This window comes from Tenacibaculum sp. SSH1-16, from assembly GCF_040104435.1.
Taxonomy (GTDB): domain Bacteria; phylum Bacteroidota; class Bacteroidia; order Flavobacteriales; family Flavobacteriaceae; genus Polaribacter; species Polaribacter mesophilus.
The window spans coordinates 1-57,671 of record NZ_JBECOV010000004.1 but is presented as its reverse complement, the minus strand read 5'-3'; the positions used below and the strand labels follow the sequence as shown (position 1 = coordinate 57,671).

The following is a 57,671-nucleotide window of genomic DNA, read 5'->3' as shown; positions in this document are numbered from 1 at the left end:
GAAGCTGTTAATTCGTAAGCTGTTATAAGAGTAACAATTACATTTGTTTCTTTTTTAAAGTAAATGGTATTTTTAGACGATGTTATGTTTGACATAAAACCTATCTGAAACGGCTCTAATGTTGTTTTTTTGTTTTTCTTAGTAAACTGATGCGCTATTTTACCTTTACTACAATAAGCTATATTTACTGCTTTACTAATATTTGTATTTATATTTAGGGCTATATCTTCATTAAAAGTAACATTAAACTCTAAATATGAAATGTTATTTTTTAGTAAAACACCTCTCACTTCACCATAACCAATTTCATTATCAAAGGTTAAGCAATGCTCTTTGAAACATTTTTTATATGAAGCTGATAATTGCTCTTTTAACTGACCAAACGTTTTTACTATTGAACTGCTATTTATGTGAAGTGTTTTCATGTCTACTCTTTTTAGGTTAATAAATTAGTTTTTCTTTATTCTAACATTTTTTCTTTTTTGGTGTTTTTGCTTGTGAAGCTAAGTTTTGTAAATATTCTGTTTTAGCTACTATCTTACCTACTTTAGCATTTAACCCTTGCTTATCATATACTCTAGTCTTCATTATATTTCGTTATTAATTACATTACAAAAATGCAACCAATACACGCATTCTTCATTACATAATTTTTGCTTTGTTTTATATAATTTTTAGAAACAATTAAAACACGTGTAATCATTGATGTTTAGATTGTTTTTAACAAAAAAAGATCTCTATGTAGAGATCTTTTTTTATCATTATTTATAATTTATTATCGTTTACAGTTTGCACTCCACGACTTCCCATCTTTGGCCATCTTTATATTTAAAGAACTTTCATCTATTACAATAAGACTAGCCTCATCCCAATCTAACTCAAACTTATTTTCACCTTTTTCTATTTCTAAACCACTAATTGATGGTATGTCGTCAGAAAAAATAAAATTGTATGTATCTCCTGTTTTAGCTACTGTAACACTTCCATTTTCTGCCGAAATTGAGTTTTCTCCATTATCATAAGAAACACTTCCTTCATATGTACCTACAAATAAATCATTATCTTTTGGATCATCACTTTCACTACATGCTGTAACTGTTAATAAAACTACTCCTAAAATGCTTAATAATTTGATTAAATTCTTCATGTTTTTCTTGTTTTTAAATTATACTACAAAGATGCAGTGTATCTAAAAACCGTGTGTTATATAATTTTTACTTTGTGTTATATAATCTTTAGAATTCATTAAAAACTTAAACTATGCTGGTAAATATATTGTAAACACAGCACCACTACCCTTTATTCCTGTAGCTTGAATGTATCCTTGATGTTTTAATACAATTTTTTTACAAATAGCTAATCCTATACCTGTTCCAGAATATTCATGCTTTAGATGTAAACGTTGGAACATTTCAAAGATTTTATCTCTCATATTATTGTCAAAACCTATACCATTATCTATTACTTTAATTAAATAATATGCTTGATGATTTTTTACGAAAGGCTCATCAATATCAATAGCTTCAATTTTTTTAGAAGTTATGGTTACTTTTAGATCCTTTTCTTTATTACGATACTTAATTGCATTAGATATTAAATTGTTAAATAACTGATTTAACTGAAATTCTATCCCTTTTACAGCAGGCAATTCTGTATACTCTAAAACAGCATTAGCTTCTTCTATAGTTAATGACAAGTCATCTATTACATCTTGTAGTACATTATTTAAATTTACTAATGACAAATCGTCTTCTTTTCTATTTATTCTAGAAAAAGACAATAAATTATTTATTAATGTACGCATTCTTAAACTAGCGCTATTAGCCCTTTCAATATACTGTTTGTTTTTTTCTGATAACTCATCATCATTTGTGAGCCTTGACAGGTACATTTGTACTTTTCTTAATGGTTCTTGTAAATCATGACTTGCAATACGATTAAAAGATTCTAACTCTACGTTTTGATGTACTAATTCAGCATTTTTTTGTTGCAACTGCAATTCTGTTTCTACCTGTTTAGTTACATCTTGAATTATCCCAATCATCGTTATTTTGTTGTCATGTTCATTAAATGCTCCGTTTGTATACAAATGTTTTATTACATTTTCTTTCGTTATTACTCTAAAAATAAATTCAACCGCCTGCTCTTTTTGATAAGCTTCGTTTATATTCTTATCATAAAGCTCTAAATCATCTGGATGCACAAACTCCCTAAACTTTACAGAAGAAGAAGCGAACTCTTGTGGTTTATATCCTAAAATCCTATAAACATTATCTGACAAAATAGTATGGTCTACTTTCATAAACCATATATAACTCCCCATCTCAGCTATTTTCTCTGCTTCTTTTAATAAATCATTACTTAATTTTAATTCATGATTTAATTTAGATAAGTCTTTCTCATATTTTCTTGATTTTGATATATCTGATATAATCACTTTTATATCATCTTGAGAAGGGAAAAAACGTCTTAAATATGTTGTTTTTTCTTCATCTACATCAATTTCAGAAACTTCTTCTATTGATTTCTGTAAGGAAAAGGAATCTATTAATTTTTGTAATTCTCCTGATACTTTTAACTCAGGATAAACTTCAGTAACCAGCCTACCCAACAGTTCTTTACTATTATAACCATATATTTCTTTCGCACTACTTGCATATTCAATTTTAAAGTCTATTACCTCTTTATTATTATCATAAACAGGAGTATAAACTCTAACTATATCAGTAGAAGCATTTAAAATACTTTTTAAAAGTGAGTTTGTTTTAAAGTACAACTTACGACTCACAAACAATCTATATAAAGAAAATAATAATAAAAGTAATGCAAAAGCAGACGATATAACCATCATCCTAATAACTGATTCATTCTTCTCTTCACGATAAGTTACTAGTTTAGAAATATCTTCTTTCTGTTGTTCTAAAATATGTTTTTTTATAGAGTCTATTTTATGTAAAGAAGAGTTTATTCCTAAAATTTTCTTCTTTTTTATACTATTTCTTAAAGAACTAAAGGTAGTATCTAACTCTACTAAATTACCAAATAGTTTATTTTGTTCTTCCGCTATTTTATTAATACGCTCTAACTGTTTAGGCTTATTTCTAAAATCAAATAACAAACCTTGAATACTTATATATATATCGTTATTTATAGTATACCATTTATCTGGGTCTAATTTTCTTCTTAAAATAGCCGCTTCTAAATGCTCGGTTTGCATTAATTTATATTTTTTTGAAAGCTCCTCTAGCTTTATATATTCATCATAATTAATTTTTGAAGAGTCTGTAGCATTTTGAAAGTCTTGAAAAAAAACATAAGACACTATAAAGACTACAAGTAACATACCTATAGCTATAGATGAAGTAACAACATAAGCTTTATTTGATTGAGTAAAACTATTTTCAAACATAGCTAAATTCTTAATAAAAAGTTATCTTTATTTAAATTTGAAGTTTGGTACTGCCAATTAATTTGCAGTACTTTTTTTATAACTTTCTTTAATTCTTTAAAAGATGTAGGTTTGTTTATGTATATATTAGCTCCATTAACAAACGCCTCTTCAATATCTTCTTCTGAAGAAGATGTTGAGTATATAGCTACTATTATACTTTGTAATTTTGGAGTTTTACGAATATCTATTAAGCATTCCATACCATTTTTAATAGGCATATTCAAGTCTAAAAAAATTAAATTTGGAAGCTCTTTACAATCATTACACAAATAACTCATTAAATCTTGTCCATGGTTAAATGTTTTTAGCTCTGAGGCAATATTTATCTCCTCAATAGCATCTTCAAAAAACATACGATCATCTATATCATCGTCTGTTAAAATAATTTTTAATTTATCTTTAGCCATAATTAACTAATACCTGATTATTGGTTACGTTTTTCCACTATACGTTTAAAAGTAGAAGTGGTAAGTCCAGTTACTTTTTTAAACTGCCCTGACAAATGAGCGACACTACTATAGTTTAATCTATAGGCTATTTCAGTTAATGTTAAATTACTATTTAACAATAATTCTTTAACTACATCTACTTTTCTTAAAATTATGTAGTTTTCTATTGAGGTGTGGTTTGATTCAGAAAACAAGTTAGATAAATAAGCATACGAATAATTTAACTTATCAGACAAATAATCAGAAGCATTCATCCTTGCTGCTGCTTCATCTTTCAACATCTCATCAATAATTATTTTTATTCGCTGAACAACATCTAACTTTTCATCGTTAGTAATATCTATTTTAAAAGGAGCTAATAATTCTTTTATTTTTTCTTTTTCATTTAAAGAAAGTTCCTTTTCAAAAACTACTTCTTGAGAGCTTGTTACATAAAAGGGCAAGCTTAACTCTTTTAAATGATACGTTAAAAAAGATTTTAAAGCTGTGTTAGCATCAAATTTTAAATAAATTTTCATGTCAATTTACATTATTAAATACTACTCTTCCCTCCAAACAATCAAAAGTAGTTTTTTTTAAACTTTTACAAAGCCTCTTAAATAATTATTTTACTTTTATTTTTTAATGTAAAGTTAAAATGAACTTAAAAAACAATTTAAATTAATAAAGTATCTACTAAAAAACACTTAACATAATATTATATAAGCTCTTTTTTTTTCTTTTTGAGTTAAAAAAAAACTATACTTTCCTCAACTTTGTACATAATAATTTTATAAAGATTAGACAGATGAAAAAAAATGATTTAGTAGATAAAAATGCTATTGAAAGAATTCAGTCTATCCTAATAAACACCCCAACATGCATGTTAATTAGTTCGTTAAGTGAACCAAACCCTTCGGTTTGCCCTATGACTGTTAAAACAATTGACAATGATGGAGCTTTGTGGTTTTTATCAGATAAAGAATCTGAACACTATAAAAACATTGAAAAAGATAATGACTTACTCTTAACTTTTACTAATAACACAGACAAACAATATTTATCAATCAGAGGTAAGGGCATTCATTACGAATCAAAAGGAATTATAGATAAGTTACTCTCACAACAAGACTTAAAAAATAATAACCTTCACACCATTACTATCCTTAAAGTTATTATAAACAGTGCATACTACTGGGATGTAAATTTGAAAAAATCTGTAACCATTTAAAAAGTTTTTATAATTATCACAAATAAAAAAAGCAGTTCGTTGTGAACTGCTTTTTTAGGATGGATTATTTGTAAAATGTATATTAACTATTTAATTCATCAGCTAATTTATCAAAGGCATTCTCTACATCATCATAAGCTTTCTCAAACCCTTTTTTCACATCATCCCAAGTATCTTCAGAACTATTCTTTAATTTTTCCATGCTTGCTTTAAGTTTTGTTCTTTTATTTTTTAAAGAAGCTAACAATTCTTGACGCTCTTTCTTTACACTTTCACTTGCATCATTATAACTATCACTTACATTTTTCTCTAATTTATCAATCTCAGCATCTAATTTATCTATTCCTTTGTTAATTGATTTTGTCACCTCACTTTTCTTTTCAAAAGTATAATCACCTAGGTCAGAAAAACTCTCTTCAATTTCATCCATTCCTTCTTCTACGCTCGCTTCCACTTCATCCATTTTTTCTTTTACCTGTTCTTTTTTTTCTTTTTTGTTTTCACAAGAAACCATTACAACTGCTGTTAATAATGTTGCTAAAATTAATTTTGATATTTTCATAATTATTCAGTTTAAATTTATACCTACTCTCTTAAAGGGTTTTCGGCTTACTCCCTAAAATTATTTTCTAATTATCTAACACATTCATCATATCAGTTTTTTCTTTAATTCTCAAAGCTTTATCTGCATTAACAACAATAGGAACCTGTAACAAACTAGGTTTGCTATTTATTAATTTCAACCAGTCTGTCTCATCAAAGCTCGTTACATCTCCTACATCTTCAGCATTTGAGTGCTTAGGTGAAAACAACTCTCCTAATGTTACATTTAACATAGCAGCTATTTCTAACCATATTGTATCTGAAATTTTTTCTTTACAAATATTTATAATCTGTAGCTTTTTATCTACGGCAGAAGCATAAGCTAACATTTCTTTACTAAAACTGGATTCACAGGAGTAAATAAATAATAATTGCCTTTTATGTTTTGCTAACACAGTCATTAATTTAGTTTATTAATTTATTACAAAATTAGTTTCATATGGTTTTATAAATTAACTTAAATAGATTAATATTTAACTCATATAAGTTAATCTTGTTCTTTTTGATTCTATACTTTTGAATGTAATTTTAATACTCATACACTATGAATAACAATTCTAAACATGAAATAAATAAAATTGAATATTATAAAAACAAAGGATACACTGCTAGTTATCATCTTATTAATAATAAATTAATTGACGTAGATACTAAAAAAGAATATACCGTTAAAGACGTTACTATTGATGAAGAGTATAGGTATGAAGGTTATTCTAACCCTGCTGATTTAAGTATTCTTTATATATTAACAATGCACGACGGAACAAAAGGCACTATTTTAGCTGCTTATGGCCCAAGTGCTAATATTGAATTAACTTCTTTTTTAAATAAGTGTTCTTCTAAAAAAAATACTTAACTCATTATCTGACACTTATAAAAAGTGTGCTTTTTTTTCATTTTTTTTTACAAAAAAGTCTTTGTAAATAACAAAAGCAGTATTATATTTGCAACCGCTTTACTGCGGGAGTAGCTCAGTTGGTAGAGCGTCAGCCTTCCAAGCTGAATGTCGCCAGTTCGAACCTGGTCTCCCGCTCAAATTTTTACATAATTGTAAGAAATTACAAAAAGTCTTTACCGCGGGAGTAGCTCAGTTGGTAGAGCGTCAGCCTTCCAAGCTGAATGTCGCCAGTTCGAACCTGGTCTCCCGCTCAAATTTTTACATAATTGTAAGAAATTACAAAAGTCTTTACCGCGGGAGTAGCTCAGTTGGTAGAGCGTCAGCCTTCCAAGCTGAATGTCGCCAGTTCGAACCTGGTCTCCCGCTCAAAAAAAACCGAAACTAATGTTTCGGTTTTTTTTATTTATTTAGCTTATCTCCAAATAAAAACAATCCTAGAATAATTACTCCCATAATACCAACCATTATTGTATGATTTGTTATCACACCTGGTCGCAACACTAATGTTATCAAATATCCACCAATAGCACCTCCTAAATGAGCGGAATGACCGATATTACCTACTTGGTTTTTCATTCCGTAAATAGAATACAATAAATATCCTACACCAAAAACATATCCTGGAATTGGTATTGGTATTGGCAACATAACCAACTCCATACTTGGATATAACATTATAGAAGAAAATATTACTCCAGACACAGCTCCTGATGCACCAACTGCACTATAATAAGGCATTTTTTTATGTTGATACAACGAATACATACTTCCCGATATTAAACTTACAAAATAGATTAAAATAAAATTGAATGTACCAAAACTTGAGTCAACTACTTTTCCAAATAAATACAAAGCATACATATTAAATCCTAAATGCAACCAATCTACATGCAAAAAACCTGAAGTTAACATTCGTATTTTCTCTCCCCCTAATATTCTTTGAACTTGAAATTTATAACGATCAAAAAAAGCTGCATCACTAAATCCTTTTAAAGATACCAACACATTAGCTACAATTAGTATAATAATAATTTGACTCATAATTTATATATATCCACAAACATAAACAAAAGTTAACAAAACAAATCATTCAGTAATTAATACGATATTTGTCAAAAATATCATTTAATGAAACTATTCTTATTTATTATTGTTTATCCACTAATATGGATGCTATCAATTTTACCCATGAGATTATTATATATAATTTCTGACTTTTTTCGTCTTATTATATTCAACCTTATTGGATACCGTAAAAAAGTGGTTGTAGAAAATCTAAAAAAAGCTTTTCCAGATAAAAGCGACAAGGAAATAAAAAACATTGCAAGAAAGTTTTACAAACACTTTGTCGATTTAATTTTTGAAAGCATTAAGTCTTTTACCATTAGTAAAAAAGAAATACATAAACGCTACAAATACAAAAACCCTGAACTAGTAAACAAACTAACTAAAGAAGGTAAAAGCATTGCTTTAGTAGGGGCACATCAAGCTAACTGGGAATGGTCTTTTGGACTTCCTTTAGTTTTGAACGGAGAAGTTTTTGGTGCCTATACAAGGCTTGCCAACAAATACTTTGAAAAAGCTGTAAAAACTTCAAGAACTAAATTCGGAATTATCGGTTTAAAAACTTCTGAAACCGTCAAAGGAATTCACAAAAATTACAAAAATAAAACACAAGGAATATACATATTATTAAGCGATCAATCTCCTCAAATACACAAAACTCATTATTGGGCTAAATTCTTAGGTATTAAGGTTCCAGTACATACTGGAGCTGAAATACTTTCAAAAAAATATAACTTTGCTGTAGTCAACTATGTTGCAAAAAAAGTTAAGAGAGGTTATTTTGAAGTTGAATTTGAACTGATAACAGAAAATCCAAAAGATTTCGAAAACTATCAAATAACAGACAAGTATTTAGAAATTACCGAAAAAAATATCAAAACACAACCAGAGTTTTATTTATGGACACACAAACGCTTTAAACATAAAGACAAATACGCGCAATGGCTAGAAAACAGAAAAGCTTCTCAATAAACTGAGAGGCTTTTTATTCAACACTAATTTTAAAAGTAAATTTAAAACACAAAAAAACCTCCTCAAATTGAGAAGGTTTTGGGTGAAAGACCGGGTTCGAACCGGCGACCTCCGGAACCACAATCCGGCGCTCTAACCAGCTGAGCTACAATCACCATGTAACTTGCGGGTGCAAATATACATTCTTTTTACATTGTGGCAAAACTTTTTTTTAAATTAATTTACTTAAATTTTCTACTGCCACGTAACGTTCTGATGTAAAGCCTTCTGCAAAATCAACTCCTATTAATCTACCCAAATCTCTTGCCCTATACTCTATACTATCGGTAAAGTTTTTACTAGTTATAGGCGTTTCTGGCTCATTACTTTTCGGATCAAAAAACTGTGATGAATACGCCATAACTGAACTTATTTTTTTGTCCATAAAACCAGTAACATCTACCACAAAGTCAGGTTCAATATTTTTCCATTGTATATAGTGATAAACTTGTTTCGGTCTCCATTTTTCTTGTTGAGCTCCATCTAACTCAGTTACTATTTTAAGCAAACCACTTAAAAAACAAGCATCAGACACTAACTGACTTCCTTTAGAATGATCAATATGGCGATCATCAATAGCATTACACAACACTATTTCTGGTTGATACTTACGTATCATTTTTATAACCTCTAGTTGATGTTCTTTATCATTTTTAAAAAAACCATCTGCAAAACCTAGGTTTTCTCGTATTGATACTCCTAAAATATCAGCGGCTATTGATGCTTCTTTATCACGCAATTCGGCAGAACCTCTTGTTCCTAACTCTCCACGAGTTAAATCAACTATCCCAACTTTTTTTCCTTCTGAAATTTCTTTAGATAAGGTCGCTGCACATCCTAATTCAACATCGTCAGGGTGCGCTCCAAAAGCTAATATATCTAGTTTCATTTATTGTATTGTTTTATATAGTACTTCCTTTAAAATAATTATAGCTAATTTACTAAATGAAGTTTACACTTTAACTGTTTTCCATTTTCCTTTTTTAAACATCCAAATACCAACAACAGCTATTAAAATTTCTGCTAAAGTTATTGCTAAAAAGACTCCTATAGGACCAAAATCTAACGTAATAGCCATTATGTATGCAAACGGTAATTGAAATAACCAAAAGCACACAAAGTTGATATAGGTTGGTGTTTTGGTATCTCCTGAACCATTAAAAGATTGAATTACAACCATTCCATAAGCATATGCTATGTATCCAGCTGCCATAATTTGCAAACACAAAGCTCCATTTTCAACAACTTCAGTCTTTTCAGAAAACCATCCTAAAAAAGTTGGAGCAAAGAATATATAAATCAATGAGACTGCTCCCATAAAAATTGCACAATATTTACTCGTTATCCAAACAGACTTCTCTGCTCTCTCAGGTTGTTCTGCTCCTAAATTTTGACCTACCAATGTTGCTGCTGCATTACTCATTCCCCAAGCAGGCATCAAGGTAAACATCATTATTCGAATGGCAATTGTATACCCTGCTAGCACTTCACTACCAAATTCTGACATAATTCGCATTAAAAATACCCAACTTGAAGTTCCGATAATAAACTGCCCTATTCCTCCTAATGACACTTTTATTAAGTTTATCATTACAGAAACTCTGACCACTAAATCTTTAACCGCTATTTTTATTTTACCTGCTCCAAAAAACAATACTCCTAATTGCGCTATAACTGCCGTCCCTCTTCCAATCGTTGTTGCAATAGCCGCTCCCTCTACTCCATATGCAGGTATTGGACCTAACCCAAAAATAAAAATAGGATCAAGTATAATATTTAATCCGTTTGATAAAATCAGCGTCCACATTGCAATGGATGCATTTCCCGCTCCTCTAAAAACAGCATTGATTAAAAACAATAACATTACTGTTATGTTTCCACCCAATAATACACGAGTATATCCGTAACCTTCAGCAATTAAATCAGGCTCGCCTCCCATAAGTGCTAATATTTCCTTCGGATATACAATTCCAACAATACTAATAAGGATAGAAATAAAAACTCCTAAAAATATAACTTGCACTGCTGTTTGATTTACTCCTTCTAAATCCTTCTCCCCTGTTCTTCTAGCGACTAAAGCTGTTGCTGCCATACTTAACCCTATGGCTACAGCATACACTAACGTAAGTACAGACTCTGTTAACCCTACAGTAGCTACAGCATTTACGCTTACTCTAGATACATAAATAATATCTACCAAAGCAAAAATAGATTCCATCAGCATTTCCAAAATCATCGGAATTGCTAATACAAAAATTGCTTTACCAATACTTCCTGTCGTAAAATCTTGCTGTCTTCCTAAAACAGCATCTTTAAAAAGTGAGAATATAGTTTGTTTTGATGTTTGATTGTTTTCAGTCATTATAAAGTTTTATAAATACATAAAATTGTCTTAAAAGAAATAAGACATAACTATTTGTTGCTCAAGCAACACAACTATTTGAGGTGACTTATACAATCATAATGGTACAAATATGCGAAAATAATTTTAATTAATTTCAATATCTTCGTGCTATGATTAAGGTTGCCATTATAGGAGGCGGTAATGTAGCTACACATTTAGCCAATGCTTTTAGTAAAACAAACGAAGTATCGTTAGTACAAATGTATGCTCGAAATATAGAGCAAATAGAGCATTTAAAAGAAGTTACTCCTATTACAAATAGTATAGAACTTTTAACAGAAGCCGATGTGTATATCATTGCGGTTTCTGATGATGCTATTGGTGATGTTTCTCGTAAAATTGAACAAAAAAACAGCTTAGTTGTACACACTTCTGGTAGTGTAGCTATGCAATCGTTACAAAACAGTGGACGAAAGGGTGTTTTTTATCTATTACAAAGTTTTTCTAAAGACAAAGATGTAAACTTTGATGAAATTCCTTTTTGTTTAGAAGCTGAAAACGAAGAAGATTTGCAGTTATTAGAGACCCTTGCTAAATCTATTGGAAAAAAGGTATATCGAATCAACTCGGAGCAACGTAAACGATTACATGTTGCTGCCGTTTTTGTAAACAATTTCACTAATCACATGTATAAAATTGGCGCTGATATTTGCAACGAATATCAAGTTCCTTTTGAAGTATTACTACCTCTAATTCAGGAAACAGCTCAAAAAATAACCGAATTGAGTCCTAAGGCAGCACAAACAGGTCCTGCCAAAAGAAATGACCAAAAAACTATTCAAAACCATTTAGCATTATTAAATGCTGAACAACAAGAAATTTATAAACTTATTACAAAATCAATCCAACAAAATGGAAAAGAGTTATAAAGAATACTTACCTCAAATAGATACCTTTATTTTTGATGTAGACGGAGTATTAACTAACGGAATCGTAACCGTTTTTCCTGACGGACAGCTTGTACGTCAAATGAATATTAAAGATGGATACGCCTTAAAAGCAGCTGTAAAAGCTGGCTATAAGGTTTGTATTATTTCTGGTGGAAAAAACGAAGGAGTGCGTACACGTTTAGAAGGCTTAGGTATTACCGATATTTATTTAGGAGCTCATGATAAGATTCAACAGTTTAATGAATTGGTTAAAAAATACAAACTAAACCCAGAAAACATAGTGTACATGGGAGATGACATCCCTGATTACCCTGTAATGAAACTCGTTGGTATGCCCTCTTGCCCTAACGATGCCGCTCGTGAAATACAACAAATTTCAAGATACATTTCTGATAAAACTGGAGGTAATGGTTGTGCTAGAGATATTATAGAACAAGTATTACGTGTACAAGGAAAATGGGATAGTAACTTTGATGCACAATACGATTAATTAATTGGAATACTTTTTGAGAATTAAAATACTATTAAAACTTTTAAATTATGAAAAAAATATTTTTTGCTTTATTATTTACAACCGTTAGCTTATCCATGAGCGCACAAACTATTTTCGGAAAATGGGAAAATCGTGACGAAGAAACCAATAAAGTTGATTCTGTAATAGAAGTATATAAAAAAGATGGAAAAGCTTACGCTAAAATTATTGAGATCACAGACAAAAATCGTCAAGAAGCTGTTTGTGATAAGTGTAGTGGAAAGCGTAAAAATAACCCTATTTTAGGAATGAATATTTTAACAGGTCTAAAAAAAGATGGTGATGAATGGAGTGGTGGAAAAATTTTAGATCCTAAAAACGGAAAAGAATATAAATGTTATATTAAACTTGAAAACGACAACAAGTTAAAGATTAGAGGCTACATAGGTTTTGCTGCCTTTGGTAGAACCGCATACTGGTACCGAAAAAACTAAGTCTTAAAAGCATTCAAAAGCATCATTTTTTTATGATGCTTTTTTTATAAAAAAATAAAAGACTTTAGTGTCTTTTATAAAGAAAACTAATATCTTTGTAACATATTATTTTATATGTTTTCAAAATCTTGTGAATACGGTTTAAGAGCAACTATTTTTGTTGCAGAACAATCTAGCTTAGATAATAAAGTTGGTGTAAAAACTATTGCTGCCGCTATTGATTCTCCTGAAGCTTTCACAGGGAAAATATTACAAATTTTAACAAAAAATAATATCATTGATTCTATTAAAGGTCCTTATGGCGGATTTGTAATTAATAAAGCTGACCTTAAAAAAATTCGCTTAAGCGATGTGGTTCGTGTATTAGATGGTGATAGTATTTATACGGGTTGCGGATTGGGTTTAAAACAATGCGACGATAGCTCTCCCTGCCCTCTTCACTTTAAATTTGTAGAGATTAGAGATAACTTGAGAAAAATGTTAGAAGGAAACACCCTACATGATGTATTATACACCAACGACAAGAAAAATACTTTTTGGCTAAAACGAGAATAAAAAAATTTAGAATAATAAAAGACAAAAAGGTCTTTTTATAATTTATAAACATTAAATAAAAACAAAATGAAGATAAATAACAACACAACAATAGCAGACATAGTTGCAAATAACTATAAAACAGCTACAATTTTTAAACTATACGGAATTGATTTTTGCTGCAACGGTAACAGAACTATTCAAGAGGTTGCTAAAAAAAAGAACATTGCTCCTGATATATTAATCAATAAACTAACTCGCATTGATAAAGGTTCTAAATCTACTAACGATTATCAAAGCTGGTCCTTAGATTTTTTGTGTGATTATATCTACCAAAATCACCATACCTATGTGGAAAAACAAATTCCTGAAATTTTAGAATATTTAACCAAACTAGCTAAAGTACATGGTAACAACCATCCTGAGCTACACGAGGTTTTACAACTCTTTAAAGAAAGTGCTGGGGAACTTACTACACATATGAAAAAAGAGGAACTTATTTTATTTCCTTTTATTAAAAAGTTAGTTGAAGCAAGTAACTCAAACACTCCCCTTTCTCCTCCTCCATTTGGTACGGTAGAAAATCCTATAAACATGATGCACACAGAGCATGATAATGAAGGTAATAGATTTAGAACAATTGCAAAACTTACCAATAATTACACTCCACCTGAAGACGCTTGTAACACTTATAAAGTTGCTTTAGCTATGCTACAAGAATTTGAAGAAGACTTACACAAACACATTCATTTAGAAAACAATATTCTATTTAAAAAAGCAATCAAATTAGAAAATCAATTAAATTAAATAACTAATAATGAGAAAAATTTGGACTGGATTTATTGCAGTAGTGGTATTATCATTTATTGCATTAATATGGGTAGGTACAGAAATTTATCAAACCCAACCCCCTATACCTGAAACAGTAAAAGTTAACGGAAGTAATGAAACTATATACACTAAAAAAGACATACAAGATGGACAAAATGTTTGGGAATCTATCGGAGGAATGGAAGTCGGTTCTATTTGGGGGCATGGAAGTTATGTAGCTCCAGACTGGACAGCTGATTGGATTCATAAAGAAGCAGTTTACTTGTTAAACTACTGGGCTAAAAAAGACTTTAACACCAGCTATGATGCTTTAGATGAAGAAAACAAAGCTGCCTTAAAAGCTCGTTTGGTAAAAGATATTAGAACCAACACTTTTAATGAAAAAGACCAATCAATAACAATTTCTAAAGAGCGAAAAGAAGCCATTGAAGCAAACGCTGCGTATTATGCAAGCATTTTTTCAGAAGGTCATGAACAATATGCCATTCCAGAAGGAGCATTAACAGATACTGATAAACTAGCTAAGCTTAATGCCTTTTTATTCTGGACTTCTTGGGCTGCCAGTACAGAAAGACCCAATCAAGACTATACCTATACTTCTAACTGGCCTCACGAACCGTTGATTAATAACACAATTACTCCCGATTCACAACTCTGGTCAGGGTTCTCAATAATTTTATTGTTACTATTTATTGGAGTGTTGACCTATTACTACATTCGAAATCATGAAAAAGGAGAAGCAGTAACAAACCCAAACAACGATCCTTTATTAGACTTAAAGTTAGTCAGCTCTCAAAAAGCAGTATTAAAATACTTTTTAGTCATCTCACTTCTTATTGTATTACAAGTTGTATTGGGTATTGTTACTGTGCACTATACGGTAGAGGGTCAAGCTTTCTTTGGTTTTAATTTATCAGAATATCTTCCGTATTCTATCTCTAGAACCTGGCATACACAACTTGCTGTATTTTGGATTGCCGCTACATGGTTAGCAACAGGATTATTCTTAGCTCCAATTATTAGTGGTAAAGAAATGAAGTTCCAAGTTTTCGGAATCAATTTCTTGTTTATCGCCTTGTTAATTATTGTTTTGGGTTCTATGTTGGGAGAATGGTTAGGTGTGCACCAATTTTTGGATTTAACTACTAACTTCTTCTTTGGTCACCAAGGATATGAATACATGGATTTAGGTAGATTCTGGCAAATATTCTTAGGTATTGGTTTAATATTATGGGTAGTTATGGTTGGTAGACACGTACTATACGGTATCCGTAAAAAAGACGACTCAAAACATTTACTTTCTATCCTATTAATAGCTGTAGTTGCTATTGGCATGTTCTTTTTCTCAGGATTAATGTATGGAGAAAACAGTTCACTACCTGTAATTAATTATTGGAGATGGTGGCTCGTACATCTATGGGTAGAAGGATTCTTTGAGGTATTTGCTACGGTGATTATTGCCTATATTTTCTCTCGTATGAAAATTATTTCTACCAAAACAGCAGGAAAAACAGCGATAGCCTCAGCTACCATTTTCTTAGCAGGTGGTATCATTGGTACCTTACACCATTTATATTATTCAGGAACTCCAGTACAAGCCATTGCCTTAGGAGCTACGTTTAGTGCTTTAGAAGTGGTACCATTAACGTTAATGGGCTTTGAAATTAGAGAAAACTGGAATTTATTGAAAAAGAATGCTTGGATTCAACGTTACAAATGGCCTATCTTTTTCTTTATTGCTGTTGCCTTTTGGAACATGGTAGGTGCTGGTGTTTTCGGGTTCTTAATCAACCCTCCTATTGCTCTATATTACATTCAAGGATTAAACACAACTGCTGTACACGCACATACCGCACTATTTGGAGTATATGGAATGTTAGGTATGGGCTTTATTTTAATCTGCCTACGCTTGTATTCAAACATTGCTTGGAACGAAAAGCTCGTAAAAAATGCATTTTGGTTTTTAAATGGTGGGTTAGTTTTAATGGTTGTATTAAGCTTACTACCTGTTGGTATAATTCAAGCTTACACTTCTATTACCAAAGGATATTCTTTTGCCAGAGATCCTGAATTATTATACAATCCAACAGTACAAACTTTAAAATGGATGCGAATGATAGGAGATATTGTATTCTCTTTAGGTATTGTATGTTTCTGCTGGTTTGTGGTAAGAACAACGATTAATGCAATAAAACAAAAATCGTAACCCCTCCTTATTTTTATAAAAAGTCTGTTTAGACCACATCTATACAGACTTTTTTTATTATCCTATTTTTAGCGAGGTCATACTTAAAGAACCCGCTAATAGTTTATCATTAAAAAGCTGAATTTCTTCATTTTTTTGTTGCAATCCTAAACTATAAATTAACGGTAAATAATGATCTGGTGTTGGTATTGCAAGCTGAAAAGCTTTTGACTGTTTTGTATAATCAATCAAAGGTTGATAATTTCCTTCTAATAAATATGTGTTAACCGTTTCTCTTGCTTCAATAGCCCAATCATATCCGTAATTATCCTTATCAAAATTTTTCCAGTCAACCATTCGTAAATTATGAACAATGTTTCCACTACCAATAATCAATACACCTTTCTGTCTTAACGATGTTAGCTGTTTGGCTAATTCAAAATGATAGTTAGCATTTTTGGTATAATCAATACTCAATTGAATTACGGGTATATCAGCCTTCGGAAATAAATGTTTTAATACGGTCCAAGCACCATGGTCTAACCCCCAATGCTCATCTAATTCTACAAAATTAGGATGTAACAATTGTTTGGTTTCTTTTGCTAGTTCAGGACTTCCGATTGCTGGATATTGCTGTTCAAATAACTCTTGAGGAAAACCACTAAAATCATGAATTGTTTTAGGCTTTTCCATTGCTGTTACTTTTGTTCCTTTGGTAAACCAATGTGCCGAAACACAAATGATTGCCTTTGGCTTTGGAAGTGTTTTTGAAACATGTTGAAAACCTCTCGTAAACTCGTTTTCTTCAATCGCGTTCATAGGGCTACCATGTCCTAAAAACAATACTGGCATTGTTTGAGAAACAGGTAAACTATCTGATAACTTTTTTAAACCTCTTAATGTTCCCATACTCAAATTTACTGATGCTAACCCTAATAACTGTAAAAACGTCGTTCGTTTCATAAGGGATTCTTGTTTAACTCTATTTAAAAAACATACCCCAAACATTGGTTTGAGGTATACATACAATCTTAGTTGGGTTTTAAAAAACCAAATCAACTACCAAATCAAACTCGTCGTAAATTGCTTTATCTTTTAAACCATCAAAAAAGCTTGTAGAACCGTATTTTACATCATACTTTGCTCTATCTACTTTTAACGATGCTGTTGCTTTTTCTCCATATACAGAAATTTGAAAAGTAACAGGATTTGTTTTATTCTTAATTGTTAGGTCAGCTGTTACTTCGTACGAATTCTTTCCTTTAGCTTTCACCTCAGTAAAAACTAATTTTGCTGTTGGATGATTATTCACACCAAAAAAATCGTCTGATTTTAAATGCCCTTCTAACTTTTTTTGGTACTCTCCAGATAAATCTGTCACAGCTATAGAAGTCATATCTATTGTAAACTCCCCTCCTACTAACTTCTCTTTTTCAAAGTTTAATACTCCTGATTGTAAACTAACCGTTCCTTCGTGAGAACCTGTTACTTTATAACCTTTCCATACCACTTTACTTTCTTTGGTATTTACTTTTTTTACTTCTTTTATAATGGTAGTAAACGATAGTGTTGCAAATGCAATGAATACGAACACTAAAGGATTTTTTAAATTTTTCATTGTTTATGGTTTTATAATTATAAGATTAAATCTGCGTATTGTTTAGAATTTACTTTTATATCTTCAAACTTCGGATTGTCATTAGCTCCGTAAAACACGTGTAATGGCAACATTTCTAATCCGCAATACTGAAACGAAACAGTCACTGATTTTAATAACTCTTCTAAAGACACAAAACTGTTATAGGTTTCTTCAGTACCTCCTGTAGATACTGATAAACGGATTTTTTTTCCTTTTAACTTATCTCCTTCAGGTCCAAAAGCCCAACCATACGTTAATACCTCATCCATCCACTTTTTAAATAAAAATGGCGTGTTGAACCAATGCAACGGAAATTGAATAATAATACTATCATAATTCAATAATAACTCTTGCTCTTTTGCTACATCAATATTTAAATCTGGATACTCTTTATATAATTGATGAATGGATACTTTATCCTCATGCTGTTGTAGCTCATCTATCCAAGTTTTGTTAACTCTTGACTCCTCAATATTTGGGTGTGTTACAATTACTAAGTGTTTCATTCTTTTATGTTTACTTATTTTTATATCACAAAAGTATGTATATTTGCTATACAAAAGTAACTACTATACTTTAGTATACCAGTATACAAAAGTATACCAACCCAAAAAAACATGGAAGCAGTTGTTCAAATGGAAGAGCTAAAAAGATGCTCTGTTCAATATGTATTAGCATTAAGAGACACTTTAAATGTAATAAGCGGAAAGTGGAAACTATCTATCATTGGTAGCTTGTTATATGGTAAAATGCGCTTTAAAGAATTGCAACGAAATATTGGAAAAATTTCTCCAAGGATGTTATCTAAAGAATTGAAAGATTTGGAAGCTAACGGAATTATTAAGCGTACTATTTACGATACCACTCCTGTTACGGTTGAATATGAATTAACAGAATCTGGAATGCGATTACATACTGCTTTAGATGTGATGGTTAAATGGGGAATTGAGCATAGAGAATTAACTTTAAAGTAAGTTGACACTTCTTTATTATTCCACCCAACATTACATAACGTCATTACGAACGAAATGCTGCAAAGTGACGTAATCTCATGAATAAGAGCAACTCATAACTTTGAGACCTCTCACATCTGTTCGAGGTGATAATAATCAACAAACAAATTGCTTCGTCATACCTCCTCGCAATAACGATAGTTAAAAAACAGGTTACTTCCTCCCTACTCTTTATTATTACAATAAAAAACACTTCGGAAATCCACATTTTTTTCTGCATATATCACCTTTTAAATCATTATTCCAACAAGTAATTTTGCATATATAAAATCATGAATTATGGAAGAAGTAGTTTTTAAAGCCTTATTAACTGATACTAAATTTAATAGAATAGATAATTTTATTCAAGAAGTAATTAACACTAACAAAAATAACGGAGCTACCTACGAGTCAGTAAGAGAGTCTATTATAAAATTGGTTTTATACCGATTTATTAAAATAGACACTAACGCTTCTAACGACTGTATTCTACGAGAGAATAATTTTTATCAAGCTCGTGAACTTGGTAGTGTGAGTTCTTGGTTAGAAAAAAGACGTACTTACGAGTATTCTTAATAAAGTTACTTACACACACTAAAGTCAAATTGGATAACAACCTAATCCAGTAAATCAAAAACGGTCATTTCGAACGGACACTGAGCGAAGTCGAAGTGTAAAGTGACGTAATCTATTGAATGGGAATCACTCACAAACATATACTTTCATTTTGTCTTGATACAAAACGAAACAAAAAATCAAGATTTATTTTTCCTTTTTTGAATTCTACGTTTTATTCCGTATTCGAATCCAGACCGTAAACTCTTTGGATTCTCTTATACTCCATAACCTCGAATTCTAGCAAAATAAAAATAGGTCGGTTTTTACTCATAAGCCTTCTTTACTTTGTAATGACAATAATAAAACGTAATTACGAACGGACACTGAGTCTTTCGACTATCGCTCAAGATAAACTATGATCGAAGTGGAAAGTGACGTAATCTCTTGAATGGGAGTTACTCATAACTTTAAGACCTCTCAACTTACTTCGTAAACTATCTTCGTTTAAATATATTTTGAACTCGATAATGCTCGAGGTGACAGTAGTCGAGAAAAAGATTGCTTCGTCCTTCCTCCTTGCAATGACGATAACAAAACTGTCCTCAGAAAACAAGCCAAAAATTACACCGCAAGAAACGTTATAAATAAAAAGCTGTTTGAGCGATAGCGAGTTCTTTTTATTTAGTTTTGAGGATGATAATTTTCGTGTGAAGGTTTCGAAAGACTAGATTTTTTGGTTCTTTTTCATCAATGGAAAAAGAACAATACTACAATAACAAAACAGTCTTTTCGAGTGATAACGAGAAACCGTAAGGTTCAGCGAGGCTAAATCTCACGAATGGGAGTCACTCATAACTTTGAGAACTCTCACATATATTCGAGGTGACAGGAATAGACCATCTTAGAAAACACAATTACTTACTTTTTAATCTTTCTATTTCCTGTAGTACCTTATCTAAAGTAATTTGCAATCCAGTAACCTCACTTTGCAATTTAACCACTTTTATGTAATTGTTTTCCCGTAGCACCAACTCTAGATTCCTTTTTCGTTGAGTAATCCATTTTGTATCTTTTACTGTTAGGTTATTTTGATGTAATAACACTGTACACGCATGCAATCCTCTCAACCCAATTGCTCTTTTCTTTTGTAATCTCTCTAAATCTTCTTGTCTATTTCGTAAACTTTTAGCCACTTTTTTCTGTAATCGCTCTAATTCAGGTATGGCTTTTTGTTGTTCTTCCTCTATAAAGGCAGTAGCATGTGTTAATTCAGTAATAGATGTTTTTAATTCCAGTGCTTTATATAGCGGAATCAATCTATCTAACTGTTGTAAGTTATAATTTCTCCGTTTTAACGATAGTGACTTTACTGTATCGGTTGATACTTCTAAATAATTAGCCACTGCAATAATAGAACAATAAAAAAAGAGTCTTATTTTCTCTAACATAGCTTGTACACTTTTTAAAGTAACATCTTTTTTGGTGTACACCTCTTGTACACTTTTTTAGTTCGCAATTATTTTAGTGTACACCAGTTGTACACTTTTCAAAATCATATTTTTTTTGGTGTACAAAAAACACCCAAAAAAGTCCAATACTATGATTGGACTTAAAGAAGCTTAGGCAGCCAACGTTGTTTTGTGATTTTCAATTTCTGTAATCGCTGCTGTTAATACCGTTACTTGCGCCTCTAGTTGTTGATGATCTATTTGATCTTCTAACACATTTACTGAACTGTAATTAGCGTTTCGATTTTCTAACGATTTTAACTTCGTTTCTTCACGCTCAATTTTTAGTTCCAAGCTACGCTTTTCTTTTTCGTCGGTAATAACACCTAATGCCGATTCAAAACCAGCAATAATAGCTTTTACACTCACAATTCCCTCTTTAACGGTGGTGGTTCTTTCTGCCTTGTCTTCTAACGATTCCCCTAAATTTCGAAGTCTTCTTTCTAATAAGGTTTTCTCTGCTGTGGTGATTTCAATAGCGGTATCACACTCTGCTTTTGTAGTTAATAATGCTAAATTCAATTCCATAATATATATAATTTAAAAGGTTACAATTTTTTTAAGGAGAATTTCTTTTGAATAGTAAATCGTAGATTTTTTAGACTTATTGTAGCGTTAACGTTTCGTTATGAGCTTTTTAACAAAAACCTTTGTTTTTTAACATAGCAACATCATTATAAACAATACACAGTAGAGATTTTTCCAATTACCCCAACTATCACTTCGAGTGAAATTCTTGAAACATAATGAAGAGAATTTTGTATCGAGAAGTATTTGGTAACAACAAGGTTCTCGATACTATTTTGTTCCACTACGCTACACAAAATCACTCGAACTGACATCTCAAACGTCATTACGAACGAAACGCAGTGAAGTGATGTAATCTTATGAATGGGAGTTACTCGTAACTTTGAGATTTCTCTCGCTGGTCGAAATGACGGGAAACGAGAAAAAGATTGCTTCGTCATACCTCCTCGAAATTACGATAATAAAACGTCCTTAGAAAGCAAGCCGAAAATCACATCCAACTGTCACTTCGAGTGAAATTCACGAAACACAGTGAAGGGAATTTTGTATCGAGAAGTATTTGGTAGTAACAAGGTTCTCGATACTATTTTGTTCCTCTACGTTGCACAAAATCACTCGAACTGACATCTCAAACGTCATTACGAACGTCATTACGAACGAAACGCAGTGAAGTGATGTAATCTTATGAATAGGAGTTACTCGTAACTTTGAGATTTCTCGCTATCGCTAGAAATGACGGGAAACGAGAAAAAGATTGCTTCGTCCTTCACTCCTCACAATGACGGTTATAAAATGTCCTTAGAAAACAAACCGAAAATTACACCACAAGAAACGTCAAAAGTGAAAAGCTGTTTGAGCGACAGCGAGTTCTTTTCATTTAGTTTCGAGGATGATAATTTTCGAGTGAAGGTTTCGAAAGACTAGATTTTTTGGTGCTGTTTCATCAATGGAAAAAGAATAATACTACAATAAACAAAACGGTCATTTCGAACCGAGCAGTAACGAAGTGTGATTAAACCCCATGAATAGGAGTTACTCAAAAATACATACTTTCATTTTGTCTTGATACAAAACGAAACAAAAAATCAAGACTTATTTTTCCTTTTTTGAATTCTACGTTGTATTCCGTATTCGAATCCAGACCGTAAACTCTTTGGATTCTCTTATACTCCATAACCTTGAATTCTAGCAAAATAAAAATAGGTCGGTTTTTACTCATAAGCCTTCTTTACTTTGTAATGACGATAGTAAAACGTCCTCAGAAAGCAAGCCAAAAATTACACCGTAAGAAGCGTTATAAATGAAAAGCTGTTTGAGCGATAGCGAGTTCTTTTCATTTAGTTTCGAGAATGATAATTTTCGAGTGAAGGTTTCGAAAGACTAGATTTTTTGGTTCTTTTTCATCAATGGAAAAAGAATAATACTACAATAAACAAAACGGTCATTTCGAACCGAGCAGTAACGAAGTGTGAGAAACCGTAAGGTTCAGCAGAACTAAAACCAATAAATAGGAGTTACTCATAAACATATACTTTCATTTTGTCTTGATACAAAACGAAACAAAAAATCAAGACTTCTTTTTCTTTTTTTGAATTCTACGTTTTATTCCGTATTCGAATCCAGACCGTAAACTCTTTGGATTCTCTTATACTCCATAACCTCGAATTCTAGCAAAATAAAAATAGGTCGGTTTTTACTCATAAGCCTTCTTTACTTTGTAATGACAATAATAAAACGTAATTACGAACGGACACTGAGTCTTTCGACTATCGCTCAAGATAAACTATGATCGAAGTGGAAAGTGACGTAATCTTATGAATGTGAGCTACTCATAACATTAAGATTTCTCATTCATAACTTCCTTCGAAATGACGGGAAATGAGAAAAAGATTGCTTCGTCCTACTCTCCTTGCAATGACGACAATAACTAATTACTTACTATTCCTTTCTTTTTATTGTATTTATCAGCAATATCCGTCCAATCATTTCTACGGGTGTGTCCAAAAATAATTTCTACTTTGCTATAATCACTTTGTTGGTCTTCCTTCCATTCTGTCCATTCTTCCTCATCCCATTCGGTTCTTTCATCATCAATATAAAATCGATCATTTTTGTATTCTTCAATCAGGAAATCTACAAAATCATCAAAACTATCTGCAATAACCGAAACAGGTTCTGGTTCCCCACATGGTAAGTAAATAATTTGTCCGTAAGTTCCTTTTTCTGCCGGGTCATAATCAATGCATAAGTATTGACCAGAGCCATCGGTAGCAAAGGGTAACCTTTTGGCACTATACAAAATGTTTTTCACCAAATCTTTTTGATAAACACTATCTGGATATACTTGGTTTTCGCGTTCTTTAAAAAAGTTATAGGTATCAATAATACGATTACAACTATATAAAAAATAGCTAAAAAATCCATGTGGACTTTCACCCCACTTCTCGTCTCCATTGGTTATTTTTAATAAGTTTTTTAACGATTGCGGTACAGGTAAGTTAGTCTCTTTTTCTATACGCGCTATTGCTGTATCACTAGCTCCTGGTGGTAATGTTTCTTTTATTTCTGGAAACTTTGTTGAAATTACTACTAATAATTCTTCTATCTTATTTTTCATAGTATGCATGTTTTTATGTAAGCTGCAATCTACCAAAAATCTATATTTTATATAACTTCTCCTTGTCTTTTGCTTCATTTTTAAATAACACTACTAATAACTAACAAAATTCTAAAAACAAACATTTTTCTATTACGGTTTGTATACTTTTAAACCGTTTACCATTACACTACATCTTATTTTTAAAACACTTGTCACATTTTTAAGGTTTCTTATGGTTTTCCGTAGGGTAATTGTACGGGTTTTGTTATTTTAGGGCGTTTAAAAAAATCACAAAATTTCTTCCTTAATAAGGAAATAAAACATATGACACATACGAGCCACAATAAATTAGTATCGTTTATATGGTCTATTGCAGACGATTGTTTACGAGATGTTTACGTTCGAGGAAAATACCGAGATGTAATTTTACCAATGATCGTTTTACGTAGGTTAGATGTATTACTTGAACCTACAAAAGATGAAGTATTAGAAGAAAAACGATTTCAAAAAGAAGAATTAGGATTTACGGAAGATGATGCGAACGGTTTAACTAAGGCTTCAGGCTATGTTTTTTACAATACCAGTAAATGGACGCTTCAAAAATTACATGATACAGCGACTAATAGTCAACAATTATTACAAGCAAATTTTGAAGAGTACTTGCTTGGTTTTAGTAGTAATGTGCGTGAAATTATAACGAAGTTTAACTTAAAAGCACAAATACGACACATGGCGAATAAAGATGTGTTGTTGGATGTACTTGAAAAGTTCACCTCACCACATATTAATTTGACCCCTTTTGAAAAGGAAGATCCAGATGGAAGAAAATTACCGCCCCTAACAAATTTAGGAATGGGATATGTTTTTGAGGAATTGATAAGAAAGTTTAATGAAGAAAACAATGAAGAAGCTGGTGAACACTTTACGCCAAGAGAGGTAATTGATTTAATGACACACTTGGTGTTTGATCCAATTAAAGATAATTTACCATCGGTAATGACAATTTACGATCCTGCTTGTGGTAGCGGGGGAATGTTAACCGAATCTCAAAACTTTATCACCGACCCTGAGGGTGAAATTAAAGCAACAGGAGATGTGTATTTATTTGGGAAAGAAATTAACGATGAAACCTACGCTATTTGTAAGTCGGATATGATGATTAAAGGAAATAATCCTGAAAACATCCGTGTTGGTTCTACATTATCTACTGATGAATTTGCAGGAAAGTACTTTGATTTTATGTTGTCGAACCCTCCTTACGGAAAATCATGGGCTTCGGATGTAAAATATATTAAAGACGGAAAAGATGTTATCGATCCTCGTTTTATCATCAATCTAACCAATTATTGGGGAGAACTCGAAACGGTAGATGCGACACCAAGAAGTTCGGACGGACAGCTCTTGTTTTTAATGGAAATGGTAAAAAAAATGAAACCATTGCATGAAAGTGGTTTAGGTTCTCGTATTGCTTCGGTACATAACGGTTCTAGCTTATTCACAGGAGATGCCGGCGGAGGAGAAAGTAACATACGCCGTTATATTATAGAAAATGATTTGTTAGATTGTATTATACAATTACCCAACAACTTATTTTATAATACAGGAATTACCACCTATATATGGATGTTGACTAACAACAAACCTTCACACAGAAAAGGAAAGGTGTTGTTAATTGATGCATCTCAACAGTTTCAAAAGCTCCGTAAAAACTTAGGAAATAAAAACTGTGAATTAACTGCCGAACATATTCAGCAAATTATGAACGCCTATGAGGCATTTCAAAATGTAGCGGCATTGGAAGATAGCGATTTAGCAGTGCAAGTATTTAACAATACTGATTTTGGCTATTACAAAGCAACTATAGAACGCCCAGCACGTTTAAACGCTCAATTTACTGAAGAACGTATAGCAACCTTACGTTTCGATAAAACCTTAAACGCACCGATGGCATGGGCATATGAAACCTATGGAGAAAAGGTATATACAGACTTAGCGTCATTAGAAGAACCGTTATTGGCGTGGTGTGAAGCGCAGGACATCAACTTATCAAGCGCTAACCGTAAAAAATTAAGTAATCCAAAAATATGGGATAAACATTTAAGTTTAGTTAAAGGCGCTCAAGAACTGTTTAAGCATATTGGTAATGCATTGTATACCGATTTTAATACGTTTAAAAAAGAAGTAGATGCCGTGTGTAAAACGAATGACATCATATTAAGTGCCAGTGAAAAGAAAACCATTTTACAAGCAGTAAGTTGGTATGATGAAGCCGCAGAAAAGGTGATAAAGAAACGACAAAAGTTTACACCTAAACAATTAGAAGAACTCCTTTCTCGATTAGGGTGTGCAAAAGAAAATTTAGCTGACTTTGGTTATTATACCACAGAAAAAGCAAATGAATATATTATGTACGAAACCCAAAGTGATTTGCGCGATTATGAAAACATACCGCTAAACGAAACTATACATAATTACTTTACAAAGGAAGTACAACCGCATGTTGCAGAAGCTTGGATAGCTATAGAAAAAACCAAAATTGGTTATGAAATTAGCTTTAACAAGTATTTTTATAAACACAAGCCTTTACGAAGCATAGAAGAAGTTACGGCTGATATTTTAGCTTTAGAAACACAAAGTGATGGTTTAATTGCTGATATTTTAAAGTTTTAAAAAGATGGAAGCAGTTAAAAAACGATTAAACAAAGATAGCTTACAGTGTTATCCGTCCTATAAAGATTCTGGGGTAGAATGGTTGGGAGAAATTCCTGAGCATTGGAAACTCACGAGATTAGGTACTCGTTTTAAAGAAAGAAGAACAAAAGTATCTGATAAAGATTATCCAGCTCTTTCCGTTACAAAAAACGGTGTCGTACCACAGTTGTCAAATGCTGCAAAAACTAATGATGGAGATAATAGAAAACTAGTCAAAGAAGGTGATTTTGTAATTAATAGTAGATCTGACAGGAAAGGTTCGAGCGGAATAGCACTTCAAAATGGCTCAGTCTCATTAATTAATATAGTAATAAAACCAATAGACATACATCCTATTTATTGTAACTACCTTTTAAAATCATATGGTTTCGTAGAGGAGTTTTACAGAATGGGACATGGTATTGTAGCTGATTTATGGACAACTCGTTATGACGAAATGAAAGCTATTTTAGTTGGAATTCCCCCACTACAAGAACAAACAGCCATCGCTACTTTTTTAGACGATAAAACTCAAAAAATAGAAGAAGCTATTACTATAAAAGAACAACAAATTGCTTTATTAAAAGAGCGTAAACAAATACTCATACACAAAGTAGTAACCCGTGGTTTAGATGATAGCGTTCCTCTAAAAGATAGTGGCGTAGATTGGATTGGTAAAATTCCTGAGCATTGGAACTGTATTAAGTTCAAATTCATAATTAGAACTAAAGCTAGGCTTGGGTGGAAAGGATTAAAAGCATCTGAATATGTTGATAAAAGTGATTATGGATTTCTTTCTACACCAAATATTAAAGGCAAAAAAATAGATTTTAATCAGGCTTATTATATAACAAAGAGGCGATATTTAGAATCACCTGAAATTATGCTACAATTAGGAGATGTTTTATTGGTGAAAGATGGTTCTACCTTAGGTATATCAAATATAGTAGTTGAACTACCTATTAAGTGTACAGTAAATTCTTCTATAGCAGTATTAAGAGTTATGAATAATGTAAGTTTAATGCCAGAGTACTTAAACTTTTTCTTAAAAAGTCAAACTTGCCAAAGAATTATTGAAAAGAAAAAAGATGGTATGGGAGTCCCTCATTTGTTTCAATCAGATATTAATAATTTTAGTATACCCGTATTTTCAATGCAGGAACAAAAAAAAATTACGGGACATATAGAAGATAAAACTAATAAAATAGACCAAGTCATTAGTTTAAAACAAGAAGAAATAGAAAAGTTAAAAGAATACAAAAGTAGTTTAATAAATAGTGTGGTAACGGGTAAGGTGAAGGTGTGTTAATGTAATAAAAATATCAGAAGAAAAAGAAATGAAAGAGTTAATCTATAATGTTGAAAGTATTTTTAACGCACAAGAGCAAATAGGATGTTTATTTCAATACAATGCTATTGGTTATCATATACCAGCCTATCAGAGAGGTTACAAATGGGGTTCTGACAAACATGGAGCGGTTACAATATTGTTAAGCGACTTATGGAATCAATATCAAAAATCTAAGTCGTCAGATAAAAAAGAATATTTTTTACAATACATAACAGTAAAACCCATTCTAATAAATGAAAAAACTTATTTAGAGGTAATTGATGGGCAACAAAGATTAACAACACTTTCTATTTTACTATCATGTTTTTCTGCTTTATTGGAACATAAAAATATTGCAGACAGTAAATTAGATTATGCTATTAGAGAAAACTTTTTTAAAGACCATATATATCAAAAAGAATCTTTTTTAAGTTTAGTAGCCCATAATTGGGAAACTCTTATAGAAGATGATATTTCATTAAACAAACAAGATATTTTTTATTTGTTTAAGGCTTCTAAAAAATGTCATGAAACTTTAACTTCAAGTAGACAAAAAAAAGAACTCGTAAATTTTTACAATTATATCTGTGCCTATGTCAAAATCATTGTAAATTCTGTTGAAAAGCACATAGTAAGTGAAACAGTATTTAAAAATCTAAATAGTAACAAAGTACCTTTAACAGAAACAGAATTAATAAAAGGACTTTTTATAACTAAAGCAGGTAGAGAGATAATTAAACATAATGGTAAAGGAACTTTTCAAGAATTAACAGAAAAAAGAATAACCATTGGTAGGCAGTGGGATGAAATTACTGCATGGGCAAATAATCCTGAAATTTTTAATTTATACTTTAACGATTCTTCTACAGATGGAATGTTTAATTTACTGCATGTAGTAGCCCAATTAACCGCTAAGAATAGTATTGATGTTTCAAGTAAAAAAGGAGAGTTTAACTTATTTAATTATTACTTAGAAAATGAGAATTTTGTAAAAAGCTTTCATACAATTGTAGAAGTTAAAAATAAACTAGAATCTTGGTTTTACAATACAGAAATATATAACCTAATAGGTTTTCTTAGGTTTGAAAAAGCTAATAAACATAAGTTTAAAAACAAATTACTAGCGTTTTTAACCTATGATTCAATTAAAAAATTAAAAGAAGAGTTAAATGCATTAAAAAAAGATATTTTAAACATAAACATTGATGAAGTATCTTATGCTGATGAAGATAGTACTCCTTTACATAATATACTATTGGCTATGAACGTATTTCCCATAGGGCAAGAAAATGTAAGATTTGATTTTTATAGTTATAAAGATGAAAATTGGACTTTAGAACATATTTTTCCTCAAACACCAGAAGGTAAAAATGTTGTTTTAGATAATCCACAAAAAGAGGCTATTAAACAAATTTTAGGAGATAAAATAACAGAAGAAATTAATGCTGTTTTAGCATTGGAAGTGAGAGACGAGTTGCAAAAAGAAATTTATTACAAAGCTTTAAAAGAGGATAGGGGGTTAAACAGTATTGGTAATATGTGTTTGCTTTCACTAAAAGATAATAGCTCCAATGGAAATAAGTTTTTTAATGATAAAAGGAAAAATATTCTAGAACGTATACAAAGAGGCAGTTTTGTGCCTAAACATACTTTTGATGTATTTAGCAAAATGTTTCCAGAAGCAGATACAGACAACATGAAAGCATGGACAGGGACGGATATTTTAAAACATGAAAATCATATAAAACAAACAATAAACACCTTGTAGATATAAAAGCTATGAAAGCAGGAAAATATAATGTTAAAGGTCTTTTTGCTAACAGATATGTTAATCAAATAATAATACCTGAGGTTCAACGAGATTATGTATGGACTAATTTACAAGTAGATGGTTTGCTAAACTCTATACTAACAGATTACAGAAGCTTTACATCTTCCTCAATAGATATGCCTGAAATAGAAGATTTAGAATTAGCTGAAGCTTTTCAAGAGTTTTATTTATCACGTAAATACTCATCAAATATTGGTTTTATCTATGCATATACAGATGCACAATCTGAAGGTAAATATTTTCTAATTGATGGTCAACAAAGAATAACAACAATAGTTTTATTATTATTGGCTATTACTAAAAAAGCATTTTTAAAATTAGAAGATAAATTTAAAGCAACTTACTTACATAAATTAGATTATAAAGTAAGGGAAAGTTCACATGTTTTTTTACAAGATTTTATTTCTCACGAATTATCCAATAAAGATTTTACATTCAAAGAATCGCTTCATTACTTTGGGAATAGGTATGAAAGTGATAAAACAATACAATCTGTTTTAAATAACTATAATAGAATACTAGAAATTCTTGAATGTCAAGAAGTAAGTTTTGAAACCTTATTTGATTATATAGAAACGAAAGTAGATTTTTGGTATTTTGATACAAATATTAGTGAACAGGGTGAGGAGTTATATATTTACATGAATGCTCGTGGTGAGCATATGCAGGTTAATGAAAATATAAAGGCTGTTTTATTAGAAAAACTACCTGATATTGAGGAGAAAAATAGATACGGCAAAAAATGGGAGGAATGGCAAGATTTCTTCTGGGTTAAAAGAGATAAAAATCAAAATGCGGATAAAGGATTTAATCAATTTTTATCATGTATAGCAGGCTTAGAGTTATATTTAAAAGATAACAAGACTAAATTTTACAATAAAAGTAGATTTGATGAAAATGGAATAAAAATATCTGATATTTTAGAAGTTTTAGATATTAGTTGTATCGAAAAATATTTTAATGTTTTAAAAGAATTGTTTGGGAAAAAGGAACAGTTTATTGAGCAAAGAGATTATTGTAAGTGGCTGCCTATAGCTTTAGACAAGTTTTGGGAGTTGTTAAATACAAATACTATAAATTGGTTTGCAGATTATAATGATAACAATAGAGCTGTAGAAAGAAGTGCTATGGTATATGTGTGGTCTGTTTTACTATACTTAACTAAATCTAAAACAAGTATAGAGCTAATTGCTAATACTTACAGATTATTACGTATTTATTGGGTAAGGTATAATAATAATATCCGTTCAGTAAGTAACATAAAGATAGAGGTCAATTCTCAGATTAATTCAGGTATTTGGAAAGAACCAATTATGGATATAGAAGGGAAATCTACTATTGATGAGAATTTTAAAAACAAAATTTATAACACTTGTAAACCATCTGAACGAAAAGAATTAGAAGAATTAATTTGGGAGATTGAAGATCACGAATATAATTTATTAGGTAGAGATGTTGGAAATATTAACATTACACATTTAATAGATGAATCATTAGAAATTACAATTGAAAGTTTAACTCTTATACGAGATAAATTTTATGAAATTTTTCCTGTAGGAGACAAAAATCATAATACAATAAAGCATGTGTTATTGTATTATGGGGCTTTTTATGATAGAGTAAGTCCTTATTATTATAGGAATTATAACTTTAGTAATTGGCGAAGAATAATTAGAAATTTAGGCAACGAAAAAAAAGATACAATATACCCTTTTAAAGACTTTTGGAATGATTTTTTACAATTTGAAGGAACTATAAATGAATTTATTGAAAAAAAAGATACTTTCGAGCTAAAGGCTGAAGATTGTTTGGATTTTAATGATAAACTACTTTGGTACAGTAAAAAATTAAAACAAAGAATGTGGAGCCAAGGTTCTAATATTTGTCTTTCATTAGGAACTCCTTGTAGTTTATCTGATTGGAGTAGTAAAGATGAAATATTTTCTAATAATTATATTTTTTACAATACAAAAGGAAATTTAAAAGGTGGTACTCCCAAAAAAATATCAAATTTACTATAAACAAAACCATGCATAGCAATACCTCCGAAATAGCCTTAGAACAAGCTATAGAAAAAGTATTAACAGGAAGCTGTAAAGAAGAAAGAACTAGTTTTTCTAATGAAGAAGATATACAATATACTAATGAGTTGTTTGTAAGTGGACAACCTGGTGATTTTGACAAGCGTTTTGCCATAGATACGCAGTACTTTTGGCAATTTTTAGAGAATACACAAAAAGAAGAGCTAGAAAAACTACAAAAACAAAGCGACTGGCAATTAAAAATTTTAAATAGGTTTGATAGGCTTATAAAAAAGTACGGCGTATTGCATTTACTTCGTAAAGGTTTAGAAGTGGATGATGCACATTTTACCTTGTTCTTCCAAGCTCCATTAGCTAGTAGTAGTAATAGTGTTAAAGAAAATTTCCGACAAAATATATTTAGTGTTACACGTCAAGTAGCGTATTCTGAAGCCAATCCTCGTGAAGAAATTGATATGGTTATGTTTATTAATGGTATTCCTATTATTACTATGGAATTAAAAAACCATTGGACAGGACAAAATGCACGTTCTCATGGTATTCATCAATACAAACAACAACGAGATGCTTCACAACCGTTGCTACAGTTTGCACGTTGTATTGTACACTTTGCAGTTGATACTGATGAAGCTTATATGACCACAAAGCTACAAGGTAACGCAACTTTCTTTTTGCCTTTTAATCAAGGCAACAATCATGGTAAAGGAAACCCTACTAATCCGAATGGGCATAGAACATCTTACTTATGGGAAGAAGTGTTTACTAAAAGAAGTTTGGCAAACATAATTCAACATTTTGTTCGTTTAGACGGTACAAAAAAAGATGCTTTAGCTAAACGAACGTTATTTTTTCCAAGATATCATCAATTAGATGTAGTAAGGAAATTAATAGACCATGCTAGTGTTAATGGAACAGGACACACCTATTTAATTCAACACTCAGCAGGTTCTGGAAAGTCAAATTCTATAACATGGGCTGCTTATCAACTAATAGAAACCTATCCTACTAATACTGAAGTACAGGGAGCAAAAAGTGTTGACCTTCCGTTATTTGATTCTGTTATCGTAGTAACTGATAGGCGATTGTTAGACAAACAGATTCGTGAAAACATTCGAGAGTTTTCAGAAGTTAAAAATATTGTTGCCCCTGCATTATCCTCTAAAGATTTAAGGGAAAGTTTAGAGCAGGGCAAGAAAATAATTATTACCACCATACAAAAGTTTCCATTTATATTAGATGGTATTGGTGATCTTACGAATAAAAACTTTGCTGTAATAATTGATGAAGCCCACAGTAGTCAGAGTGGTAAAGCACACGACAGTATGAATACTGCTATGGGTGCCGATTTAGATGAAGTAGACGCTCAAGACAAAATAGTAGAGGCAATGAAAGCGAGAAAATTAAAACAAAATGCCTCTTACTTTGCTTTTACCGCAACCCCTAAAAATTCAACACTTGAAAAGTTTGGTATGCAACAAGCTGATGGAACGTTTAACCCGTTTCATCTGTATTCTATGAAACAAGCCATAGAAGAAGGCTTTATTTTAGATGTTTTACATAACTACACCACGCTAAAAAGTTACTATCAAATAGAGAAATCAATTAGTGATAATCCGGAGTTTGATACACAAAAAGCACAAAAGTATTTGAAGGCTTATGTTGAACGAGACCAACGTACAATAAAAACCAAAGCCGAAATTATTTTAGACCATTTTATACCTAATGTGGTCAACAAAAAAAGACTGAAAGGTAAGGCTAAGGCAATGGTAGTAACTCAAAGTATTGAATCTGCCATTAAATATTACAATGCATTAAAAGAAGTTATTGAAAGTAAAGGAAATCCTTTTAAAATTGTTATTGCATTTTCAGGAGAAAAAGAAATTGGAGGTATAAAGTATACCGAAGCTAGTATGAATGGTTTTTCAGATAAGGAAACCAAAGATATGTTTGATACCGATGAGTATAGAATACTAGTTGTAGCTAATAAGTATTTAACAGGTTTTGATCAGCCAAAGTTGTGTGCCATGTATGTTGATAAAAAGTTACAAGGTGTACTGGCTGTACAAACATTATCACGTTTAAATCGCTCAAACCCTAAACTAGGTAAGAAAACAGAAGATTTATTTGTGTTGGATTTCTTTAATACCATAGATGATATTAAAATGGCTTTTGATCCATTTTATACATCCACTGTTTTATCGGAAGGTACTGATGTTAATGTTTTACATGATTTAAAAGACGTTCTAGATGATAGTGGGGTTTATGAATGGTTTGAAGTTGAGGATTTTGTTCTACGCTTTTTTAATAAGGAAGATGCACAAAACTTAAGTCCTATTATAGATAATTCTGCTTATCGATTTACAGATGAATTGGGGTTTAGTGAAGAGGATAAAGCAGACTTTAAAATTAAAGCAAAACAATTTGTCAAAATCTACGGACAATTGGCATCTATTCTTCCTTTCTTAAATGTAAAATGGGAAAAGCTATTTTGGTTTTTAAAGTTTCTAATACCAAAGTTACCCATTAAAGACAAAGAAAAAGATAAACTAGATGAATTATTAAATAGCGTTGATTTATCTACTTATGGTTTAGAAAGAGTTAAGTTGAACTATACTATAGGTTTAGACGCAAACGAAACCGAAGTGCTCCCACAAAACTCAAACCCAAGAGGGACGCATGGTTCTAAAGAAGAGAAAGATGTATTAGATGATATTGTATATAGCTTTAATGAAAGATGGTTTAAAGACTGGGAAGCTACTCCTGAAGACCAACGTGTAGTTTTTTTATCATTAACTAAAGCAATACAAGCGCATCCAGATTTTGAAGAAAAGTTTGCTAATAATCAGGATTCACAAAATAAAGATTTGGCATTCAGAAAGATTCTAGATGATATCATGGCGCAAAAGCGCAAGCAGGATTTAGATTTGTATCGCTTATATGCAAAAGATGATGCATTTTTTCAGGCTTTTTTAGATACTATGAAACGATTATCTGCTAGATAAAAAGAAAATAATCTTGTACACCTTTTTTTCTTACAACTTTTTTGGTGTACACCACTTGTACACTTTTTAAAATGAAAAACTTTTTAGTGTACAGTATCTGTACACTTTTCTGTCTGGTTCTTTTTTTGGTGTACAGGTTTTAACATTAAGTTAAACGGAGCTAAAGCTCATGTATGGGAGTTACTCGTAATCTTAAGATTTCTCAGTCGCATACTCCTTCGAAATGACGGTTATCGAGGAAAAGATTGCTTCGTATCTCGCAATGACGGGAAACGAGAAAAAGATTGCTTCGTCCTACCTCCTCGCAATGACGATAATAGAACGTCCTTAGAAAACAAGCTAAAAATTACACCGCAAGAAACGTTATAAATGAAAAGCTGTTTGAGCGATAGCGAGTTCTTTTCATTTAGTTTCGAGGATGATAATTTTAGAGTGAAGGTTTCGAAAGACTAGATTTTTTGGTTCTTTTTCATCAATGGAAAAAGAATAATACTACAATAAACAAAACGGTCATTTCGAACCGAGCAGTAACGAAGTGTGATTAAACCCCATGAATAGGAGTTACTCTAAAATACATACTTTCATTTTGTCTTGATACAAAACGAAACAAAAAATCAAGACTTATTTTTCCTTTTTTGAATTCTACGTTGTATTCCGTATTCGAATCCAGACCGTAAACTCTTTGGATTCTCTTGTACTCCATAACCTCGAATTCTAGCAAAATAAAAATAGGTCGGTTTTTACCCATAAGCCTTCTTCACTATGCAATCACAATAATAAAACGTCATTACGAACGGACACTGAGTCTTTCGACTATCGCTCAAGATAAACTATGATCGAAGTGGAAGGTGACGTAATCTCATGAATCAGAGTTACTCATACAATTTTAAGATTTCTCAGTCATAACTTCCTTCGAAATGACGATAACAGAATGTCCTCAGAAAACAAGCCAAAAATTACACCGCAAGAAACGTTATAAATGAAAAGTTGTTTGAGCGATAGCGAGTTCTTTTCATTTAGTTTCGAGAATGATAATTTTAGAGTGAAGGTTTCGAAAGACTAGATTTTTTGGTTCTTTTTCATCAATGGAAAAAGAGCAATACTACAATAAACAAAACGGTCATTTCGAACCGAGCAGTAGCGAAGTGTGATTAAACCTCATGAATAGGAGTCACTCACAAACACATACTTTCATTTTGTCTTGATACAAAACGAAACAAAAAATAGGTCGGTTTTTACTCATAAGTCTTCTTTACTTTGTTATAACAATAATAAAACGTCATTACGAACGAAACGCAGTAGAGTGATGCAATCTCAAAAACAAAATAACTGTCATTTCGAGTGAAATTCATGAAACACATTCAAGGGAATTTTGTATCGAAAAGTATTCGGTAATAACAAGGTTCTCGATACTATTTTGTTCCACTTTGTTGCACAAAATCACTCGAACTGACATCTCAACGTCATTATGAATGGAACACAGTGGAGTGATGCAACCTTATAAATCTAAAACGGTCATTTCGAAGAAGCGATTTTATGAGCGACTGAGAAACCCTGAGGTTCAGCGGAGCTAAATCTCTTAAATGAGAGTTATTAATAACATTAAGACCTCTCAACTTACTTCGTAAGCTATCTTCGTTCAAAATATATTTTGAACTCGATAATGTTCGAGGTGACAGTAGTCGAGAAAAAGATTGCTTCGTCCTACTCTCCTCGCAATGGCGGAAACCAACAAATAATAATTTCATTATAGAAGAGTTTAGTTCTTGTTTTTATGATTGCAAACAAGAGCTTTGTTAAATTTAAAAAGCGGACTTTCGTCCGCTTTTCTTTTATCTACATCTTTTTAAAATACTTTTCTTATAAGTTTTTTATGTACTCGTAAGGTAGTACTAAATTTGATAATTGTATTAGTGGTAGCTGAGTTTCGGTTACTTCAGAGAATACTGACAAATCAAATGAAAAATAGGCTTCTGTTGTTGTTGGTTTTTTATCTTCATACCATTTTTCTAGTGCTTTTGCTAACTGACATACAAAAGGTGTATCAGAAGTAATTTCTTCTGAACATCCCTCAGTCGGTATTGTATAGTCTTCTGGAATTTTAAAAGAAAAAGGTGTGTATAATAACACTGGTAATTGAACCGGTGGTAAATCACTTTTAGCTGTTTCTTGTAAATAGTAATTCCAATAACTTGTTACCTTAATTGTTTGTTGATGTAATTGATCGTACGTAAAGAATGTTTTAAAGAATGTTGCCAAATGTTCTGACAAAGACATACTGCTTCCATTCTCATCTAAGATTTTAGCTATATTAATTTTAGTATTATTACTTAACAACGGTATTAGTTTATTAGAAAATCTAATTAAAGGAGTTCTGTAAATAAACTTAGGATTTGTAGGGTTGTCTTCCACCAATCCTTCATTTCTAATTACTGCAATTCCTGCCCATGTATTTTGGAACTGTAATACATTTAGTCCGTTTACCTCAACTGTTCTATTTGGTATTTCAAAAGAACAAGGATATCCTAAATACTCCTTTACCTTGGCTTTAGGGTCTTTTACGTACCAATACGAATTTTCAATTGGTGCTCCAGATTCATCCGTTGCTTGTACTCTTGTATAATTATTTATGTTAATTAATGGAGCACTAGGAATCTCCGCCAGCTTAAACTCACTCATAAATAACTGCTTGTCTATTTCAGACATATCTTGAGGAAGCACTATACTTACTACCAAACGCTTACACTCTTCACCTCCTTGGCAATCACAAGTAGTAGTAAAATGTGGATCTTCTTTTTGTTGTATGATAAAATTATAAGCACTTGTAGTTTCTGTATCCCCCACTTGAGAAGCTTTATAAAGCACTGCTTTTTTATTATGTTCATCCCAAGCTAATGATAAATTATTAGTTAACTGCACCATAGCTTGCATTGCATAAAATGCTTTGTCAAGATTTGGATCAGTCTCATCAGATGTAGGAGATATAAGAGTTAAATACTTAGTCATATCATTTAACACTGATGACCATACATTGACCATTTGAGCCATATCGTTGAATAGATTACGTGTACTACCACGTTTAGCTTGTAGGTTATTATCCTGACTATCAAAAGTATTAAACCTAACATCAGAATAAATTTGGTCTTGTGCTGCTTGATCTTCAGAATAAGTGTACGTGAAATTCCATTCTGAAGCTTTCTCTAGAACTTCTTTCGTTGTATCACCTACTACTGACACTGCTTTACCTTCTTGAGTTGTTAACGTTGGTGGTTTTGGATAATTACGAAGAACTATAGGAATATCTACAGTACCTAAAGACTGCTGTAATGGAGATTTATCAAAATCAAGTTCTACTGTTTCAGCTAAATTAACAGGCACTATAAATGTTAACCATTTTGATGCTTGATATCCTTTTACATCTGGCACATCTGTAATATCAAATTCAACATGAGTAATTTGATAATCCATTCCTAGAGGCACTGTCGTAAACTCTTTTGTGTTTTTAGTAGAAAAGATAAAAGATATATCAGATGTTTTTTCTCCATCTTCGTAATCTAACTGTATTTTGGCATTAGAAATTGAATACAGTTTACTATCTCCTTCTGTACTACTAACAATACTTGGAGTACCATATAAACGAGGAGCTATCTGATTTTGACCTTCTCTTGCTATTCCTGATTCGGCAGTAACTTCCATTTGTACCACTGCATTAACAGAATAAGTATTTCCTAACTGAATAAGTAGTTGTTGTTTAAACTTTTCTTGAGCATTTAATTTTCTTGTTTCATTTACTTCTGGTGCTGTAAGAATTGGCTCTACCTTAGTTGAAATAGTTTCTGCCAGTAATGATTTAGCTTTGGTTATGGCTTCAAGGTAAGATGTAGCATCACTATTTAAAGATTTTAAAAACTCTTTTTCTTCTTCAGATTTTAATTCATCTACCAAAAATGCTGGCACTGCATATTCTGAACTTAAGAAAAGGTCAATTGCATCTAAACATTGTTTTCCCCAAATATCCATATCTACATCCGTAAAGTTCTTTACTGTACCTTTTTCACAATCTAGCCCTTTACCTGTTACATAAGAACATATTGGAACATCCTTTTTAGATACTAAGCTAGTGGAAATTGGTAACGGTGCATAAAAAGATGCATTTAATAAACTATAAGTATAGATCTGTATCTTATATGTGGTAAACTCTTCTTGGGTAAGAACTCCTTGTAACGCTTCATCAAAACTAGCTTTACTCATATATATAGTTCCTACTAACGGAGTAATCTTATCTACTACAGAACTAGGAACTCCTAGATTTGATAGTTTAGAAATTGAGTCGTTTGTAAGTTCATAAGAACCTGCTGGCTCAACATTCCAATAAATACCATTGCCTGGTTTTAGTCCCATTCTTACAATGTAAATAGCTTCATTTTTCTGACTTCCAACCAACTCTTTATCTATACCTGTAGCTATTTTAAGTACGTATTCATTTTCTTGATAGAATGTTTTTTCAAAATTGACCGCAAATTCTGTTAATGAATGGTTTTGAACTTTTTCGTCTGTACTATTTTCTTGTTCAAGATTAGGAACATAGGTATTTGGCTGAACAACTGTATTAGTTGAAGTAACCGATGGACTATCTTTAAAATCGTTGTTAACAAAAGAAAGATCTCTTTCCATACGTAATGCCACTGTTAACTCAAAAATAGAAGCTGTTTCCAAGTTTTCTATTGCAACTGGTTGTTTTATTGAACTCATTGTTGGAGCTGTAGGAACCGATTGACAGTAAGCAATAGCATATAAATAAGCGTAAATTTCTTTTACAAAATTATTGATTGGTGCTAAGTCTACATCAGTTTCAATTCCTGGTAGCAATGAAGTGCTTAATGAAAGTGTAACCGTATTTTGATCTTTTACATAAGGATTAAATTGATTAATTTGATAGTATATATTGGTATATACAGCTAAGTCGTGTAATGCATTTTTTTGATACTCTGGTGCATCTGGATTATTAGGGTCAGATACGCAAGGTTTACCATCTGTATTTAGGTATCGTGTAACATCAAAAGAGAAATTTAATAACAATTCTCGGTCTGTATCATTTTCTAAGGTTACATCATAAGTGATAAACAAACTTGGCCATTGCGAGAACCCTTTTAATTCATCAAGGTATCCTACTTGCACTGGTGGATTATTAAGAGGTGATTTTGTATTCAACTCTGGATTACTAAACGGTGTTACCGTTTCATTACCGTAATAATCAACCCAATCAAAATGTATTTGTAATGTGTTACCTATACCTCTATATGGATTGTCTTCTTTTTGAGGGAATCCTACCGGGTAAGAATTATTAGGGTTATCAACCGCATACTGTGCAATAGGTATTACTTGATTATAAGTCCAAGGCGAATTAGTATTCTCTTCATTTTGGTCTTTATCATTCGATGGACCTGAAGGTAAGCCTACAATACTTTTGTTAAAATATCTGTTAGCAACTACTTGGTAGCTTAATAAATTGTATAAGTTATTCAAATAGGTTTCTGCATATCCAGCATCACTTGGATTATCTGGAGGAGTTCCCGGATTTGTTCTACTTAACTCAAAACCTGCTGTACCTTGTTGTATTGATGATACTTTATGAACTACCTGATCAACTATAGCAAATGTTGTATTGACATTAAAAACAGCTGCATCTTTAATTATAAAAGATAATGTATCAACATCTATAAAATAATAATTAGCAATGCTCTGCATCGTATTACCTGGTGTACCTTCTCCTGTTGTTATTTGATAAGTAACTGTAGGTATTTCTACCAATTGCCACACAGGTAAACTATCCCAATTGTCAATACTTGGGTTAAGGCTCTTAACATCATCTGGATTTACATTAAAATATTCTGCAATGGCTGTTAAGTTATTAGACGGTGTATCAGTTGAAAGACCAACCTCATATTGCAATCCTTCCAATACAATTGGTTTTGCTGAGGTATTAAGTTTTACATCCGTTTCATTGAAGTTAGCGAGCTCACTAATTAATATGTTGTATTGAGATGAAATGCTTTGTAACGTTTCATTTGCTGAAGTCGTTGTATAGCTTAAATCTTTTTGGGCTTTAGATTCTGCATAAACGATAGAAGACGACGTATCAATTTTGTCTCCCGTTATAGCGCAGTTCATAAAATCTTTAAGAATATTATTGTATGAATTACTATAAGTAACCAGTAATGAAATTGTTCCGTTTCCTGAACTGTCAAAAATAGTATCAGGGAAACCTGTATTTCCTTCAATTTCATTGTATAATAAATAATATCCTCCAGATCTTGTAATACTACACTCCCATAATAGTTTTACAAAATCATATAATGAATTTAAAACTCCGTTAGGTTTTTCAGATTCTTCTACTTCAAGACCTTTCTGTAATGATTTTAATTGTACGGGATTTGTTTCTGTTGATAAATTAGATTGAACAATAAACGTTTTCATATTTAGGTTTCCAACAGAAAGTAATCCATCACTTCCTTCATACAACCATTGTATATCTTCAATTACTCCTTGATTATTAGAAGAAGAATTAGGGTCTAAAACTCTTAATAATCTTTCTAAAACCTGTGTTCCTGATTCATTCGCTCCTATTAACTCATAAGTAAATGCACTTGTACCCGGAGCAGTATCGTCAGCCTGCTTTTTAATGTCTATTTCTAAAAGTGTAGACCATCCATAATACTCAGAGTTTTTATAATCCATTGCTCCAGTTGTGGCATTATACGTTCCTATTTGAATATCCATAGCTGAACCAGCTCTTTTAGGTATGGCTATCTGTTGTAAAAGACCTGATGGGAAATTCCAAATTAGTGGAGATACTTCAGTTTGTCCTCCTAAACTACCATAAGGAAGGTTTACCTCTCCTGAGGTACTCCATTGGGTAACTGTTTGAAATGTATATTGAACAGGAATTAAATTATAAGGCTTCATAGCTGCCAGTTTTAAAATACCTGGCTCAATACCTGTTTGTTGAGCATAAGTAACCACAGTAGCTATTTGTGATATATCTTCTGGAGTTAACTGTATTGGTAGTGTCGCTTTTTTAGGATCTCCTGAAGGAACTTCTCCGTTAAACTGCAACCAATCTAATGTAGTGTTGATTAAATTAATCGTAAATCCTTCTTTAACATCACTTGGTATTTCAAATTGCTGTCCTGTTAATCTATATAATGCACAATCATCACCTGTACATGGAGAGTTTGCATCGAGTGTTAAACCTGGTAAGGTAGTTGGCAACCTCATTCCATGAAGTTGGTATCTCGATACCATACCTGATAATTGTGTATATGATTGTTTTGCTTTGAAATAATCTAATATACTTTGTACATCTAAGCATCTTAATTCTGGTATGTTTGCTGTACTGTAATTATCAGAATCATAAAATAAATTATTGATTTGTTGGTTATGATAACTTGTTCCTAAAACCTCAGAGGTTGTGTTATATTTTTGAGCTATTTTACCTAAAGTTTCTGCATCATCTGGATTACTAAAAGTAGCAGTTGTGTGAATGAAAGGTTGAATTAATAATACCCCTAATGGTTGTACTTGCAATGATTGAACTTTTGCATCATTAGCAAGATCATTTACTGTTACTGTATTAGTAGGAGTACTTAGTTTTTTTGCAATCCCTATTAGGGTATCTCCAGGTACAATTTCATAAGTAATATTATCATAAACAAATGAATTACCTGATATAAATAGTCCTGGAACAGATTGGTTTTGTAATAATAAATCAGCTACTGAAATATTATTAAATGTGGTACTAGCTATACTAGTAAAGGTATCTTCGCTTTTTGCTGTATAATTTGCAGCAGCAATAATCAAGTTTGCTTCCGTAGTTAAAAGTGTATTTTTCTGGAAACTTGAATCATTCGCTAAATCTGCTACGGTAGTTTGTAATCCCGTAGCCACCTCATTAATAGTATCAGTCGCTTTTACTGTATAAGTCTTAGCGTCATACGTAATTTCTTGAACTTGTAATAATCCTGGAATGGCTGCATTTTGTGTAATCAGTAATGCTGTTTCTAGGGCGTATTTAGCTCCGATAGAAACAAAATTGTCACCATCAAGAATAGTGTACATTACTCCAGTAATTTGAATATCAATTCCACCATGTAAAGGATGAGATTGGTTGGCCTTAGAAAGGCTACTTACCTCAACAGCATTGGTTGTTCCATCAGAAGTGCTTATACCATTAGCCCAGTTTGCCATGGCATTTAGACTGTTACCCTTAGATAATGGATATGTGTAATTTTTTAATGCATCTTCTGCGTATCCTATAAGTTGTTTTCCTATAAGTACAAAGTAGTCTTCAAATACAAATGTTGATAAAGAATGTTCTACTGAGGTACTTTTTTTCAGAGCTGCGTTTGTATTTTCTTCAGATACTTTTACAGCTAATTCATTAAACCACTTTTTAACTTCAGATAAATACACATCTGTTGCCATATTATATGTGCTAAAATCAACATCAACTCCTGCGTCTGGAACAGATAATTCTAAATCGAAAAACATTGGGAATACGGCTGCTGTTTCAGGTTTTGAACTTTCTGTAACGTTTTGAATGTTCACTGCCTCAAATGTATCTTCAAGGAATGATAATAGTTTATCTGTAGGAATTGGTAATGGAGTATCTTCATTTGACAACAGAGCTAGTAATAGCTGTAAATCGGCCGCAGAAACTGCTAATTCGTCTGCCGTAGCTCTCGTACTTTCTGTAGCTGTTTCATCTGCATAGTTTTGTATTAACCATCTAAAAAAGTCTTGACTTAAATATTCAAACGATGAAGTAACTGTACTATCTGGGTTTTCTGCATCAGGAGCATCAATCCAAAGTGAAGTGACATACTGAGCTGTTTGACTCTTTAAATCCCCACTTTCTGATCCAGCAACAGTTAAATGTGGAATAAAATAGATATTTAGTGTAGGTGACTTCTCTTCTGTACTTGCCACTAATTTAGAGCTGTAATGCATGTCTTTGATCGGTAACTCCGACAATTGGCTTGATTTTGCTGCATATACCAAAGCTCTGTCATCAACAGAATCTGAAAGTTGTCTGTTCCATGGAGCCATACTTGTTTGATCTGTACCAATGGTAAGATCTGTTCGTATTTCTGCCTTGAAGCTAAAGTTAATTTTAATAGAGAATAATCCTAAATTTATTTTTGCTGAAACTTGTACATCTACTGAAGCTACAATAGCCAGAGGCATTTTGTTATAAGCTTCTAAAGTTGCTTGTGCATATACTTTTACTGTTATATTTACAGATGCCGAAATAATTCCAAAATCTAAAGAACCATATAATTTACCAATTAACCCAAGAGTTCCTTGTAACCAATAGTAATAAGAAGTTTCGACTTCTGTCTTATTATTCTCTTGAAGAGTTCCTTGATATGGATGATATGTAGCAATTACCCCTTCTAAAATACCAAAAATTGTAATGCTAAATCCAGCTTTTAATACTCCGTAATTAATACTATAACCAACACCTACCTGTAAACCTATTCCAAAAACAATTACTGGATTAAAATTACCATAATTAGTTTGTGGTACTTTTTTGGTAGTAGCACTGCTCAGTTTTCCGAAGTAAAAACCTCCTGATCCCATTGCTGGAATTCCTGGTGGTACAATAGCCTGTAAGGTAAAAGATCTTGAAAAGTCAAGTTTATACGGAAATCCTATATCTACCATAAAATCACCATTGGTATAAATGGCTAATGCAATAGAAGGAAGTGTAATATTAACTGCTCCGAACTGCAAATATCTCAAGGCGTCTGGTAGTGTAAGTGCTATTTGGTATACTCCTACTCCATCTGAGATTTTTTTATACATAATCTCAAAATCTAAGCCTGCAAAAATTTTAGCTTTATCACCTGCCATGGCAATTCGTAAACCATATAAGTTAGGGTCATTGAATACGGCTTGCATTTCTAATGTCCAAACTGGTTTTTCTTTGGTACCAACATTAAGGATTCCAAAATCGGTACCTATTAACCAATTGGAGTTTTCATTAAATGAAAGTAACGAGTTTCCTGAACCAGGACCAATAGGTACTTTGCCTTTTTCTGGAGTTTCAAATGCTTTTTCCATAGCATCTGTAACTTCTTTTATTGATTGGTATTGAGCTGCATTATTTAGCTCAACATGTTGCCCCATAGCTAATAAACGTAGCTCAAAATATTGCGTTCCTTGTCCAGGAACCTCTGGCATATTTTTTACATCTTGTCCTTTTTCTTTATTAAAGACATTACTGTCGTTAACAGCTGGTACTACTGAACTACCATCAAATGCTATTTGAACACCTTGTGCATTTTTTGTTAGCTTAATACCATTGATTGTTATGAATATTAAATCAAGACTTTTTGGTAATTTATAATCTACTACTACCTCCTTAGTATCTAAATTATAAGTAACCTTAAATCCATCTAAACTTATTTTATTGAGAATATCCCAAGGAGCATCTAATTCAAAGTTAGGATCGAATAGCATTTTCATAAATGAGGTAAGTAACGATCCTACACTCCAATTTTTAATCTCAAAAATGATCGTTCTACTTTCTCCTGCAACATTATATTTCGCTATAAATCCTTCCCATTCAATCATTAATAATTGGTCATCACCATCAAAATTATAACCAATTTTAACTTCAGCATTAAAGTATTCAAGTAAAACACTTCCCATTACACCGCCAGAATATTGCTTTCCTGCTGCTTTGGTTGCATCATATTTTAAGGCTAACGCCGCTGCAATATCAATTTTCTGATTAATAATAGGGAAAGTAAACTTCCACTCCACACTCGTTTTAACTTCATAAGAGCCTTTTTCTGCTCCATTTGGAATATCTGCGGTTAAATCAAAACTAGTAATTGACAAATCTGCTGGTAAAAAACTAGTAGGCAACTCAAAGCCCACTTTTTTAAACAAACCGTCCATCAATTGTCCTAAGTTTAACTTGTCACCTGCAGGCATGTTTATACTTAAATCCCACCCTCCATCTTCTGTTGAAGAATTATAATTTACTGCTGATTGTAATCTTAAATCTCCTATAGAGAAAAGACCACTAATAGCAGCTGTATATACATTTGAACCTGTTCCTGTTACTGGAGAAGTAGAGGTAAGTTGTAATGCTGCATCAGTTAATGATATATTGGTAATAAGGTTCATTTCAATATCTCCTGATGCAAAAAATGCATAGTATTTACTATTGATATCCATATCAATACCAAACCCTGTAAATACTACACTTACCAAACTTTCTGGTATTTTTATAAAACCGCCTGTTATGGCTGCTAATAAATCATTAATTGAAACGGTTCCATCAAAAGCTGCTGATAAAGTAAGATCAGAAGTAATTTCTACATCAAAACCTCCTTTGAATATGGTTGGAAAAAAATTTACTCTTGATGTGAAAAAAATACTCTGAGCATTGATTGTTCCTGGTCCTAATATCCACCAATTTACATCAAACTCTTCAACCGAAAAATTATCAAAGAGGTTCCATGTACCAACTGACCCCACTTGTGCTGAAACACTATTTATTTGTACCCCATTAGTAAAGTTTAAGGAAGTTGTAAACCCTTTGAATGCAATACTATTTAAATACTGTTGCAATGTTGGAGGAATATTACTAAACCAATTATTACCAGCCATTAATGAGAACATATTTAATGGCGTAAGTGGTTTTTGAGGATCTGACGATATTGCAATATCAAAAGCTGATGATTTTGGAGCAACTGAAGTAGTGAAATCCATTTGAATATCTGTCCCAAGATGCAACTGTAATTGAAAAAATAAAGAAGGTGTTTGACTTATTTCTGTTGTTGATTCTGAATCTTCTTCTAAAACATCCTCTACAGATTCTATCTTGAAACCTACAGCAGGGTTACTTACTTCTAAAAACAAAAGAGATACAGGAGTAGCATTTATAGGTACAATAAGATTCATATCTGGATATAAATACTCCTTATTATCTACTTTTGATGGATCTAACATCCCTGTTAAAGGAAGTTTTGTACTTACCGACCATGATGTTAAAAAATCAACAACATCAGCTAACCAATCTGTAAGAGTTATCATAGCAGAGAAATTCTGCCCTTCAACTAAAGGGATTTCTGAATTTTGCCATTTAAAATTATCCTTTTGTTCTGTACTAAACATAAAAGATGGTGAAGTATAAGGTAACCCATCAAAAACACCTCCTGTCATATATTCCCAACTAGTCTTAAAAGTCCAATCACTTAATGCGATTTGTATAGTAAACTGAGCTTCTCCTTTCTCATCAACAACAACCTTTAAAATAACATCTGTATTAGTTTTTTCTACATTTAAAATGTTTGCTTTAGCATTACTTATGGTCAATGTATTCCCTGCTGGATCTGGAATAGATGTTTCTGACGTATCTATCAATAAAAAAGTTCCTTCAGCTAACTGATATCCTTTAGACAATAACTCATCTAAGTTTTCTGGAGGTGTTAATTGAGAAGCAGAAAAAGTAGCAGCATTAATAGTGATATTTCCATTATTAGCAGCTGCCTGATCTCTAAAAGTGGTTGTTAAATTATAAAGACTCATAATACGAGGTGTATATATTGTTATATATCTATAATTAAAGGAAGATGATCGCTGGTACTTCTTATATGACCATAATTTGACCATCCTTTAAACTGGCTAAGGCCTCCAATAGTTCCAGGTGCTATCCCTCCATTTCCTCCCGGACCATTAGGAGGAAGAGGTAACGCTACAGGTAATCCAGCATTTGGTGCTCCAATTGGTATTTGACTCATATTTGTAGCATATACATAATGACCTGCAGGAGCTCCTCCAGGGGTGGGTAATACTCTATTATAAGGACTACCTGTGACCCTATTAATTATGGTCATATTTTTTGCAGGCCCTCCCGCATTAGCTCCATACCGAGTTAAAACATTGTCAATACTATCATATCCTTGAAAATTAGGATTACTTCCAATATATTCATATCCAGGATATCCATTCGTAAACCAAGGTTTTGCTTTATTACTAGTTTTTATATGTGTAAAAACATACCCTTTATCTGGCCATCCGTTATTAGCTGTTGGATTTATGGCTCTAGTATATCCTGCACCTGCAGGTAAAAAACTAATGAGGTTATTATAGGCTATAGGCTCAAAGTAAGCATTGAAAATATTAACATTAAAATCTCCTACAATAATTCCTACTTCGTCTGCATTTAGATCATTTGTTATTTCTCTTACGTTGGAAAGCTGATTTGTACCATTTGCTGCTGCTACATTATTAGGTGGTGCATGATATGACAATAATTTTATAGTTCTATTATTAGCTGCCTCCCAAAATGTTGTTAAATATGGTGGTCGATTTCCAACTCCAGGAAATTGTAATCTATTCGGAGGCATTGCATTATCTGTAAAAAGCCATTGCCCTGCTAACCTATTAGAATTTATTCCTGCATTGATATTACCTCCAGGAACAGCTACTGCAGGTAAACAATTGTTCCAAGGAGCTGCGTAGGTCGCTAGATTTGGCGCTCCAATATTAGCTATAGAATCTGACGAATTTCCTCCACCTTGCCAACCCCACGGACCACTAAAATTAAGATTAGCACTATTATAGTAGACAGATATTCCTTCTGAAACACCTCCTACACCAAGAATCAGAGGAGGTACTAGCATCCAGTTTACCCCAAGTGCAGCTCTAATTCTATTTAATAAATCCAAAGCTCCTTGGCTACCTCCTGCTGTCACAAGAGTTCCTTCAGCTCCTCCTCCAGTAGAAGTCTCTACTATTACCAGAATATCTGGAGGATGGGCGACAATAGTATCCATAATATATTGTCTTCTATTTACAGATGCTGCTTGACCTGACAAAGAGCTTCCACGTTGCCTTTTTCTACTTGGGTTATTTATTTTATTAATACCAAACTGCTGTATATTCCAATAGAGTACTCTTGCCATAGCTTAAGGTTTTGTTTTGTTATATGCTGCATACCATCCTAAACTTTTGGCAGTAGCTCCTGGGTTTGGGTTACCAAAAAGTAAAAAATTGGTACTTCCTCCTGGTGGTAGTTTGAGAATTCCTAAAAACTTCAATGCTATTTTACTCAATGTCATTAAATATGATTGTTGAGCTTCTACATATTCTAATTTTAAAGTATCAATAGATAATTTTAAAACTCCTTGTAAACTAAGAAGTTTAGCGTTGCTGCTAGTTCCTGGAAGTTTTATTCCTACAAATGCGTTATAGGTAGTATCGGTAGCTTTATTCCCTGGACTCCATGCAATCAATAAACTAGCATTAAAATCTAATGACGCCGCTAATTCACCGGGAGTTCCCATATTTAAGGTCATTTCTAGTCCATACCAATTTTCTGAAAGCCCAGTAGTATTGATTCCTGGCAAACTTAAATTAAGATATCCTAAACTAGAAGGTTTGGTATCCTTATCTCCACTAACAAGGTTATTGATTTGTAGTGCAAAGTTAGGGTATAAACTTAGCTGTCTAGTTGTACTAAGATCTGAGTTAAATACTATTTTTGAAGCATCAAAAGCGTAATCTACTACTGTTGGTGTACTGATATCAAAAGCCATATCAATATATAAGTTGCTATAACTTAAACCATCTATAATATCTGTATCTGTACCATTACCAAAAGAAAAAGCATCCATAACAATTGCTTTTTCTTCAGTTTCATTTGTTGCAGGTATGGTTGTTTGCATTACTGCATAGTTTAAATACCCCCACATGGTAAAACTAGATTCTATATAAGTTGCTTTTGGATCGGTTGTTAATGTATTAAACTGAATTTTGGTAATTTCTACATTTTTAAGAAGGTTGCTATCAAAATAAAATAAGTTATCATCCATATTTTCAAACACATATACTGGTGTACCATCATGATCTTGATATGTACCATCAAGCACTACTGTATTTAAAGTTTTAGAACCATATTTATTATTGGTACTTATAACGGTATCAGAAAATAAATTGTTCATTGTTAATTGTACCTTGCTTTGGAAGAACTTGATTGCTGTATTTTCAAAAAGTACCTGTAATTGAAGTACCTTAAAATCATAAGTAGCTCCCGCTAAAGGAGGTACAGGCTTATTAGTATTTAACCCTTGTAATAATTGTTGCTGATAAGCTGTGTCTAGATAATTAATGAGTCCGAATAGAGAACTCTTTTTTTGCATTTGAATTTCACCGTCAGCATTTACTTTATTGACTTCTATTCCAAAATGATGTGCATTAAATCTAGTCAAGTCAATACCAGAGATCAATCCTTTTAATTGTTGAGGAAACTCTTGTAAATCAATATCGGCTTTGAGTACCAATATTCCGTTCCAATCTTTATTGTTTATAATATTATGGAACTTTTCATACAGAATTGCCTGATTACTTTCTGGGTGTTCTAAACCATATTGATAAGCTTTTTCAGCATCTTCTATATAACTCTGTATCCATGATGAAATAGCTATTAACTGTTGATAAGCATTGGCTGGATCTTCAACTCCTTCTGTATTGAAAGTATTGGGTTGAGTCCAAGTTTTTGGATCTTTAACTCTATCTAATAAAGTCCCTTTACAAAATTTAAAAATAACTACGTTATTATAATCAGCATAAGTATTTGTTGTTCCTACATTAATATCAAATGGCCAATCTTCAATTGACATTTTGTTATTAAAAATTGCTTCTGCTGTAGTTTGTCCTCCTTGTTCTCCACTTTTAGAAAATAATGCTCCCAAATGATTGTTTTGAGTTGCTACTAAAAACTGTTGATTGGTTAAAAAAGCACTCTGTAATGTAGTGGATAGATTTACAAAGCTCATCTGGTACTGGGCTGGGTCAGTTGGTGTCTGGTTTTCAGGATACAAATATTCAGGTGTAGCCCCCTGATGAATATCATTTTGCCCTAAGTTGAGTAAACTCCAAGCTCCATTATTATTTACATTTGCTATTAATCCTTGCGGAGTTGTAGAACTTGTATAACTACCATCTACGTTACTCAAAAGTCTTTTTCTTTTGCTTACACTTTTTGATGCTCTTTGCGTAGTTAATTGTACTGCAATAAGTGTTTTTCTTTCTTTACTAAGTACTTCAGATTCAAAACTAGTTAAATTATCGTTTCCTGGTTTTTGAGAATCTGCTTCTACTGCCAAGTATGGAACAATAGGAACATAAAAATTTTGTTGAGGCATATCTACACTAGGTTCATAAAAGCCTAGTAAATTAGATTTACCCTTAATAACTTGGCTTACTCCATGATCTTTAGCAAATAAAGAAGCGCCTTCAGGCTGAGAAACATATTGTACATTCTCAGCTACATCAGATATAATATTACACCATCCTGTTAAATATTTATTTTCTAAAGTTGGACTATTGGTTCCTGGATTTACCAGTGAAAGTTCTTGTGCAGGAAAATTTGGAGCGTAAGCTGGTTGTTTACTTTTAAAACGTAATACATCTCCAACAGGAGTTCCATCTTTAATGGAATAAGGTGTAAAAGAGATAGTTTCTGTTCCTGACAACCCTGGTAGAAAGTCAAGTTGTCCATTTTCATCTACTTGATCTGATTCTGGGTCTAGAAAAAAATCGCCCTCAGGTTGTAAGTAAAATCGCTCTGTTTCATTAATATCTCTGGGAGAAATAAGTAACAAGGAACTATTAGGTAATGGAGTTAATTTGTTAGACGGATTCGTGTTTTCAATTAAATTAACTTTTGGCCATAAAGTAATAGAGTGCCCTGTATTTATTGAAAAAAAGCTAGGTAAATAGCAAGGTGTCGATTTTCCTGAAGTACTATTAAAAATGCTTCCTGTAAACGCAAAATAGGTATTTAACCCTTTTTTATTTCCTATATCTAAAGGATCAATAGCCGCTTGGGTCATTGCATACTCTACATCAGATTGAGGTTTAAAAATAGGATAACTATATTTTTCAATACTCTTATCTGTTGGTTCTGTATGGTAATAACAAGTTTCTGAATAAAAGGCCTTAAAATCACTTTCTAAATTAAATCCTATTGGAAAACTAAATGCACCACAATTATATTGAGTAAATGCTATAGATATGTCTTTATTAAGCAACGTATCACTTCCAAATTCTTTACTGTTAAAAGATATATTGGGACTGTTTAAATCGTAACTTAATTGTATTTGTGTAGCTGCACCTTCTGGAATGAAAGATACTTCTGTATTATTTCTAATTGATAATGTTGCAAAACCATTTCCCATAGTGTAATTAAAAGTTTGGCTAACCTTAATTACATTCTGAGAGTTCTCATAAAAATTAATTGCAATAACATTTTCATTGGTTGGTTTTGAATTTACATCTAACAACCAAGCAGTGGTAATATTATTTGAAAAGTTTTCTCTATACTTTTGTAAATAAGCTCTTACTTCGTTTATATATTTAGTAATATTTTCATCATCAGGAGCATTTTCAGCAAAAAGAAAATAAACAGAAAGTTTTTTTGCTTTTGATAAAGTAAGTGTAGATTCTTTATAGGTAGAATCTTCTGGTAGTACTATGGCAGACCATTCATTAAGTTCTGGTGTTACGTTAATATACAATAATGGATCTCCAGAATCCACATTACTAAATAAAGTACCCTCAGTATCTTGTAGAGTTGAACCCATAGCATTAGAATAATATGTGTGTAAAATAACTTGGTAGTGCAATAAAGTATGAGTATCAAAACTGAGGAATTGAAAACACCCCTTAAAAAAGCATCGTGATACACTATAAACTAATCATTCTTAGGACATAAAATAGATACAATTACTATTACATCGTAAGGTGATAAATTGGATACAATCAGTTGACTCCCTTTAAAATCAGCGACAGCTATAAGCTGCTGTCTAATCTTTAAAATATGAATACCATTAAACGAGGTACTGTCATTAAATTTTACATTATTAGTATCTCCTGTGTTAACAACAGTAGCTTGCTGAGCTTTACTAATATTATTAATATAACAAATACATTGAGACCCGTTATTGGTATCTAATACAGCATATTCATTCTTTAAAAGCACAATTGTATCCAGTTTGGATTTTGTAATACTTTGAGAAAATGCTGCATTACTCGCTAATACAAAAAAAGCAAGGATTGTACATACTATATACAATCCTTTTTTTTTATTAACCTTGTGTAGTTTGTGCCTGAATTTCTGCAGTTGCATCATTCTGAGCATTAGTAATATTAGAAACGGTTACTTGCGAACCTGCAAAATCTCCATTACACACCACACTATAAGATGGTGAATTTGGCGGAATATTAAATAATCCATTAGCTGGTTTCGTAGCTCCATTATCATAACAAGTAACACCTGTAGGTGCACCTGCTATTGTAAATGTTAGTGTATTAGCTCTACTAGAATTTGTAATAGTAAGAGTAGATTGTGAACCATTCGCTGTATTCCAAGTTGCGAATTGACCTGAATCTATAGCTGCTGAACCTTGTTGGTTAATTACTGGGTTTTGTGTTGCAGTAGTTGCCATAATTTAAAAGTTTAATTAGTTAGTGGTAACGAAGTTAAACTCTTATTTCTCTTTTTCGTTTAAAAAAACTATGAACGTAATAATACAAAGTATTAATGACTATAATTTTGATACAAGTGTTTTTTACCTCACTACAAAAAAACATAACACACTGAAATAAAAGTAATTAAAACAAAAAATCTTATGATAATTTAAAAACTCATTTTATTATATAAAGTATGAGAATACCTTACTTATTTTATGGTTTTTTACATAGTTTCCTTCTATTAACTTTTTATTTTTAGATTCTAAAAACTGGAAATATGATTAAAAACATTTTGAACTTAGGTTCTATCTTAAACAAAAATGAACAACAATTTATCAATGGAGGCGGTGATGATCCTGTAAAAGATTTATGCATTCCCGCCCCTAAAGAAGCTACTACTTGTCTGATGCCTATTAATGATGAGTGCTGTGGTTTATGGGCTTAAAACTAAAAGCTATAAAAACTGTTTTTGAACAGTTTTTATAGCTTTCTAAAATTAAGCTTAAGATAAAAAGTCTTCTTAAATTTAGAAAAATCTTGGTTTTTTATAAGTATCTTCTCTTAATTTAAAATCGAATAATAGTAAAAACTCGTGCGACCCTGAACTAAATTCTCCTAAGTTAGATATAGTATGATCATACGCATAACCTATTTGTAGATTTTTCTTTATTTTAAAATTAACTATTCCACTCCATGAATCATCTAACCTATGAGATACTCCGAATTCCACTTTATTATTCCACAATAGATTTAATGATAAGTCCAATGACAAAGGTGTCGAATCTGCGTACTTAACTAATGTTGATGGTTTTAACTGAAAGTTATTCTTTAAATCCACCACATATCCTGCTGTTAAAAAACTGTGTATCTTTTCGGATGCTTTAGTTATTTTCCCGTTCGATCTTTCAAAATGTAATGTTTCTAGTAAATTAGGTATAGAAATTCCTACATAAAATTTTTCTTGATAATAAAACGCTCCCACTCCAAAATTAGGATGTGTTTTGTTACTGTTCTGATTAAACTTAGGATCATTCGATTCTACTTGATTTAACGTTAACAGTCCTATTTGTTGAAAAGTTGCTCCTCCTTTTAACCCAAAAGCTAACTTAGCTTTTTCTGATGTGTTTATAGTAAAAGAAAAATCGGCATAAGCATGTGTTTCACTTACGGGACCTATTTTATCATGAAGTAAAGATAACCCCAACCCTACTTTTCTACTTACAGAACTATGTACAAATCCACTAAATGTCTTTGGAGCTCCACTAACACCTACCCATTGTGACCGTGCCAATAGCCCTAAACTTATTCCTTCTTTACTGCCTGCATAGGCAGGATTAATAACTGCCATATTATAAATATATTGAGTGTATTGAGGATCTTGCTGAGCTAAACCTTTACTACTTATGTTTATTAATAAAATGAGTAGTATTACATATGCTTTCTTTTTCATATAGCTACTTATTTAAATACAGCCAACCTTGGTAAGGCTTTGTTTTTCCGTCATTAAAATCTATTACATACCAATAAGTTGCAGCTGGCATGACTTCTGTATCTCCAGTTAATGTTAATTTACCTTGTGACTTTCCATTCCACCAAACTGGATTCAACTCATTATTATTACTATAATTATATACTACATTTCCATACCTATTGTATATTTTCATCTTAAATTTAGGGTATTTCTCTGCTAAATCGGGGATTACAAATTCATCATTAACACCATCGTCATTGGGAGAAAAAGAGTTAGAGGTAGAAAAATCTATAACAGGATCAATTGTTCCTCTTTTTTCTTCACAAGCCAATGTAAAAATGCCGTAACCAGAAACCCTGGCAGTTATACTTTTATCTGAAACATTTATGCTAATATTTTTTCTTTCTCTTATCCATTTCTCTCCGTTCCATCGTACTATCATTATTTTACTTGGATCTGAATAAATATCTTCTGATGTAGTTACATTACTCCATGTTAAAGTTAAGTTTATCAACTCATTATTAGATTTGTTTTGAATTTCCCAAAACTCATTCATGTCTATTAAACCAATATCTTCTTCTTTTTTATCGAAATTAATGTTTGCCTTTTCCCAATTAAAACAGACATAAAATTTTGTAGTTGAATCTGAAGGAGCAGAAATAGTTACCGTTCTTGGTATAAAAGTTTTTGACTTATAGTCTCCTACAGGAAAAGTAAAGCTTTCGTTTCCTATTTTTTGTGCTTTATTATTCACATAGCTTTTATTACTTATCCCCATGTTCGTTGCTCCATTTAAATAAGTAACTATCCCATTTTCTTCAACTTTCAAAATACCGTTTTCAAAAAATGTAGTTCCTACTATTTCTATTTCTTTACCTAAATTAAAAACTAATCCCTCTAATTCATTATTGAATTCTACAAACATAAAACTAGAGGTTCCTCTACCTGAAATAACTTGATTTTCATTACCTACAAAACTTGTAAACCCAGTTATTTTGTTATTAGAAAACTTAAACTTTCCATTATTTGTAAAGTTTTTAAACAAGTACAAATCACCATCATTTGTAATTGCTCCATAATCATTTATAAGTACATCTTCATGAATACTTACCAATGTATTTTCAGAAACATAAAGAGATCCAATACTTGTTACTTGAGCTTTAACAGTCATAACAAAGCACATAATTATTGATGATATTATTTTTTCTTTCATAATTATCAACTTATTATAAAGAAGTACTATCAATTTTATACCAATAGTAATTGGTTCCATCAAAACCACATTGTATCGTTATAGAAGAGTTAATTCCTAACAAGGATATACCTAATGAACTTAATCCAGACCCTTTTATAGAGCCACCTCCTATTATATTTAAATTTAAAGCTACTGAAAGTCCTATTAATAAGCCATTACCTGCTCTGTTTACAATCACCAATTTATTTCCTAGGTTACTACTATTGGGAGTTGGTATTGTTATATCTTCACCTAACCCGAGATTTAGTAATCCTGTTTGTTCAATAATTACTGTACCATCTGAATTAGTAATAGTTGTGGTGCTGGTAGGGTTCTTAACAACTCTTATACTATTTAATCTTGCTAAGTAAGAATTAATGTTTGCAATATTTGTTTGATTTGTTGTTGCTAAAGTATTATTTCCTGCTACATTTCCTGCTAAAGAAGAAGCTCCTATATCTACAGTTCCTCCGTTTACTAAACTAATGGTATTCCCACTTAAACTTAAATCTTGCGTGTCTGAATTTACAACACTCCATGTTATTCCATCACTAGTTTTATATAATATTCCTGAAGCTGTATCCGTATAAACTTGACCAGCAACACCTGTAACTGTTCCATTAGGGTTTCCCACCCCTGATAAAGTAGTATCCTGTCCTGCAGCTCCTGTATCTCCTTTTAATGAAGTGATAAAGTCAGCTTCAGTTCCACTGTTTCCAGCGTCTAACCAAACTTGATAGGCTGATTTTCCGTCTGATCCATTGATTCCATTCGTTCCCGCAGCTCCAGTGTCTCCTTTTAAAGAGAGGATAAAGTCGGTTTCAGTTCCACTGTTTCCAGCATCCAACCAAACTTGATACGCAGATTTTCCGTCTGCCCCATTGGTTCCATTCGTTCCCGCAGCTCCGGTATCTCCTTTTAAAGAGAGGATAAAGTCGGCTTCAGTTCCGCTGTTTCCAGCATCCAACCAAACTTGATACGCAGATTTCCCGTCTAATCCATTGGTTCCATTCGTTCCCGCAGCTCCGGTATCTCCTTTTAAAGAGAGAATAAAGTCGGCTTCAGTTCCACTGTTTCCAGCATCTAACCAAACTTGATACGCAGATTTCCCGTCTGATCCATTGGTTCCTGCCGCTCCGGTATCTCCTTTTAAAGAGAGGATAAAGTCGGCTTCAGTTCCACTGTTTCCAGCGT

General features: G+C 31.9%; 42 protein-coding genes and 4 tRNA genes (1 of these 46 running past the window's edge). 20 read left to right on the top strand and 26 right to left on the bottom strand.

What is annotated here, in order from left to right:
- The 6 genes from ABMY20_RS07015 to ABMY20_RS06990 form a co-directional block, all read right to left on the bottom strand.
- Positions 1-425 carry the 5' end (the start) of an AraC family transcriptional regulator gene (locus ABMY20_RS07015; RefSeq protein ID WP_047789236.1) on the bottom strand. Its footprint begins 592 nt before the window's first position, so only the first 425 of its 1,017 coding nucleotides appear in the window; its start codon is at positions 423-425; its stop codon lies off the left edge, out of view.
- A 40-nt stretch (positions 426-465) separates the two neighbouring features.
- The gene (locus ABMY20_RS07010; RefSeq protein ID WP_255724871.1) at positions 466-588 is read right to left on the bottom strand and encodes a hypothetical protein; all 123 of its coding nucleotides are present in this window, start codon (positions 586-588) and stop codon (positions 466-468) included.
- A 187-nt stretch (positions 589-775) separates the two neighbouring features.
- On the bottom strand, positions 776-1,147 hold the full coding sequence (locus tag ABMY20_RS07005; protein WP_047789237.1) for a hypothetical protein: 372 nt from the start codon (positions 1,145-1,147) through the stop codon (positions 776-778).
- A 111-nt stretch (positions 1,148-1,258) separates the two neighbouring features.
- Complete coding sequence (locus ABMY20_RS07000; protein ID WP_167713530.1) at positions 1,259-3,409, bottom strand: ATP-binding protein; 2,151 nt, start codon at positions 3,407-3,409, stop codon at positions 1,259-1,261.
- 2 nt (positions 3,410-3,411) lie between these two features.
- Complete coding sequence (locus ABMY20_RS06995) at positions 3,412-3,858, bottom strand: response regulator (RefSeq protein WP_047789238.1); 447 nt, start codon at positions 3,856-3,858, stop codon at positions 3,412-3,414.
- A gap of 17 nt (positions 3,859-3,875) precedes the next feature.
- Complete coding sequence (locus ABMY20_RS06990) at positions 3,876-4,418, bottom strand: AraC family transcriptional regulator (protein ID WP_047789239.1); 543 nt, start codon at positions 4,416-4,418, stop codon at positions 3,876-3,878.
- Positions 4,419-4,687: 269 nt separating this feature from the next.
- Here ABMY20_RS06990 and ABMY20_RS06985 point away from each other — a divergent pair, with 269 nt between their 5' ends.
- Entirely contained in the window at positions 4,688-5,110 is a 423-nt protein-coding gene (locus tag ABMY20_RS06985; protein ID WP_349264947.1) for a pyridoxamine 5'-phosphate oxidase family protein, read from the top strand.
- An 82-nt stretch (positions 5,111-5,192) separates the two neighbouring features.
- Here the strand turns inward: ABMY20_RS06985 and ABMY20_RS06980 are convergent, their stop codons facing one another.
- Together ABMY20_RS06980 and ABMY20_RS06975 are read right to left on the bottom strand one after the other, a co-directional pair.
- Positions 5,193-5,672: a hypothetical protein gene (locus ABMY20_RS06980; RefSeq protein ID WP_053056682.1), complete on the bottom strand. Its 480-nt coding sequence runs from the start codon at positions 5,670-5,672 to the stop codon at positions 5,193-5,195.
- A gap of 67 nt (positions 5,673-5,739) precedes the next feature.
- Positions 5,740-6,114, bottom strand: coding sequence for an ArsC/Spx/MgsR family protein (locus tag ABMY20_RS06975; protein WP_159617121.1), 375 nt, complete (start codon positions 6,112-6,114; stop codon positions 5,740-5,742).
- A gap of 143 nt (positions 6,115-6,257) precedes the next feature.
- On the opposite strand from ABMY20_RS06975, the gene ABMY20_RS06970 reads away from it, so the two are divergent.
- From ABMY20_RS06970 to ABMY20_RS06955, 4 genes are all read left to right on the top strand, one after another.
- A complete protein-coding gene (locus ABMY20_RS06970; RefSeq protein ID WP_047789242.1) occupies positions 6,258-6,569 on the top strand; it encodes a hypothetical protein in 312 nt (103 codons plus the stop codon).
- A gap of 104 nt (positions 6,570-6,673) precedes the next feature.
- Positions 6,674-6,746, top strand: a tRNA-Gly gene (locus ABMY20_RS06965).
- Between the two features lie 43 nt (positions 6,747-6,789).
- Positions 6,790-6,862, top strand: a tRNA-Gly gene (locus ABMY20_RS06960).
- A gap of 42 nt (positions 6,863-6,904) precedes the next feature.
- A tRNA-Gly gene (locus ABMY20_RS06955) sits at positions 6,905-6,977 on the top strand.
- 33 nt (positions 6,978-7,010) lie between these two features.
- Here the strand turns inward: ABMY20_RS06955 and ABMY20_RS06950 are convergent.
- Positions 7,011-7,652, bottom strand: coding sequence for a rhomboid family intramembrane serine protease (locus tag ABMY20_RS06950; RefSeq protein WP_047789243.1), 642 nt, complete (start codon positions 7,650-7,652; stop codon positions 7,011-7,013).
- 87 nt (positions 7,653-7,739) lie between these two features.
- On the opposite strand from ABMY20_RS06950, the gene ABMY20_RS06945 reads away from it, so the two are divergent.
- A complete protein-coding gene (locus ABMY20_RS06945; RefSeq protein ID WP_047789244.1) occupies positions 7,740-8,648 on the top strand; it encodes a lysophospholipid acyltransferase family protein in 909 nt (302 codons plus the stop codon).
- 80 nt (positions 8,649-8,728) lie between these two features.
- On the opposite strand, the gene ABMY20_RS06940 is transcribed toward ABMY20_RS06945, so the two are convergent.
- The 3 genes from ABMY20_RS06940 to ABMY20_RS06930 form a co-directional block, all read right to left on the bottom strand.
- Positions 8,729-8,804, bottom strand: a tRNA-His gene (locus ABMY20_RS06940).
- A 55-nt stretch (positions 8,805-8,859) separates the two neighbouring features.
- Positions 8,860-9,576, bottom strand: coding sequence for a bacillithiol biosynthesis deacetylase BshB1 (bshB1, locus tag ABMY20_RS06935; RefSeq protein WP_047789245.1), 717 nt, complete (start codon positions 9,574-9,576; stop codon positions 8,860-8,862).
- Between the two features lie 63 nt (positions 9,577-9,639).
- A complete protein-coding gene (locus ABMY20_RS06930; RefSeq protein WP_349264946.1) occupies positions 9,640-11,049 on the bottom strand; it encodes an MATE family efflux transporter in 1,410 nt (469 codons plus the stop codon).
- Positions 11,050-11,201: 152 nt separating this feature from the next.
- On the opposite strand from ABMY20_RS06930, the gene ABMY20_RS06925 reads away from it, so the two are divergent.
- The 6 genes from ABMY20_RS06925 (at position 11,202) to ABMY20_RS06900 (ending at position 16,518) form a co-directional block, all read left to right on the top strand.
- Positions 11,202-11,960: a Rossmann-like and DUF2520 domain-containing protein gene (locus ABMY20_RS06925; RefSeq protein WP_349264945.1), complete on the top strand. Its 759-nt coding sequence runs from the start codon at positions 11,202-11,204 to the stop codon at positions 11,958-11,960.
- A complete protein-coding gene (locus ABMY20_RS06920; protein ID WP_047789248.1) occupies positions 11,944-12,471 on the top strand; it encodes an HAD family hydrolase in 528 nt (175 codons plus the stop codon). Before ABMY20_RS06925 ends, ABMY20_RS06920 begins: the two co-directional genes overlap by 17 nt.
- Positions 12,472-12,521: 50 nt before the next feature.
- Positions 12,522-12,947, top strand: a complete 426-nt coding sequence (locus ABMY20_RS06915) for a DUF2147 domain-containing protein (protein ID WP_047789249.1) — start codon at positions 12,522-12,524, stop codon at positions 12,945-12,947.
- 114 nt (positions 12,948-13,061) lie between these two features.
- Positions 13,062-13,502, top strand: coding sequence for an Rrf2 family transcriptional regulator (locus ABMY20_RS06910; RefSeq protein ID WP_047789250.1), 441 nt, complete (start codon positions 13,062-13,064; stop codon positions 13,500-13,502).
- A gap of 66 nt (positions 13,503-13,568) precedes the next feature.
- A complete protein-coding gene (gene ric / locus ABMY20_RS06905) occupies positions 13,569-14,288 on the top strand; it encodes an iron-sulfur cluster repair di-iron protein (protein ID WP_349264944.1) in 720 nt (239 codons plus the stop codon).
- Positions 14,289-14,298: 10 nt separating this feature from the next.
- Positions 14,299-16,518: a nitric-oxide reductase large subunit gene (locus tag ABMY20_RS06900; RefSeq protein WP_349264943.1), complete on the top strand. Its 2,220-nt coding sequence runs from the start codon at positions 14,299-14,301 to the stop codon at positions 16,516-16,518.
- A 57-nt stretch (positions 16,519-16,575) separates the two neighbouring features.
- On the opposite strand, the gene ygiD is transcribed toward ABMY20_RS06900, so the two are convergent.
- The 3 genes from ygiD to ABMY20_RS06885 all read right to left on the bottom strand — a co-directional run bounded on the left by ygiD (position 16,576) and on the right by ABMY20_RS06885 (position 18,642).
- Positions 16,576-17,406: a 4,5-DOPA dioxygenase extradiol gene (gene ygiD / locus ABMY20_RS06895; RefSeq protein WP_239180771.1), complete on the bottom strand. Its 831-nt coding sequence runs from the start codon at positions 17,404-17,406 to the stop codon at positions 16,576-16,578.
- A 133-nt stretch (positions 17,407-17,539) separates the two neighbouring features.
- Complete coding sequence (locus tag ABMY20_RS06890) at positions 17,540-18,115, bottom strand: YceI family protein (protein ID WP_349264942.1); 576 nt, start codon at positions 18,113-18,115, stop codon at positions 17,540-17,542.
- 17 nt (positions 18,116-18,132) lie between these two features.
- Positions 18,133-18,642 (bottom strand): NAD(P)H-dependent oxidoreductase, encoded by a 510-nt coding sequence (locus ABMY20_RS06885; protein ID WP_159615940.1) that lies wholly within the window; start codon positions 18,640-18,642, stop codon positions 18,133-18,135.
- A gap of 111 nt (positions 18,643-18,753) precedes the next feature.
- On the opposite strand from ABMY20_RS06885, the gene ABMY20_RS06880 reads away from it, so the two are divergent.
- Positions 18,754-19,110, top strand: a complete 357-nt coding sequence (locus tag ABMY20_RS06880; RefSeq protein WP_125344477.1) for a helix-turn-helix domain-containing protein — start codon at positions 18,754-18,756, stop codon at positions 19,108-19,110.
- A gap of 318 nt (positions 19,111-19,428) precedes the next feature.
- Entirely contained in the window at positions 19,429-19,704 is a 276-nt protein-coding gene (locus ABMY20_RS06875; protein WP_159495380.1) for a hypothetical protein, read from the top strand.
- Between the two features lie 896 nt (positions 19,705-20,600).
- Here the strand turns inward: ABMY20_RS06875 and ABMY20_RS06870 are convergent.
- From ABMY20_RS06870 to ABMY20_RS06860, 3 genes are all read right to left on the bottom strand, one after another.
- Positions 20,601-21,134 carry a hypothetical protein gene (locus ABMY20_RS06870; RefSeq protein WP_349264941.1) on the bottom strand — a complete coding sequence of 178 codons (534 nt, stop codon included), beginning with the start codon at positions 21,132-21,134 and terminating at the stop codon, positions 20,601-20,603.
- A gap of 171 nt (positions 21,135-21,305) precedes the next feature.
- The gene (locus tag ABMY20_RS06865; RefSeq protein WP_047790780.1) at positions 21,306-21,722 is read right to left on the bottom strand and encodes a hypothetical protein; all 417 of its coding nucleotides are present in this window, start codon (positions 21,720-21,722) and stop codon (positions 21,306-21,308) included.
- 1,927 nt (positions 21,723-23,649) lie between these two features.
- Positions 23,650-24,339, bottom strand: coding sequence for an SMI1/KNR4 family protein (locus tag ABMY20_RS06860; RefSeq protein ID WP_349264940.1), 690 nt, complete (start codon positions 24,337-24,339; stop codon positions 23,650-23,652).
- Positions 24,340-24,645: 306 nt separating this feature from the next.
- Here ABMY20_RS06860 and ABMY20_RS06855 point away from each other — a divergent pair, with 306 nt between their 5' ends.
- From ABMY20_RS06855 to ABMY20_RS06835, 5 genes are read left to right on the top strand one after another with little or no spacing between them, the layout of a single operon-like run.
- Positions 24,646-26,991, top strand: a complete 2,346-nt coding sequence (locus ABMY20_RS06855; protein WP_349264939.1) for a class I SAM-dependent DNA methyltransferase — start codon at positions 24,646-24,648, stop codon at positions 26,989-26,991.
- 4 nt (positions 26,992-26,995) lie between these two features.
- The gene (locus ABMY20_RS06850) at positions 26,996-28,321 is read left to right on the top strand and encodes a restriction endonuclease subunit S (protein ID WP_349264938.1); all 1,326 of its coding nucleotides are present in this window, start codon (positions 26,996-26,998) and stop codon (positions 28,319-28,321) included.
- 28 nt (positions 28,322-28,349) lie between these two features.
- Positions 28,350-30,110, top strand: coding sequence for a DUF262 domain-containing protein (locus ABMY20_RS06845; protein WP_349264937.1), 1,761 nt, complete (start codon positions 28,350-28,352; stop codon positions 30,108-30,110).
- 11 nt (positions 30,111-30,121) lie between these two features.
- A complete protein-coding gene (locus tag ABMY20_RS06840) occupies positions 30,122-32,194 on the top strand; it encodes a DUF262 domain-containing protein (protein ID WP_349264936.1) in 2,073 nt (690 codons plus the stop codon).
- Positions 32,195-32,202: 8 nt separating this feature from the next.
- Positions 32,203-35,217: a type I restriction endonuclease gene (locus ABMY20_RS06835; protein WP_349264935.1), complete on the top strand. Its 3,015-nt coding sequence runs from the start codon at positions 32,203-32,205 to the stop codon at positions 35,215-35,217.
- Positions 35,218-37,077: 1,860 nt separating this feature from the next.
- On the opposite strand, the gene ABMY20_RS06830 is transcribed toward ABMY20_RS06835, so the two are convergent.
- The 5 genes from ABMY20_RS06830 to ABMY20_RS06810 all read right to left on the bottom strand — a co-directional run bounded on the left by ABMY20_RS06830 (position 37,078) and on the right by ABMY20_RS06810 (position 53,747).
- Positions 37,078-47,823, bottom strand: a complete 10,746-nt coding sequence (locus ABMY20_RS06830; RefSeq protein ID WP_349264934.1) for a hypothetical protein — start codon at positions 47,821-47,823, stop codon at positions 37,078-37,080.
- A gap of 20 nt (positions 47,824-47,843) precedes the next feature.
- Positions 47,844-49,202: a hypothetical protein gene (locus ABMY20_RS06825; protein ID WP_281980769.1), complete on the bottom strand. Its 1,359-nt coding sequence runs from the start codon at positions 49,200-49,202 to the stop codon at positions 47,844-47,846.
- A gap of 3 nt (positions 49,203-49,205) precedes the next feature.
- Positions 49,206-52,883: a hypothetical protein gene (locus ABMY20_RS06820; protein ID WP_349264933.1), complete on the bottom strand. Its 3,678-nt coding sequence runs from the start codon at positions 52,881-52,883 to the stop codon at positions 49,206-49,208.
- A gap of 110 nt (positions 52,884-52,993) precedes the next feature.
- The gene (locus ABMY20_RS06815; RefSeq protein ID WP_159495376.1) at positions 52,994-53,431 is read right to left on the bottom strand and encodes a hypothetical protein; all 438 of its coding nucleotides are present in this window, start codon (positions 53,429-53,431) and stop codon (positions 52,994-52,996) included.
- On the bottom strand, positions 53,388-53,747 hold the full coding sequence (locus tag ABMY20_RS06810; protein ID WP_173360739.1) for a hypothetical protein: 360 nt from the start codon (positions 53,745-53,747) through the stop codon (positions 53,388-53,390). The genes ABMY20_RS06815 and ABMY20_RS06810 overlap by 44 nt, the downstream gene beginning before the upstream one ends.
- A 302-nt stretch (positions 53,748-54,049) precedes the next feature.
- Here ABMY20_RS06810 and ABMY20_RS06805 point away from each other — a divergent pair, with 302 nt between their 5' ends.
- Positions 54,050-54,217 carry a hypothetical protein gene (locus ABMY20_RS06805; RefSeq protein ID WP_159432127.1) on the top strand — a complete coding sequence of 56 codons (168 nt, stop codon included), beginning with the start codon at positions 54,050-54,052 and terminating at the stop codon, positions 54,215-54,217.
- 81 nt (positions 54,218-54,298) lie between these two features.
- Here ABMY20_RS06805 and ABMY20_RS06800 read toward each other — a convergent pair whose 3' ends face one another.
- From ABMY20_RS06800 to ABMY20_RS06790, 3 genes are all read right to left on the bottom strand, one after another.
- On the bottom strand, positions 54,299-55,222 hold the full coding sequence (locus ABMY20_RS06800) for a type IX secretion system membrane protein PorP/SprF (RefSeq protein ID WP_349264932.1): 924 nt from the start codon (positions 55,220-55,222) through the stop codon (positions 54,299-54,301).
- A 4-nt stretch (positions 55,223-55,226) separates the two neighbouring features.
- Positions 55,227-56,456 (bottom strand): gliding motility-associated C-terminal domain-containing protein, encoded by a 1,230-nt coding sequence (locus ABMY20_RS06795; RefSeq protein WP_349264931.1) that lies wholly within the window; start codon positions 56,454-56,456, stop codon positions 55,227-55,229.
- Between the two features lie 13 nt (positions 56,457-56,469).
- The coding region (locus tag ABMY20_RS06790) for a hypothetical protein (protein WP_349264930.1) at positions 56,470-57,671 on the bottom strand (1,202 nt) is incomplete at its 5' end.

What these genes read in the sequence shown, in the direction of transcription:
- ABMY20_RS06985 (WP_349264947.1), top strand. Translation starts at nt 4,688, where the DNA reads ATGAAAAAAAATGATTTAGTAGATAAAAATGCTATTGAAAGAATTCAG.
- ABMY20_RS06880 (WP_125344477.1), top strand. Translation starts at nt 18,754, where the DNA reads ATGGAAGCAGTTGTTCAAATGGAAGAGCTAAAAAGATGCTCTGTTCAA.
- ABMY20_RS06995 (WP_047789238.1), bottom strand. Translation starts at nt 3,858, where the DNA reads ATGGCTAAAGATAAATTAAAAATTATTTTAACAGACGATGATATAGAT.
- ABMY20_RS06815 (WP_159495376.1), bottom strand. Translation starts at nt 53,431, where the DNA reads ATGATGCAACTGCAGAAATTCAGGCACAAACTACACAAGGTTAATAAA.
- ABMY20_RS06845 (WP_349264937.1), top strand. Translation starts at nt 28,350, where the DNA reads ATGAAAGAGTTAATCTATAATGTTGAAAGTATTTTTAACGCACAAGAG.
- ABMY20_RS06920 (WP_047789248.1), top strand. Translation starts at nt 11,944, where the DNA reads ATGGAAAAGAGTTATAAAGAATACTTACCTCAAATAGATACCTTTATT.
- ABMY20_RS06820 (WP_349264933.1), bottom strand. Translation starts at nt 52,883, where the DNA reads ATGGGTTCAACTCTACAAGATACTGAGGGTACTTTATTTAGTAATGTG.
- ABMY20_RS06970 (WP_047789242.1), top strand. Translation starts at nt 6,258, where the DNA reads ATGAATAACAATTCTAAACATGAAATAAATAAAATTGAATATTATAAA.
- ABMY20_RS06825 (WP_281980769.1), bottom strand. Translation starts at nt 49,202, where the DNA reads ATGGCAAGAGTACTCTATTGGAATATACAGCAGTTTGGTATTAATAAA.
- ABMY20_RS06860 (WP_349264940.1), bottom strand. Translation starts at nt 24,339, where the DNA reads ATGAAAAATAAGATAGAAGAATTATTAGTAGTAATTTCAACAAAGTTT.
- ABMY20_RS07000 (WP_167713530.1), bottom strand. Translation starts at nt 3,409, where the DNA reads ATGTTTGAAAATAGTTTTACTCAATCAAATAAAGCTTATGTTGTTACT.
- ABMY20_RS06810 (WP_173360739.1), bottom strand. Translation starts at nt 53,747, where the DNA reads ATGGCAACTACTGCAACACAAAACCCAGTAATTAACCAACAAGGTTCA.
- ABMY20_RS06885 (WP_159615940.1), bottom strand. Translation starts at nt 18,642, where the DNA reads ATGAAACACTTAGTAATTGTAACACACCCAAATATTGAGGAGTCAAGA.
- ABMY20_RS06915 (WP_047789249.1), top strand. Translation starts at nt 12,522, where the DNA reads ATGAAAAAAATATTTTTTGCTTTATTATTTACAACCGTTAGCTTATCC.
- ABMY20_RS06805 (WP_159432127.1), top strand. Translation starts at nt 54,050, where the DNA reads ATGATTAAAAACATTTTGAACTTAGGTTCTATCTTAAACAAAAATGAA.
- ABMY20_RS06870 (WP_349264941.1), bottom strand. Translation starts at nt 21,134, where the DNA reads ATGTTAGAGAAAATAAGACTCTTTTTTTATTGTTCTATTATTGCAGTG.
- ABMY20_RS06830 (WP_349264934.1), bottom strand. Translation starts at nt 47,823, where the DNA reads ATGAGTCTTTATAATTTAACAACCACTTTTAGAGATCAGGCAGCTGCT.
- ABMY20_RS07005 (WP_047789237.1), bottom strand. Translation starts at nt 1,147, where the DNA reads ATGAAGAATTTAATCAAATTATTAAGCATTTTAGGAGTAGTTTTATTA.
- ABMY20_RS06890 (WP_349264942.1), bottom strand. Translation starts at nt 18,115, where the DNA reads ATGAAAAATTTAAAAAATCCTTTAGTGTTCGTATTCATTGCATTTGCA.
- ABMY20_RS06875 (WP_159495380.1), top strand. Translation starts at nt 19,429, where the DNA reads ATGGAAGAAGTAGTTTTTAAAGCCTTATTAACTGATACTAAATTTAAT.
- ABMY20_RS07010 (WP_255724871.1), bottom strand. Translation starts at nt 588, where the DNA reads ATGAAGACTAGAGTATATGATAAGCAAGGGTTAAATGCTAAAGTAGGT.
- ABMY20_RS06795 (WP_349264931.1), bottom strand. Translation starts at nt 56,456, where the DNA reads ATGAAAGAAAAAATAATATCATCAATAATTATGTGCTTTGTTATGACT.
- ABMY20_RS06910 (WP_047789250.1), top strand. Translation starts at nt 13,062, where the DNA reads ATGTTTTCAAAATCTTGTGAATACGGTTTAAGAGCAACTATTTTTGTT.
- ABMY20_RS06980 (WP_053056682.1), bottom strand. Translation starts at nt 5,672, where the DNA reads ATGAAAATATCAAAATTAATTTTAGCAACATTATTAACAGCAGTTGTA.
- ABMY20_RS06945 (WP_047789244.1), top strand. Translation starts at nt 7,740, where the DNA reads ATGAAACTATTCTTATTTATTATTGTTTATCCACTAATATGGATGCTA.
- ygiD (WP_239180771.1), bottom strand. Translation starts at nt 17,406, where the DNA reads ATGGGAACATTAAGAGGTTTAAAAAAGTTATCAGATAGTTTACCTGTT.
- ABMY20_RS06800 (WP_349264932.1), bottom strand. Translation starts at nt 55,222, where the DNA reads ATGAAAAAGAAAGCATATGTAATACTACTCATTTTATTAATAAACATA.
- ABMY20_RS06855 (WP_349264939.1), top strand. Translation starts at nt 24,646, where the DNA reads ATGACACATACGAGCCACAATAAATTAGTATCGTTTATATGGTCTATT.
- ABMY20_RS06950 (WP_047789243.1), bottom strand. Translation starts at nt 7,652, where the DNA reads ATGAGTCAAATTATTATTATACTAATTGTAGCTAATGTGTTGGTATCT.
- ABMY20_RS06835 (WP_349264935.1), top strand. Translation starts at nt 32,203, where the DNA reads ATGCATAGCAATACCTCCGAAATAGCCTTAGAACAAGCTATAGAAAAA.
- ABMY20_RS06930 (WP_349264946.1), bottom strand. Translation starts at nt 11,049, where the DNA reads ATGACTGAAAACAATCAAACATCAAAACAAACTATATTCTCACTTTTT.
- ABMY20_RS06840 (WP_349264936.1), top strand. Translation starts at nt 30,122, where the DNA reads ATGAAAGCAGGAAAATATAATGTTAAAGGTCTTTTTGCTAACAGATAT.
- ric (WP_349264944.1), top strand. Translation starts at nt 13,569, where the DNA reads ATGAAGATAAATAACAACACAACAATAGCAGACATAGTTGCAAATAAC.
- ABMY20_RS06975 (WP_159617121.1), bottom strand. Translation starts at nt 6,114, where the DNA reads ATGACTGTGTTAGCAAAACATAAAAGGCAATTATTATTTATTTACTCC.
- ABMY20_RS06865 (WP_047790780.1), bottom strand. Translation starts at nt 21,722, where the DNA reads ATGGAATTGAATTTAGCATTATTAACTACAAAAGCAGAGTGTGATACC.
- ABMY20_RS06900 (WP_349264943.1), top strand. Translation starts at nt 14,299, where the DNA reads ATGAGAAAAATTTGGACTGGATTTATTGCAGTAGTGGTATTATCATTT.
- bshB1 (WP_047789245.1), bottom strand. Translation starts at nt 9,576, where the DNA reads ATGAAACTAGATATATTAGCTTTTGGAGCGCACCCTGACGATGTTGAA.
- ABMY20_RS06990 (WP_047789239.1), bottom strand. Translation starts at nt 4,418, where the DNA reads ATGAAAATTTATTTAAAATTTGATGCTAACACAGCTTTAAAATCTTTT.
- ABMY20_RS06850 (WP_349264938.1), top strand. Translation starts at nt 26,996, where the DNA reads ATGGAAGCAGTTAAAAAACGATTAAACAAAGATAGCTTACAGTGTTAT.
- ABMY20_RS06925 (WP_349264945.1), top strand. Translation starts at nt 11,202, where the DNA reads ATGATTAAGGTTGCCATTATAGGAGGCGGTAATGTAGCTACACATTTA.